This window comes from Saccharibacillus sacchari, assembly GCF_037722395.1.
Classification (GTDB): domain Bacteria; phylum Bacillota; class Bacilli; order Paenibacillales; family Paenibacillaceae; genus Saccharibacillus; species Saccharibacillus sacchari_A.
The window spans coordinates 1-42,085 of the sequence record NZ_JBBKAR010000068.1; the positions used below are offsets into that span (position 1 = coordinate 1).

Annotated in this window: 41 protein-coding genes and 1 riboswitch; of the genes, 28 read left to right on the top strand and 13 right to left on the bottom strand. The window is 52.6% G+C overall.

Annotated elements, in window-relative coordinates; all coding sequences use genetic code 11:
• Positions 1-799: 799 nt before the first annotated feature.
• A complete protein-coding gene (locus WKI47_RS25965; protein WP_340230114.1) occupies positions 800-1,327 on the top strand; it encodes a GNAT family protein in 528 nt (175 codons plus the stop codon).
• Positions 1,328-1,557: 230 nt separating this feature from the next.
• Here WKI47_RS25965 and WKI47_RS25970 read toward each other — a convergent pair whose 3' ends face one another.
• Together WKI47_RS25970 and WKI47_RS25975 are read right to left on the bottom strand one after the other, a co-directional pair.
• Entirely contained in the window at positions 1,558-3,261 is a 1,704-nt protein-coding gene (locus WKI47_RS25970) for a methyl-accepting chemotaxis protein (protein WP_340230115.1), read from the bottom strand.
• Between the two features lie 325 nt (positions 3,262-3,586).
• Positions 3,587-4,429: an MBL fold metallo-hydrolase gene (locus WKI47_RS25975; protein ID WP_340230116.1), complete on the bottom strand. Its 843-nt coding sequence runs from the start codon at positions 4,427-4,429 to the stop codon at positions 3,587-3,589.
• Between the two features lie 228 nt (positions 4,430-4,657).
• On the opposite strand from WKI47_RS25975, the gene WKI47_RS25980 reads away from it, so the two are divergent.
• Positions 4,658-5,962, top strand: coding sequence for a hypothetical protein (locus WKI47_RS25980; RefSeq protein ID WP_340230117.1), 1,305 nt, complete (start codon positions 4,658-4,660; stop codon positions 5,960-5,962).
• A gap of 149 nt (positions 5,963-6,111) precedes the next feature.
• On the opposite strand, the gene WKI47_RS25985 is transcribed toward WKI47_RS25980, so the two are convergent.
• Positions 6,112-6,687, bottom strand: a complete 576-nt coding sequence (locus WKI47_RS25985; protein WP_340230118.1) for a thymidine kinase — start codon at positions 6,685-6,687, stop codon at positions 6,112-6,114.
• A gap of 382 nt (positions 6,688-7,069) precedes the next feature.
• Here WKI47_RS25985 and WKI47_RS25990 point away from each other — a divergent pair, with 382 nt between their 5' ends.
• From WKI47_RS25990 to WKI47_RS26020, 7 genes are all read left to right on the top strand, one after another.
• On the top strand, positions 7,070-7,423 hold the full coding sequence (locus WKI47_RS25990) for a metal-sensitive transcriptional regulator (RefSeq protein ID WP_340230119.1): 354 nt from the start codon (positions 7,070-7,072) through the stop codon (positions 7,421-7,423).
• Between the two features lie 259 nt (positions 7,424-7,682).
• Complete coding sequence (locus WKI47_RS25995) at positions 7,683-7,883, top strand: copper ion binding protein (protein ID WP_340230120.1); 201 nt, start codon at positions 7,683-7,685, stop codon at positions 7,881-7,883.
• A 479-nt stretch (positions 7,884-8,362) separates the two neighbouring features.
• On the top strand, positions 8,363-10,837 hold the full coding sequence (locus tag WKI47_RS26000; protein ID WP_340230121.1) for a heavy metal translocating P-type ATPase: 2,475 nt from the start codon (positions 8,363-8,365) through the stop codon (positions 10,835-10,837).
• Positions 10,838-11,121: 284 nt separating this feature from the next.
• A complete protein-coding gene (locus WKI47_RS26005) occupies positions 11,122-12,036 on the top strand; it encodes a hypothetical protein (RefSeq protein ID WP_340230122.1) in 915 nt (304 codons plus the stop codon).
• Positions 12,037-12,202: 166 nt separating this feature from the next.
• Positions 12,203-12,490 carry a hypothetical protein gene (locus WKI47_RS26010; protein ID WP_340230123.1) on the top strand — a complete coding sequence of 96 codons (288 nt, stop codon included), beginning with the start codon at positions 12,203-12,205 and terminating at the stop codon, positions 12,488-12,490.
• A 230-nt stretch (positions 12,491-12,720) separates the two neighbouring features.
• Entirely contained in the window at positions 12,721-13,470 is a 750-nt protein-coding gene (nfsA, locus tag WKI47_RS26015) for an oxygen-insensitive NADPH nitroreductase (protein ID WP_340230124.1), read from the top strand.
• A gap of 65 nt (positions 13,471-13,535) precedes the next feature.
• On the top strand, positions 13,536-14,465 hold the full coding sequence (locus WKI47_RS26020; RefSeq protein ID WP_340230125.1) for a serine/threonine protein kinase: 930 nt from the start codon (positions 13,536-13,538) through the stop codon (positions 14,463-14,465).
• 101 nt (positions 14,466-14,566) lie between these two features.
• Here the strand turns inward: WKI47_RS26020 and WKI47_RS26025 are convergent, their stop codons facing one another.
• Positions 14,567-14,776: a hypothetical protein gene (locus tag WKI47_RS26025; protein WP_340230126.1), complete on the bottom strand. Its 210-nt coding sequence runs from the start codon at positions 14,774-14,776 to the stop codon at positions 14,567-14,569.
• 317 nt (positions 14,777-15,093) lie between these two features.
• Between WKI47_RS26025 and WKI47_RS26030 the strand changes: the two genes are divergently transcribed.
• On the top strand, positions 15,094-15,912 hold the full coding sequence (locus WKI47_RS26030; RefSeq protein WP_340230127.1) for a purine-nucleoside phosphorylase: 819 nt from the start codon (positions 15,094-15,096) through the stop codon (positions 15,910-15,912).
• Between the two features lie 940 nt (positions 15,913-16,852).
• Here the strand turns inward: WKI47_RS26030 and WKI47_RS26035 are convergent.
• From WKI47_RS26035 to WKI47_RS26055, 5 genes are all read right to left on the bottom strand, one after another.
• Positions 16,853-17,722, bottom strand: coding sequence for a TatD family hydrolase (locus WKI47_RS26035; RefSeq protein ID WP_340230128.1), 870 nt, complete (start codon positions 17,720-17,722; stop codon positions 16,853-16,855).
• On the bottom strand, positions 17,719-18,570 hold the full coding sequence (locus WKI47_RS26040; RefSeq protein WP_340230129.1) for an ABC transporter ATP-binding protein: 852 nt from the start codon (positions 18,568-18,570) through the stop codon (positions 17,719-17,721). The genes WKI47_RS26035 and WKI47_RS26040 overlap by 4 nt, the downstream gene beginning before the upstream one ends.
• Positions 18,567-19,364 carry an ABC transporter permease gene (locus WKI47_RS26045; RefSeq protein WP_340230130.1) on the bottom strand — a complete coding sequence of 266 codons (798 nt, stop codon included), beginning with the start codon at positions 19,362-19,364 and terminating at the stop codon, positions 18,567-18,569. The genes WKI47_RS26040 and WKI47_RS26045 overlap by 4 nt, the downstream gene beginning before the upstream one ends.
• Positions 19,361-19,660 carry a thiamine-binding protein gene (locus WKI47_RS26050; RefSeq protein ID WP_340230131.1) on the bottom strand — a complete coding sequence of 100 codons (300 nt, stop codon included), beginning with the start codon at positions 19,658-19,660 and terminating at the stop codon, positions 19,361-19,363. The genes WKI47_RS26045 and WKI47_RS26050 overlap by 4 nt, the downstream gene beginning before the upstream one ends.
• Positions 19,661-19,749: 89 nt before the next feature.
• Positions 19,750-20,784 (bottom strand): ABC transporter substrate-binding protein, encoded by a 1,035-nt coding sequence (locus WKI47_RS26055; RefSeq protein ID WP_340230132.1) that lies wholly within the window; start codon positions 20,782-20,784, stop codon positions 19,750-19,752.
• A gap of 163 nt (positions 20,785-20,947) precedes the next feature.
• A riboswitch (TPP riboswitch) is annotated at positions 20,948-21,060 on the bottom strand.
• Between the two features lie 171 nt (positions 21,061-21,231).
• Between WKI47_RS26055 and WKI47_RS26060 the strand changes: the two genes are divergently transcribed.
• Both WKI47_RS26060 and WKI47_RS26065 read left to right on the top strand, forming a co-directional pair.
• Complete coding sequence (locus WKI47_RS26060; RefSeq protein ID WP_340230133.1) at positions 21,232-21,648, top strand: pyridoxamine 5'-phosphate oxidase family protein; 417 nt, start codon at positions 21,232-21,234, stop codon at positions 21,646-21,648.
• 260 nt (positions 21,649-21,908) lie between these two features.
• Complete coding sequence (locus WKI47_RS26065) at positions 21,909-22,949, top strand: EAL domain-containing protein (protein ID WP_340230134.1); 1,041 nt, start codon at positions 21,909-21,911, stop codon at positions 22,947-22,949.
• A gap of 39 nt (positions 22,950-22,988) precedes the next feature.
• Here WKI47_RS26065 and WKI47_RS26070 read toward each other — a convergent pair whose 3' ends face one another.
• The gene (locus tag WKI47_RS26070) at positions 22,989-23,120 is read right to left on the bottom strand and encodes a hypothetical protein (RefSeq protein ID WP_340230135.1); all 132 of its coding nucleotides are present in this window, start codon (positions 23,118-23,120) and stop codon (positions 22,989-22,991) included.
• Positions 23,121-23,221: 101 nt separating this feature from the next.
• On the opposite strand from WKI47_RS26070, the gene WKI47_RS26075 reads away from it, so the two are divergent.
• The 12 genes from WKI47_RS26075 (at position 23,222) to WKI47_RS26130 (ending at position 33,499) form a co-directional block, all read left to right on the top strand.
• A complete protein-coding gene (locus WKI47_RS26075; RefSeq protein WP_340230137.1) occupies positions 23,222-24,034 on the top strand; it encodes an undecaprenyl-diphosphate phosphatase in 813 nt (270 codons plus the stop codon).
• A 294-nt stretch (positions 24,035-24,328) separates the two neighbouring features.
• A complete protein-coding gene (locus tag WKI47_RS26080; protein ID WP_340230154.1) occupies positions 24,329-24,763 on the top strand; it encodes a CPCC family cysteine-rich protein in 435 nt (144 codons plus the stop codon).
• Between the two features lie 381 nt (positions 24,764-25,144).
• A complete protein-coding gene (locus WKI47_RS26085; RefSeq protein WP_340230138.1) occupies positions 25,145-27,580 on the top strand; it encodes an RHS repeat-associated core domain-containing protein in 2,436 nt (811 codons plus the stop codon).
• A 9-nt stretch (positions 27,581-27,589) separates the two neighbouring features.
• Positions 27,590-27,892 (top strand): hypothetical protein, encoded by a 303-nt coding sequence (locus WKI47_RS26090; protein WP_340230139.1) that lies wholly within the window; start codon positions 27,590-27,592, stop codon positions 27,890-27,892.
• Between the two features lie 6 nt (positions 27,893-27,898).
• Positions 27,899-29,290, top strand: a complete 1,392-nt coding sequence (locus WKI47_RS26095; RefSeq protein WP_340230140.1) for an RHS repeat-associated core domain-containing protein — start codon at positions 27,899-27,901, stop codon at positions 29,288-29,290.
• A gap of 12 nt (positions 29,291-29,302) precedes the next feature.
• Positions 29,303-29,614 carry a hypothetical protein gene (locus WKI47_RS26100; RefSeq protein ID WP_340230141.1) on the top strand — a complete coding sequence of 104 codons (312 nt, stop codon included), beginning with the start codon at positions 29,303-29,305 and terminating at the stop codon, positions 29,612-29,614.
• A gap of 77 nt (positions 29,615-29,691) precedes the next feature.
• Positions 29,692-30,384, top strand: a complete 693-nt coding sequence (locus tag WKI47_RS26105) for an RHS repeat-associated core domain-containing protein (RefSeq protein WP_340230142.1) — start codon at positions 29,692-29,694, stop codon at positions 30,382-30,384.
• Between the two features lie 138 nt (positions 30,385-30,522).
• Positions 30,523-30,798: a hypothetical protein gene (locus tag WKI47_RS26110; RefSeq protein ID WP_340230143.1), complete on the top strand. Its 276-nt coding sequence runs from the start codon at positions 30,523-30,525 to the stop codon at positions 30,796-30,798.
• A gap of 33 nt (positions 30,799-30,831) precedes the next feature.
• Positions 30,832-31,362: a hypothetical protein gene (locus WKI47_RS26115; protein WP_340230144.1), complete on the top strand. Its 531-nt coding sequence runs from the start codon at positions 30,832-30,834 to the stop codon at positions 31,360-31,362.
• A gap of 72 nt (positions 31,363-31,434) precedes the next feature.
• On the top strand, positions 31,435-32,115 hold the full coding sequence (locus WKI47_RS26120; RefSeq protein ID WP_340230155.1) for a pre-toxin TG domain-containing protein: 681 nt from the start codon (positions 31,435-31,437) through the stop codon (positions 32,113-32,115).
• Positions 32,102-32,548, top strand: coding sequence for a hypothetical protein (locus tag WKI47_RS26125; RefSeq protein ID WP_340230145.1), 447 nt, complete (start codon positions 32,102-32,104; stop codon positions 32,546-32,548). Before WKI47_RS26120 ends, WKI47_RS26125 begins: the two co-directional genes overlap by 14 nt.
• Before the next feature lie 270 nt (positions 32,549-32,818).
• Positions 32,819-33,499, top strand: coding sequence for a hypothetical protein (locus WKI47_RS26130; RefSeq protein WP_340230146.1), 681 nt, complete (start codon positions 32,819-32,821; stop codon positions 33,497-33,499).
• A gap of 95 nt (positions 33,500-33,594) precedes the next feature.
• On the opposite strand, the gene nspC is transcribed toward WKI47_RS26130, so the two are convergent.
• The 3 genes from nspC to WKI47_RS26145 all read right to left on the bottom strand — a co-directional run bounded on the left by nspC (position 33,595) and on the right by WKI47_RS26145 (position 37,193).
• Positions 33,595-34,737, bottom strand: a complete 1,143-nt coding sequence (nspC, locus tag WKI47_RS26135) for a carboxynorspermidine decarboxylase (protein ID WP_340230147.1) — start codon at positions 34,735-34,737, stop codon at positions 33,595-33,597.
• Positions 34,738-34,759: 22 nt separating this feature from the next.
• On the bottom strand, positions 34,760-35,959 hold the full coding sequence (locus WKI47_RS26140) for a saccharopine dehydrogenase family protein (protein WP_340230148.1): 1,200 nt from the start codon (positions 35,957-35,959) through the stop codon (positions 34,760-34,762).
• A gap of 358 nt (positions 35,960-36,317) precedes the next feature.
• Positions 36,318-37,193, bottom strand: a complete 876-nt coding sequence (locus WKI47_RS26145; RefSeq protein WP_340230149.1) for an AraC family transcriptional regulator — start codon at positions 37,191-37,193, stop codon at positions 36,318-36,320.
• A 188-nt stretch (positions 37,194-37,381) separates the two neighbouring features.
• On the opposite strand from WKI47_RS26145, the gene WKI47_RS26150 reads away from it, so the two are divergent.
• From WKI47_RS26150 to WKI47_RS26165, 4 genes are all read left to right on the top strand, one after another.
• Positions 37,382-38,614, top strand: coding sequence for an LLM class flavin-dependent oxidoreductase (locus WKI47_RS26150; protein WP_340230150.1), 1,233 nt, complete (start codon positions 37,382-37,384; stop codon positions 38,612-38,614).
• Positions 38,611-39,882 (top strand): ABC transporter substrate-binding protein, encoded by a 1,272-nt coding sequence (locus WKI47_RS26155; protein WP_340230151.1) that lies wholly within the window; start codon positions 38,611-38,613, stop codon positions 39,880-39,882. Before WKI47_RS26150 ends, WKI47_RS26155 begins: the two co-directional genes overlap by 4 nt.
• Positions 39,883-39,901: 19 nt before the next feature.
• Complete coding sequence (locus tag WKI47_RS26160; RefSeq protein WP_340230152.1) at positions 39,902-40,795, top strand: sugar ABC transporter permease; 894 nt, start codon at positions 39,902-39,904, stop codon at positions 40,793-40,795.
• A gap of 125 nt (positions 40,796-40,920) precedes the next feature.
• Positions 40,921-41,736, top strand: a complete 816-nt coding sequence (locus WKI47_RS26165) for a carbohydrate ABC transporter permease (RefSeq protein ID WP_340230153.1) — start codon at positions 40,921-40,923, stop codon at positions 41,734-41,736.
• Positions 41,737-42,085: the final 349 nt, after the last annotated feature.

Below are 42,085 nucleotides of genomic sequence, written 5' to 3' on the forward strand. Positions count from 1 at the left end.
TTTTTTTTGAAACAAAAAATATGAACTCATGATTCGTTACTTTGTACATTTTGGTGTAATGCTGCATAGTATTAAAGCGCACTTCGTATCAATAAAGTTACGAATTCATTTAAAAACACAATCATTTTCCTGATTTTATAAATATGTAGGTGTCTTAAGAACTAAAATAAGTAGGTGTTTAGATCCTTTAAGTTCAAGTGTTCGCTATCGTATTTGAGAATTAAATTGAAATGGCTGCCCTGGATATTTTGCTGTTCAGTGCGATTTGGCGAACGGTCTGTTCATCCTGCTGAAATGGCATCTAACGTTCTCTATACGTTGAACGTTCGGGTCGATCTGGATTTGCCTGTTTGAAGTGTAAATTGAGCAACGCATTTTGCGCCAAGACCTTTTTTTAGAAAAATGATAGAATTAGTGAGCAGGAAGGGGCGGTATGGTCAATAATAAGCCTTGAATCTCGCAATCGATTCGGGAGAAGATTTTTGCCGCAACCAAAGAATCAGATTATATTCCAAATAGCAAAGCTGTAAGCTCGAGCATCGGGAATAGCTTCAGCTTAGGCGTAATAGTACCCTGCTAGACGTCCAATAACTACTGTGACTAAATCATGAGCTCTATTATTTCTAAAAGCTTCAAGAACAGATACGGGGTGATCTTTTTGCTTAACAATGATTTTCATCTCTATTCGTTGGGGAGCTATGCGGTTAAGCTTTGTCTCTCCGGAAGCCGAGAAAAAAGGTTTTAAAGAGCATTTTTATCGATCAAGGATTGTTCGGCGATTGAGAAAGGAGAAGAAAGCATGAGTATCGTTATCGAGACGGAGCGCCTGATTTTACGCGACGCCATTTCCGAAGACTGGGAGGCCGTTCACGCCTACTCCTCCGATCCGGTTGTGGTTCGCTATTCCATGTGGGGGCCGAACAACGAAGAAGAAACGAAGGAATTCGTCGAGCAGATGATCGAGATGAGCCGCGAGATTCCGCGCAGAAGTTACGAATTGGTCGTGACGCTCAAAGAAACCGGAGAACTGATCGGCGGCTGCGGCCTTCATAAGGCGGGCTTCAACGCAGAGATCGGCTATGCGTTCAATCCGCGTTTTTGGGGAAAAGGCTATGCGACGGAGTCGGCTTTCGCGCTGCTGCGAATGGGCTTCGGCGAGCTGGATATCCATCGGATTTCCGCCACATGCCGTCCCGAGAATGAAGACTCGTCCAATGTCATGAAGCGGCTCGGCATGAAGCGGGAAGGACGGCTTCGGGAGCATATGTTTTTCAAGGGAGAGTTTCATGACTCCGAACTCTATTCGATATTGAGGCAGGAGTTCTGATGCTGCACGAAACCTTCCCTCTGCCATCGGCTGTTTACAATCAAAACCGAACTTCCCCAACCGCACAAAACCCCGGCATCTAATCTGCCGGGGTTTTTGGTGTATGGTAAACGGCCGCGGGAAAGGGGAGGAACTCTTCCCCGCAGGCGGTGGCGTTCCGCCCGCGGCCGAGAAACACAGTTTGCGGATTATCAATTCGTTGATTGTCCTCGCGCCTGAATACTGTCCGCTTACAGCTTGAACTTCGTCATTTCCTGCTGCAAATCTTCGGCCAGTTGCGACAGGTAGCGGGCGGAGCCGTTGACTTCTTCCATCGTGGACAGTTGTTCTTCGCTCGCGGCGCTCACTTCCTGCAGGCCTGCCGCGCCTTGTTCGGTCACGCGGCCGATGCTTTGCATAGCGCGGCCGATTTCGACGGATTGGCCGGAAGCGGACGCGATGGAGCGGGAGATTTCGCCGATTCGGCCGGAGACATCGGCGATCGAGCGTTGGATCGCCGAGAAGGAATCGGAGACGCGTCCGGCGCCTTCGACGCCTTGCTTGACGCGACCTGCGGCTTCGCTCATGGAGACGACCGCTTTACGGCTTTCGTCTTGTACCGAACGAACCGTCTCGGTGATTTGCGAAGCGGATTCAGCAGCGGATTCCGCCAGCTTGCGGATTTCCTGGGCGACCACGTCGAAGCCTCTTCCGGCTTCTCCGGCACGCGCGGCTTCGATCGAAGCGTTCAGCGCCAACAGATTCGTTTGTTTGGCGACCTGCTGGATCGCGGAGACGAGCATGTCGATATCTTCGATCCGGCGCTCCAGCGACGTAATGACAGCCCCGGTATGGCCTACGCTGGTGTCGATATCCTGGATTTGCTGCAACACATCGTTGACTTCGCTCAATCCGGCGCTGGCAGAAAGCTCTGTGCGTGCGGCGAGTTCGGCAATCGACTCGCTGCCGCTGCGGATGCTGGTCATATTGTCGGCGAGTTGGTCGGCCGAGTGAGCGACATCGGATACGGTCTGCGTTTGCGTCTCGAAGCCGTCAGCCAGGACGCTGGACGAAGAAGCGATATGACCGGAAGCAACGGCGGTCTGTTCGGCGCTTGCCGTAAGCTGTTCGGAAGACGCGGACAAGGTCATCGCGCTTTCGTCCACTTTTTGGATAATGCCGCGCAGACCGGCGATCATGCCGTTGAACGATTGGGACAACTGACCGATTTCGTCACGCGATTGATAATCGGCTTCGACCGTCAGATTGCCGTTCGCCGCGTTTTGCATCAGGTTTTGGATATTGCGCAGCGGTTTGGAAACGGCGCGGGCGATCAGGTAACCGACGGCCAGCGACAGTACGATACCGCCTGCGAGCAAAGACAGGATCAGGATCAAAGAACCGTTTTTGAGAGCGATCGTTTGCTCGCTGCTGGACTGCGCTTCGTCGGCTTGCAGCGTAGTCATGCTTTGCAGCATCTCGTTCGTTTCCTGGCGCAGCGTTTGAACTTTTTCCGTGAATACCGAGTAAGCTTGGTCGTTATCGTTTTGCTCGGCCAGCGTCACGACTTCTTTGAGCGCGGCGCGGTAGTTGGGAACAATGGCGCGGAAAGCATCGTATTGCGTTTTCATATCGGCGGACATATCCATGGCATCGAGTTGCTCGTAATAGCCGTTGTTCGCTTCCTGGGCTTTGGTGAGCGCTTCTTTGAGTTTGTCCAGTTGGGTCTGGTCCGTGGCGATAATCATTTCGAGCACGATCGACTGCATCGAGATATTGTTGCTGCGCACTTCGTCCATGATCGCCATGATCTTGACATTTTCGTTGTACATCCGTTCGGAAGCGTCGGACACTTTTTTCGTGGCGTCGTAACCGCTGTAACCGACCGCCGCTAAAAGGAGCGCAGATACAAAGGTAAGGACCATGATTTTCCAGCGGACGTTTAAATTTTTCATCGTGTAGGCCTCCTGGGCTTTTGAACGGTGAGACGGATGATCCGAGTCAGAGTTTAAAAGTCTTAATTTGTCGAATAAATGCTTATGATAGTTATATCGGCATAGTTTTAAGAAAATTTAGCGCTTTTTTTGAATTTTTTGGATTTTATTTTGTCGAAAATGAGGTCTATAGTCTTAATTCGCATTTTTCATTCGACAAATTTTGAGGAAGGCAACACAAAAAGACCGAGCGACAAAATCCGAAGATTTTTGTTACTCAGTCTACTTCGAGCAAGTGAGCGGAAGATGAGGGAAAGCTGAAAATTGGATAAAGATTAAAAGGCGTTCACGGTTCCGGATCGATATGCGCCGAATCGACGTAGCGGCCCGAAGCGGGAACGGCGACTTCGTCAAAGCGGCTGCTGAGCTGCTCTAGCCCCTGCTCCAACTCTTCGCCGATCATCGGCTCGCCGTGGCCCGTAATTGCGTAAGCCGGACGCAGCGCCGCCAGCCGTGCGACCGAGGTGCGTGCCGCTTCCCAGTTGGGCGTGAAGTACGTCGGCGGCCCGTGTACTTCGCGGCGCTGAGTCAGCACGGCCAGCGCCGACTCCTGCTTGACCGTGATAAAAGCATCCCCCGCCACCAGTGTGCCGTCGGAGCTTCGGAACAACGAGACATGTCCTTCCGAGTGGCCCGGCGTATGGAGCCAGCGCCACCGCGGCAAAAACGGAACGCTTCCGTCAGCCGGGAGCGCTTGCACGCGGTTTCCGAAATCCACGCCTTTATTCGGGAAAAAAGGAGCCGAAGCCGCAAGGAGTCCGCCGCCGACCGTGGGATCGCCGGGCGGATAATCCGCTTTTCCCGTCAGAAAAGGCAGTTCTTGTTCATGCGCATAAACCGGTACGTCCGGGAACAGTTCAAGCAAATCTTCGAGCGAGCCGATATGGTCGAAATGTCCGTGAGTGAGCAAAATGGCTTCGGGCTTTTCGCGTCCGAACCGTTCGCGGGCCGCTTTCACGATTTTGGACGCGGAACCCGGCATGCCGGTATCGACAAGAACCCATTCGCCTCCCGGATTTCCAATCATCACAACGTTGACAATCTTGGTACGCAGATAAGTAACGTCTTCGGGCAAACGATCTTCGGGACGGCTTGCATCCGGCGTACCGGAGTCAGGATAGCCTGGCATAAGCGTTGCACCTCCAGATGGATGAGTTGCCCTGTTTTACCCGTAACGGGGAGGGGTGACACAGCGGAGCAACAACCGATCCGTAGGTCAATATGCACGACGGAGCGGTTTCGATCAGGACTGCGAACATTGGAGCTGCTGCCGTAAACGTGAAGTTGAGCAGCCGATAACCGCGTGCTATGATGAGCGCAAATACGCGTAACGATCGAAGCGGGAAGGGTGTGAACGATGCGCAAACCAAAAGAACCGCGTTCGCGGAAAATGTCTGGGCGGGCGTTCATGATCGGGATCATGCTGCTCGGCGTCGCTGCTTTGGCCGTCCGTCTCATCGTTGCCTTTCCGCATGGAGGCTTCATGAGCGACCAGCAGCTTTTTGTCGACTGGATGGAGCAGGTGCGGCAGCGTGGATTGGCGAGTGTCTATATAGAAGGAAGCAACATCAACTACCCGCCGATCTTCCTGCTGCTGATGGATCTTTATCGTTCGGTCGTCGGATGGTTCGGCATTGTGCCGGCAGCAGGCGAGCTTTCTTTTAAAGGCGTATTGATTGTACTTGATCTGATTCTACTGGCTGCTGCCGTACCTTTGACGCATTCGATGGGGCGTACGCGCAGCCGATTCTTCGTGCTGGCGCTGCTGGCTCTGAATCCGGCTTTGATCTTCGGCAGCGCCTCCTGGGGGCAAGTCGATATGCTGCATAGCATGCTGATGTCCGCGACGCTTCTGGTGCTGCCGAATCTGCCTTTGCTTGCGGGCGTACTGTTCGCGCTGGCGCTGCTGAGCAAGTTCCAGGCGGTCACGCTGCTGGCGGTGCTGGGCATTTATTTTCTGCGACGCTTGGCGGATCGGCACGGTATCCGTCCGTTGGCTTTGTTCGCGGCAGGCTTTGCGGGCATCCTGGGCATAACGGCAGTCTTTTTCGCCAGGGCAAGCGGTCTTCAGGCGATGGTAAAAGGTGCGTACCTCAGCGCCGTCGGCATGTATCCGCAGGTGACGATGAACGCGATGAACATTTGGTACTACTTTATCGGCACATCGCCGACAACGCCGGATACAACGCGGCTTTTTGGAACGCTCACACTTCGGTCGGCCGGTTTTCTTCTGCTTGCGCTGTTTGTCGCGTTCGCGGCCGTTTATTTATGGAAAAGTCGTTTGGACGCTTCATCGCTGCTCAAAAGCGCCGCACTCGTCAACTTCGCTTTTTTCATGCTGCCGACCGAGATCCACGAACGCTATAGCGTACCCGCGTTGGTAATGTCCATCTTCGTTTGTCTGTATGACCGCAGGTGGGCAATCCCGACGATTCTGCTCAGCCTGGGCGTAACCGCCAATCTGTGGATGGTGCAGGCGGAAGCGATCGGGATTTACACGGGATTGATCGTCGTTTACGTGAACGTCGCGCTGTTGCTGTGGATGGTCGTTGCGTTATGCGGAGAGCTGCGAAAGCGGCACGGCGACAGACCGGTATTCGACGACGTAGACAAACCGAGCGGCTCGATACACGAACCGGCCCGTTTTTCGCGAAGCGAATGATCGGCGAAATTCGGGGTAACCGCGATGACGCGAAGGAGTAGAAGATACGGGCATGGGGTATGCAGATTCAGCCGCCGCGCTCAGCAAAAAGGCCAGTGTTCCTTATTAAAAAGGGCACTGACCTATCTATTTTCGCGAAAGGTATGTGCTTATAGCGGCGGGTTGGCGTGGCATTTGCGGCAAACGGGGAAGTAGCGGTCGTTTCCGCCGATCTGGATCTGTTCGCCGTCGTAAAGCGGTTTGCGGTTCTCGTCGACGCGCAGCGCCATCGTGGCTTTGCGCTCGCAGAACCAGCAGATCGTTTTCATTTCCTCGATCTTGTCCGCGTACAACAGCATATACTGACTGCCTTCGAACAATTCGTTGCGGAAATCGTTTTTGAGACCGAAGCCCATCACCGGGATGTTCAGCTCGTCCACGATTTGCGTCATTTGCAGCACTTGCTCCTTGGTGACAAACTGCACTTCGTCGAACAGCACGCAGCTGATTTTTTGGCCTTGATAGTTTTTCACTTCGTTGTACAGGTTCGTGTCGGCGTAGACCGGAATCGCTTCGCGCTTCATCCCGATTCGGGAAGAGACATGGCCGACTTCGTCGCGATCGTCGATGCCGGAGGTAAAGATCAGCACGTTTTTGTTTTGTTCCTCGTAGTTATGGGCGACCTTCAGGATCTCGATCGATTTCCCGCTGTTCATTGCCCCGTATTTGAAAAAAAGTTGCGCCATTGTTGTATTCGCTCCTTAGCTGTGAAGTCCGACTTTCATTGTAGCAGGAAAAAAGAGAATTTGGCGAGGGAGGCGCTGCGGGATAAATTCGTTCAGGACGCTGTCTCACGAAGAAAGCTTGCAGCTTTCCTCGTTCAAAGGCGTCCTTCACTGAATTTCTCCCTCCGCTAGGGCGTCTCGGTAAATTTCTTTTTGGGTGGGGGAGGAGGGAGAGAACACTAAAGACTAAAAATTTCGTATTTGTGTCACAAACACGTCTTGGATTCGGAAAAAAGAATAAAAGGTCTTTACATACCCTATGGGGGTATATTAGAATGGAGTCAGATCGAAGATGAAGACAGAGCCAACATCAACCGAAAGCATCTTAGAAGGGAGTGGGCCTATGACGATTCAGAAAAAGACGGAGCCGGTTTCGGATAACGAACACTGCCATACGCTTGGAGAAGCTGGGAAGTTGCCGCGCAAAAGCCATCACTCCGAAGCGACGAAAAGCAATCTCGTTTCCCGGCTGAACCGTGTCGAAGGCCAAATCCGCGGCATCAAGGGAATGATCGAGAAAGACACGTACTGCGACGACGTGCTTAACCAGATCGCTGCTGCACAATCCGCCCTCAACAGCGTCGGCCGTCTTCTGCTCGAAGGCCATATGAAGAGCTGCGTAGTCGAACGGATCGAGGCGGGGGAGACTGAAGTGATTGACGAGTTGCTGATTACGGTGAATAAGTTATTGAAATGAGAATGTTTGCAATCATCCATTAGCGACTTTGATCAAGGCTTTTGTTGCAAGACGGTTCAACTTGCAACAAAAGGTATCCGGAGAGCGATTCCAATCGAGATTGTAAACATTCTAAAAATATTCGCAACCTTCCATCAGCGACTTTGATCAAAGCTACGAACATTCAAAATGCTCGAAAGTATCATCATCGCAACGATTTTAACCTTTTCTTTAATCCTTGTCTTTTCCCATAATCCCATTTCCCAAGGAGGAACCCCCTATGCAAACTACAACTCTTAATGTCGAAGGCATGTCCTGCAACCACTGCGTCAAAGCTGTCGAAGGCGCGGTAAAAGAAGCCGGAGCCCAAGGTACGGTTGATCTCGGCGCCAAAACGGTAGACGTTTCCTACGACGAAGCGACAGTGAGCCTCGACGCGATCAAAGCCGCCATCGAAGACCAAGGCTACGACGTCGTTTAATCTGCACGGCATCCGGTCCGTCGAGCCTGCTCAAGTCTCGCCGGACTTTTCGGTTTGCCGGCCGATTTTTTCGAATAAGCAGGCATCCGTTTCGGCGGCTGAGGTTTAACGGATCGAATGTCCGTTAAACGCCTGATTCGGGCCGCGTTTCAAATCTAACGGATCGTACAGACGCTTAGACGTCAAAATAGCGCTCAAACCCAACAAAAACTGTCGTTTTTCGCAGCTAAGAGTCGCCTCGATCCGTTAGAATATTCAAGCGTCCGAATTTTGCTTTTAAGCGCCGTCTCGATCCGTTAGAACGAAAGAACGCATTTCGGCATCGCGGGCCGGCATCCGATCAAGGCGAGCAGCGGGAGCGATCCCGGCCGGCGCCTTCTGAACGCTTTTCAAGATTGCTCAAGGCCGAATCCGGCCTTTTCTTAGCTTCAAAACATACCCCTATAGGGTATCGAAAAATCAAAAAGGAGGTCGCCCTCATGTCCACTCAAACGGAAACGCCTGCTTCATCCTCTTCGCCTGCTGCCCGCACCCAACAAGCCACGCTGCAAATCAGCGGCATGACCTGTGCAGCTTGCTCGAACCGTATCGAAAAAGGCTTGAACCGGATGCCCGGCATCGCCGCGGCCAACGTCAATCTGGCGTTGGAAAAAGCATCTGTTGATTATAATCCGAAAGAAACCGACATTGCCGAGATCGAACGCAAGATCGAATCGCTCGGCTACGGCACCGTGAAAGACGCCGCGGACTTCGATATCACCGGCATGACCTGCGCCGCTTGTTCGGCACGGATCGAAAAAGGGTTGAACCGGATGCCCGGCGTCCTGAACGCCAGCGTCAATCTGGCGTTGGAGACCGCGCACGTCGAGTATTCGCCCGGCGCGCTCGATTCCGGCGACATCATGCGCAAAGTCCAGCAGCTCGGCTACGGCGCGAAGTTGAAGCAGGAAGGCAAGGAGCGTGATCGCGGCGGAGAAGATCGCAAGCGCCTGACCAAGCTGATCATCTCCGCGCTGCTCTCGCTTCCGCTGCTCTGGGCGATGGCCGGACACTTTTCGTTCACTTCGTTCATTTACGTGCCGGGAATGTTGATGAACCCGTGGTTCCAACTGGCTCTCGCCACGCCGGTCCAGCTTATCATCGGTTGGCAGTTTTACGTCGGCGCCTACAAAGCGCTGCGCAACGGCAGTGCCAACATGGATGTGCTGGTCGCGCTGGGTACTTCTGCCGCTTACTTTTACAGCTTGTACCTTTCGATCCAATGGGCGGCCGACGGCAGCATGAACATGGCGGGCCACGGCATGCCGGAGTTGTATTTCGAAACGAGCGCGGTACTGATCACGTTGGTACTGGTCGGCAAATGGTTCGAATCGAGAGCAAAAGGCCGCTCCTCCGATGCGATTCGCAGCCTCATGGGGCTTCAAGCGAAGACGGCCATCGTGATACGGGACGGCGTGGAAACGGAGCTTCCGGTCGAAGAAGTCGCGGTCGGCGATATCGTTCGCGTTCGTCCCGGCGAGAAAATTCCCGTGGACGGCGTCGTGAGCGAAGGCCGTTCCTCCGTCGACGAATCCATGCTGACCGGCGAAAGCCTTCCCGTCGGCAAAGAACCGGGTTCGCAGGTCGCCGGAGCCACGATCAACAAAAACGGAGCATTGCTGGTCAAAGCGACGAAGGTCGGCCGCGATACGGCGCTTGCGCAGATCGTGCGCGTCGTCGAAGAAGCGCAAGGGTCGAAAGCTCCGATTCAACGCATGGCCGACGTGATCTCCGGAATTTTCGTGCCGATCGTCGTGGGGATAGCGATTGTGACCTTTGCTATCTGGTATTTCGCGGTCGATTCCGGCAACTTTTCGGGCGCGTTGGAGAAAGCGATCGCGGTGCTAGTTATCGCTTGCCCGTGCGCGCTTGGCTTGGCTACGCCGACTTCGATCATGGCAGGCTCCGGCCGCGCGGCGGAATTCGGCATTCTGTTCAAAGGCGGCGAGCATCTGGAAACCGCGCGCAGCGTAGATACGATCGTTTTGGACAAAACAGGCACGGTGACGAAAGGCAAACCTGAACTGACCGATGCCATTGCTTATTCGATCGAGGAAAACGACCTGCTGGCCTTCGTCGGAGCGGCGGAAAATGCGTCCGAGCATCCGTTGGCTGAAGCGTTGGTGCGCGGCGTTGGCGAACGCGGCATTGCCATGCCGCAGGCCGAAAACTTCGAATCGCTACCGGGTTACGGAATTACGGCTACCGTATCCGGCCGCGAACTTCTGGTCGGTACGCGCCGATTGCTGCAAAAGCGTAACATCGACGCGACTTCCGCATTAACGGATATGGAACGTCTCGAAAACGAAGGCAAAACGGCGATGCTGGTCGCGATCGACGGTCAACTGGCAGGCGTCGTCGCGGTTGCGGATACGCTCAAAGAATCGTCGCCCGAAGCTATTCGCCGTCTGCATGAAATGGGTCTGCGCGTTATCATGATTACGGGGGATAATCTGGCAACCGCCCGCGCGATCGCAGCCCAAGCCGGCATTCGAGAGAGCGATGTATTGGCCGAGGTGCTGCCGGAAGGCAAAGCCGAAGAAGTAAAAAAACTGCAAAAATCCGGCCGCAAGGTCGCGATGGTCGGAGACGGGATCAACGATGCACCGGCGCTGGCAACAGCGGATACCGGGATGGCGATCGGCACGGGCACCGACGTGGCGATGGAAGCTGCGGATATCACGTTGATGCGCGGCGATCTGAACAGCGTCGCCGACGCGATCTTGATGAGCCGCCGCACCATGGACAATATTCGCCAGAACCTGTTCTGGGCGCTCGGCTACAACGTACTCGGCATTCCAATCGCGGCAATAGGCTTGCTAGCCCCTTGGCTGGCCGGGGCGGCGATGGCTTTCAGCTCGGTCTCGGTCGTGCTGAACGCTTTGCGCCTGCAACGGGTGAAGCTGAATCGGTAAAAGGCAAGCGATCGCACGCAGCCCTATCTTTTCGTATAGAGTGACTGTGGAAGACTGTATATGATTCGCTGCGGATCGTTGATCGGCCGGAGCGGGACTTGACCTCTATCCAGCGGCGCGAAGAGCTTTACAGCTCCCGCGCCGCTTTTTTCTATCCAGTTTTAGGCTTGCGGCGTCTTTATTGTCGCGTTCCGCATAAAATTTTTGAATTTGCGAGTCCATTTTCGAATCTGTGCGTATATAGGCAAAAGATCATGAATTCGTTTACATGAGGAGGGCTTCTTATGAACGGACCCAAAAACCGCACGCGCAAAAAAATTCCCGCTTTGGCTGCCGTGGCGCTCATGACTGCTCTGACCGGTTCGATCCTGCCGGCAAAACGCGTTCAAGCTGCTCCTTCCGGTATCCAAGTCAATCTTGCCGCTTCCGGCTTCAATGCGCTATCGGCCAAAAGCGACGTAGCCGAGATGTGGGCCTATATCGAAAAAAATGCGGCATCGTCATCCCAGGCGACCGTAACCGTTTGGCTGCGCCGCCTGGAGACGGTACAAAATAAGCGGTTGCCCGGCCTTGAAGCAGCATTAAGCCAAGAATCGCTTCAGAACGCGCTTATGACGACGGACGGCATTTACGGCGATTGGAAAAAAGGAACCCGCACGGGCAACGCTCAAGCGGACAAGCTGCTGGCCGAGATCGAAAAAAACGGCTACGTGCTGGATTCGACCGAAGGTTACTTTTTTCCCAAGATCGACTATTTGCGTTATCTAAAACAAGCTTCGCGAACGACCGAGCGTTACGCCGACTATCTCAAGATTCGTTCGGACGAGACGGTCAGCGAGCTGACCAAAGACGCAGGGCTGATGGTAAGCTGGACGGAGTTGGTGGCGCGCGCGGAACGTCAGAGTCGGTACTTGGTAAGTTATCCGAACACGCCGGAGACGGCGACCGTGCAGCAGATGTACGACCAATCGCTGTACATCGTTTTATACGGTACGGATAACGTACCTCTGTTCGATTACGACACGCGCAAGATCGATTCCGAGGCGAAAGCGGCGTATCAAAAGCAAGTCCGAACCGGCAGCCAGTCCTCGTTCACCAAGCTGCTGCGCAATTATACGAGGGTGCTTGAGCAAAACGGCGGCAAACTCACGAAGTCGGTCGAAGCTTTCCGCGACGTGCGCAATCCGTGGGTAGAATAAAAGGCGGTTAAAAGTCATTTCTGCCATTCTTGACGAACATGTGTCGGCGATTTCGAACTTTTACCCTGTAATTTCCATAAAACGTGAGTCAAAGCGGACAACGTACGTTAAATATACAAAAAGCTCAACCGATATGTAGGATAAGATCACGTGAGGAGGAAAAGGAATGAGCAGAAGCCGCCGGGAAGTCCAGCAACATTTGCCGTTTACCGCCGCTTTCGCGCTCATTCAGGCATTGCGCGATCCTTCGGGAATGCTCGTTCGGGACACGGAGGAGCAGAGGGGCGACTATACGTCGCCGAACTTGCTAAGTCTCGCGCCGTCTAGCGGCATGGAAAATCCAGCCTATGCCCAAAGCCATGAATATTTTCGGCCCGATTTTATGAATGCGCTTTCGGATAAACCGTTATCGGAGAAGAAGGAGCGTGGCAGTCACTTTGGATACGGGGATTAAGGATATGGAGAAGATCGAGAGGTTCCGATGGAAGCGTCAATCCTGAAGGGGATTCATGCCGACCGTTCGGAACCTTTTTTGCGTCTATAAAGGAAGTCTGATTGGGCATGGGAATTGCCTTTTCTTGCATGGACCGCGTCGGAGTTTCATAATAGAATCAACACGGACACGCCCTGGGCGAGGGTTCGTACTGAGCTTTTACAGATTCTATACGGAAAGAAGGCATTCAAATGAACGATACGATTTCCCTATTGATGAATCACCGCTCTGTTCGCAAATATACGGATCAATCGGTTTCGCAGGAGCAGCTTGAAGCCATTGTGGCTGCCGGACAGATGGCCTCCAGCTCCAGCAACGTGCAGGCGTATAGCGTCGTTGCCGTTACCGATCCCGACTTGAAAAATAAGCTGTCCGAATGCGCGGGCAACCAGGCGTATATTCAGGAATGTCCCGTGTTCCTTGTGTGGTGCGCGGATCTGTCCCGTTTGAAAAAAGCAGCCGACACGCACCAACCTGGTGTGCCTTCCTATGAGGGAGCCGTCGAAAACTTCGTCGTCGCAACGGTGGATGTAGCGCTGGCGTCGCAAAATGCAGCCGTGGCCGCGGAATCGCTGGGATTGGGCATCGTATACATCGGCGGGATTCGCAATCAGATCGAAACGGTCTCCGAACTGCTCGGTTTGCCGGAATACGTCTACCCCGTCTTTGGCATGTGCGTAGGCTATCCTGACCCGAATCATGGAGCCGGTCTGCGTCCTCGTCTTCCTCAGGAAGCTGTTTTGCATATGAACGGTTACCATGCGGAACAGAATGAACGTGGCGTGCAGGCGTATGACGAGACAGCGGTCCGTTATATCACGGCGCGCACGAACGGCCAACGGACATCGTCATGGTCGGAGCAAATGGCGGCAAAATTGACCAACCCGTCGCGGTTGCAGTTACGTTCGTTTTTGGAGAGTAAAGGATTGAATAAGGAATAAGCAAGAGATAAAGCGGGTGTAGCAGGCTCAAAAAGACCTGACGCAGCCGCATGAAGGAGTGCAGGATGCTTCAATCCATCAAAGAATTCATCCGCGCTTGGTGCGACTATCCGGTTCAACCCGGTCAAGTGATCGGGAAGCGGTACGAAGTGGCCGAGTTGCTGGGCATGGGCAGCTACGGTCTGAGTTATCGCTGCATGGATCGTCAGGACGGTAACGAGGTAGCGCTCAAGCAGGCCAAGCCGAGTCGGCGTCGATTGGCTGGGCTGCTGCTGAGGCGGGAACGGGATGCGCTGCTTGCGATGGAACACCCGTCCATTCCGCGCTGCAAAGACTTTTTTAGCGATCGGAAAAAAGACTGGTTAGCTGCGGATTACGTGCGGGGGCGAACGCTGGAAGATTTGATTTTCGAGGAAGGACGGGTGTTCGACGAAGCGGATTGTCTGCGTTGGGCGTTGGAATTGCTGGATTTGATCGGCTACGTTCACGCCCGCGGTTACGTGCATCTCGATATCCGCATTCCCAACGTGATGATGGACGAAAAAGGCATTCATCTGATCGACTTCGGTCTGGCGCGCCGGATCGGGGAAGACGAAGTGAGGGCACCGGACGGTTCTTTGCTCGAAGGACGAATGCCGGCCCGGACTTACTCCGATCTGGAGGACGCGGGACATTTGCTGCTGTACATGCTGTACTCCGGGTATGCGCCGCCGAGCGGGGAGACTTCTGCGATTTCCGGTCCCCGGCAACACTTGTCGGGTTCGCATGCGGTCGGCTATCCGTCTGATCGGGGAGCAAATTCTGCGGCTGGAGAACGTGCGTCCATGGAGTTGCCGGAATCGGATGAGCCTTCGTGGGAGGACGAATTGGATCTATCGGCCCGGACAAAAGGATTGCTGCGCCGTTTGCTTCGCTTGGACACGCCTTTTGCGGATACGGGTGAAGCGAAGAAGGCGATCAGCGAGAGTCTGGAAGCGCTCCGTAAAGATGGATAATTCATTGCTACACGCACAAACAAGCCGTTCCCTTCGTCGCGGCGACGAGGAGAACGGCCTGTTTGCGCTACCGGCGTACAACCTCCCGTTGCTGCTGCGGATCAACTGGAGCTGCCGGATTTTCTTTTATAGTAGGAATGTCCGTGACGTCCGTATCCGCCGTGCCGACCATCGGAAGACGAAGAACGGGAGTATCTGGAGCGATCGCTGCTGGAACCGCGGTAACGACGGCTTCGATGGCTGCTCGATCCTCGCTTATGGCCGGAACTCGATGCGGAATGGACAATTTTATCTACGATTTTTTTGAACATATCAGTTTCCTCCTTGGGTGTGATCGCCGTATGGGGTGCCTGTTGCGGCGATGAAAGGTATACGGGCCACCAGGCTGCCGCGTTTCGTTTGGATGTGCGGCTTGCACGTATATCCTTGCTTGAATCTTACCCGATCTTCGGTAGGCAGAATATGAAATCTTGATGAGAAAAAGTTCATTTAACAGAGGCTATACACAGACATGAAGCAGGCGGCAGAGGTAGCGGTTTACATGCAAGGCTTCTCCCGGTAAACTGGTTGAGGGCGTGTCGTTTAGCGGCACATCGTTCGTGAAGTCACCATCCAAGGAGGATTCATCATGCAAAAAACACAAGAAATTTTGGAAGCTCGCGACTTTATCGCGGGCAAAACGGAGCACCAACCGACCATCGGCCTGATTCTGGGTTCGGGTCTGGGTACGCTTGCGGACGAGATCGAAAATGCGGTCGTGATTCCATATGCCGAAATTCCGTACTTTGCCAAGTCGGAAGCGGTCGGCCATGCCAACGAGCTGGTTATCGGACAATTGAAAGGCAAAACCGTTGTCGCGATGAAAGGCCGTTTCCATTACTACGAAGGCTATACGCTGCCGGAAGTGACCTTCCCGGTTCGCGTCATGAAAGCCCTCGGCGTAGAAACGGTGATCGTGACCAACGCTTGCGGAGCGGTCAACACCAGCTTCAACCCGGGCGATCTGATGCTGATTACCGACCATATCAACCTGGTTGCCAACAACCCGCTGATCGGACCGAACAACGACGAGTTGGGCGTGCGTTTCCCGGATATGTCGCAGGTCTACAACCCGGAACTGCGCGCTTTGGCTCAAGAAGTCGCGGCAGAACAAGGTATCGGCCTTCAACAAGGCGTATACACCTGGTGGACGGGTCCCGCTTACGAGACGCCTGCCGAAATCCGCATGATTCGCACGCTGGGCGGCGACGCGGTCGGCATGTCCACCGTTCCGGAAGCGATCGTAGCCGTGCACGGCGGCATGAAGGTACTGGGCATTTCCTGTCTGACCAACATGGCCTGCGGCATCCTGGACCAACCGCTGAACCATGAAGAAGTAATCGAAGTAGCGGCGCGCGTTCGCGAGAATTTCGTTGGACTCGTTAAAGGGGTATTGGAGAAAGTTTAGTGGGGCGGGGGCTACGGGAGATGTCGTTTCGATCGCGTGTTGAAATTGGGAAGCTGGATTGAATTTTAAGTTGAAGCTTCCCAATTTCAAAGGCGAACTATAGCGTATGCTTTCGATGTGACTTTCTTCGAAAGTCTTCGGCTTCTACACGACACCTCCCTTCAGGTTGCCTGCACAATCTTCAGATGTGAAAAGTCGTTTTTTGCAAAAACGATTTTTTAACAAATAAGTGCCGATATACACTTATTTCGTTCGAATTCAGGCTTTTTTCGCAAATAGATGCTCAAATGCAATTAATTGCTCTTTTTTGCGCTTCATTGCGCTTTTTTTCTTGAAATAAGTGCATCTACGCACTTATTTTTGTACGGAGAGCAAATAAGCAAAAAATAAGTGCATATATGTGCTTATTTCGCGGTTCGCGGTCGCTTGAAAGATTTGCTCGGTTTGCTTTGTATTTGGCTCTAACTTCAGAAGGCGATTCCGTTGATCAACGGAATCGCCTTCTTTTTCTACATCTATATCTAAACCTTTCCGAAAAGAATAGTAAGCGGAGTGAGAAATTCAGTGAAATACAGGATTTCGAAGAAAACCTGCGGTAACATTCAGCGCTATGTTGACGCCTTCGAACCCAGAAAGCTCCTTATTCAAATCCAATTCAACTTTCCGGTTGAGACAGCGTCTTGTAAAGCATTTCGAAGAAATGCACTTCGGAAGCTTGCGCTAGGGCGTGTACGCAAACTCAGGCGACGTGCATCTTGAGCTGCCTTTTCGCCCTCCTCTACGTCACTTTCCCTTGACGTGCCCCGGCACGCCTTCGGAACAGTTCCTGGATGAGAACGAAAATTCAGCTCAATCTGCGCCCTTCGGAGTTTGCGTATACGCGCTAGTAATTTCGCCTTCCGCTTTTCGGCTTTTTCGCGAACGGGAACTCCATCTTCGATCAATCGTCCGAAAAATCCCGGCCGTAAAAGCGCCGAGCATTGTCGATGAAGCGACGTCGGGCGTCTTGCTCGTTCAATCCGTGCAGCTTCGCCCATTCGCGCACGACGGCTTCGGCCATGGACGGGTGCGTGTCCCGCCCCGCGAAAGGACCTTCGAACGGCCAGGGTCCGTCGGTTTCGCTCATGACGAGCCGGTCCGGGTAAAGGCGGGCCAGAGCGCGGATTTCTTCTTCATACAGAAGATCCGGCGTGAAGGAGATGTGGTAGCCGTTCGCGATCATTCGCTCGACGGTGGATGCGGAGCCTTTGAACCAGTGGAAATGGGCGCGCCGGATCTTATGGCGTTCCAACAAATCGCAGGCGGTGTCGGCGTCTTCGTAGACGGCGTGCAGGATGACCGGAAGATCATGCTTGGCCGCCAAAACGATGAAGCGTTCCAGCAGCCGGATATATCCGGCTTCGTCCAACGTCTCGCCGCGTTCGGCGGCTTCGAGGCGGGTGTAGTAGGGCAGTCCGACTTCGCCGACGGCGACCATGCGGGAAACATACGGCTTGGATTTCAACGGCTCCGCAGGGGACAAAGCTCGCTTTTCCATCCAGGCGAACAAAGCCTCCTCGTCTTCGGCGGACGGGAGAGGCTGTTCGGGGTGGAAGCCGTAGGCCGGGCGGACAAGGTTCGGGTATTGCCCGGCTAGCTGCTCGGTTCGACGCGAGGATTCCAGATCCATAGCGACGGCGACGACGAATACGCCGTCGTCGGCTTGAAATTCTTTGAGCATTTGAGCGATCCGGTTCGGTTCGTATTTTTCCAAATGGATATGGGTATCGGCCAAGCCGGCGTTCCCGGATTTCGCGGCGTCTGTATTCATGACGGACGGTTCGCCTCCTTCGGCGAAAAATCGTTCGGGCGCGCGATCGGCGTTCCACCGCTTTTCCGTTGTTCTTCCTTCATTAAATTCGTCAGCTCGCGGCGCAAAGCCAGAAACTCCGGCGTTTCCGTGATTTCTTCGCGCCGGGGTCTCGGGAAAGGCACTTCGATGCGCCGCAGCACTTCGGAAGGCCGGCCGGACAGGACGTAGATCGTGTCGGACAATAGCAAAGCCTCCTCGATATGGTGCGTGACGAACAGGACGGAGCGGCGCGTTTCTTCCCAGATATCCAGCAGCCAAGCCTGCATCTCGCTGCGGGTAAAAGCATCCAAAGCGCTGAACGGCTCGTCCAGGCACATCAGGTCATGCGGGCTGAGCAGGGAACGGACGAATGCGGCCCGCTGCTGCATACCGCCGGATAGCGTGTGCGGATACGCTTTTTCGAATCCGGCCAGCCCGGCGCGTTCCATCCAGCGTCCGGCTTCGTCGAGCGATTCCCGGCGCGGGGCGCCGTTGATCTCGCGGTCGAGCACGACGTTATCTTCGACGGTGCGCCACGGGAAAAGCGCGGGTTGCTGCGGCATGTAGCCGATATGCCCGCGTTCGCCGTTGATAACGCGACCGTCCAGCATGATCTCGCCGGAGTCGGGCTTCAGCAGGCCGCCGATCAGATGGAACAGCGTGCTTTTGCCGGAGCCGGAAGGGCCGATCAGGCTGACGAATTCGCCTTCGTGCACCTGAAGCGAGACGCCGCCGAGAACGGGGAGCGGCTTGCGCTTGTTGCCGAACGATTTGCGCAGGCCCGACAGTTCCAGTTTGACCCGCGCTGCTTTTTCCGTATCGTTCATCGGGCTTCTCCTCCTTCCGAATGTTCGCCGCGCCGTCCGCCCCGAACCACGAGCCGTTCGATCAGCGTCACCAGCAAGAACAGCAGCAAGCTGAGCGCGACGACGATAACGATAGCGGCAAAGATCCGATCCGTGCGAAAAGCCGACTTTTGCAGAATCATGTAGTAGCCGATTCCTTTTTGCGCGCCGATCCATTCCGCGATCACCGCGCCCATGACGCTGTACGTGGCAGCGATGCGCAGACCGGAGAACATCGAAGGCAGGGCGTGCGGAAACTCCAATTTGCGAAAAATTTGCGTGCGTTTCGCTCCGATCATGCGCATGTAGTTCAGCATGGTGCGGTCCGTTTGCGCGAAGCCGTCCATCGTCGACACCGCAACGGGGAAAAAGCACACTAGCGTAATGACGATGATCTTGGGCAGCAGGCCGAAGCCGAACCAGATCATGAGCAGCGGCGCGAGCGCGATGGTCGGCACGTTCTGACTCAGGATCAGCAGCGGATAAAGAGCGGACTTCAGCAGCGGAACCAGATGCAGGGCGCACGCTACCAGCAGGCCGAACGCCGAGCCGATCGCAAACCCGATCAGCGTCAATTGCAGCGTGGACAGCGTGTGCATCCATAACGACTCCGCGCTATTCGACGCTTCCCGCGCGATCACGGACGGCGAAGGCAGAATCCACGCCTCGATGCCGAAAAAGCGTACCGCCGCCTCCCAAGCCGTCAAAAACAAGAGGACCGCCACAAAGGGCGGCCACGCGGAGCGGAACCATTGGTTGAGCGTCGAGCGCGTCATGGACGGTATTTAGCCGTCAGACGCTCCATGCTGATGCCGTCGGGACTTGGGTAATGCGCGATTTTGATCTGGGAAATGACGCTCGGCGCTCCCGCTTCGGTCAGCGCTTCGTGCATTTGCCGCACGATGTCCAGCAGTTCCGGCAGTTCGCCTTCGAGCGTCGTTTCCAGCGCGTGCACTTCGTATTTAACGCCGGAGCGTTGAATGACTTCGATCGCTTTGTCCACGTAAGGGATCGAATCTTCGCCGTTGGGCGTTTTCGGAATGACTTGAATACTGAGCAGAGTCGTAGCCATGAATGATCAACCTTTCTTTTTTTAGATCGTCTGATTTAAAAGATCGCGTCGATTGTCTGAGTACGGAGCTTCCGCTCCGCTGCAATCTTTTATTTCGCGGTCGCCGCAGGCAGGTAGTCGTTGGTGAAGGCTTTCGTAGAGTCGAATTCGCCTTCCAGCAGATTTTGCGAACTCATCCACTCGCCGTAGTTTTTCCACACTTCGGGCTTTTGCCAACCCCATTGCGCGGCATCGTCCCGGTATTTCGGGCTGAGCCATTCCTGGCTGGCTTTGACCAGTTCGGGATCGAGATCCGGCACTGCTTTGATCAGGATGTCGGCCGCTTCGGCGGGATGGTCGATCGCGTATTGATAGCCTTCGGACGTGGCTTTCATGAAGGATTTCACCAATTCCGGATCGTCCGCGATCTGTTTCTCGTTGGTCGCGATCACGGGCGTGTAGTAGTCGAGACTGTCGGAGTAATCTTTGACGTAAAGCATCGTGATCGGCTCATTGCGCAGTTCCGCTTCGATGCCCGTCCACGCGTAGAAAATCCAGGCGAAGTCGATGTCGCGTTTGACCGCGGTGAAAAAGTCGGCGTCGCCCATATTGATATTTTCAACTTTCGACACGTCGGCGCCTTCCTGGTCCATGATCGACTTCATCACGGCTTCTTCGACCGGGGAACCCCAGCCGCCGTAACGTTTGCCTTCGAAGTCTTTCGGCGACTTGATATTCCGGTCTGCCGGAGCCGCGAAGCCGGACGTGTTATGTTGGATAACCGCAGCCAGCGATACCAGCGGAACGCCCTGTACGCGCGCTTGCGTGATACTTTCCTGGTAGCTGATGCCGAACGGCACTTCGCCGGAAGCGACCATCTGATCCGCGCCGCCCGCGCCCGGCTGCAAGATGGTGACGTTCAGTCCTTCTTTTTCGTAAAAGCCTTGATCGACCGCCGCGTACAATCCGGTATGGTTGGTGTTCGGCGTCCAGTCCAGCACCACGCTGACGTCGCGCAGTTCGGCCGTTGCCGGCGTTTCCGCCGTCGATCCGTCCGTTTCGCTTGTCTTGCCGCTTCCGTTGCCGCCGCCCGAGCAAGCCGTCACCGCCAGCATCAGCGCCGCGATCGGAGCCAGCCACTTCATTCTTTTTCTGTTCCCCTTTTGTGTGCCTGTCATGCGTTCATGTCTCCTTCAAACCGTATTGCCCGTTTCTTCAAGCCCGCCGGAACGCCAAAAAAGCGTCCCGGATTCCGGGACGCGTAACGTCGATATAAACTGCGGCTGCTTTTCGGGATATGGTCGAAAAGGCGTTTCCGCTAAACGTTCCTACGCTGGCATTACCCAGATCAGGTATAAGGGTCAGTATCTGTTGGGATACACTCTCAGCCGGCCATTCTTCCGACACCCCCCGGGGGTTATGAAATTGCGGGTTGCTTCGGTGTCATTATAGCTTTTAAAAAGAAGACTGTCCAGAAAGAACGTTTGGAAAAAGCCTACGGTCGGCGTTTGCAGGTTCACTTTCTTCTATTCGGGTACTTACTATTATGCACAATGGCAGTCCAACTTTTACGATACGGGAGGCTTCACATCATGGACCAACAACAACTCGAAAGCAAAATCACGGAAACGCTGGAACGCAACCGCTTCGGATCTTTCGCTACGGTCGAAGGCGGCCGTCCGAAAGTCCGTTACATGACGGTATTCAACGAAGGCATGACCGTCTATCTGGTGACCAGCTCCCAAACCCATAAAGTCGAAGAACTGGAACAGAACCCGAACGTGGCGCTGCTGCTCGGCTTCGAGCAAGGCGGCACGCAGGACGAAGTGCAGATCGAAGGCACGGCGAAAATCACGCGTGACGAAAGTTTGCGCAAAAAGCTGTGGCACGATACGTTCGAGCAATGGCTGGAAGGCCCCGACGATCCGAATTACGTGGTGATCGAGATTACGCCGACGCGTGCCGAATATGCGAAAAACAAACATGAAGTGGAAGTCTGGGAAGCCTGATCTTTTTGCTTGCCTTATCCGATAAAAGTCCTGCGCCGAAGATTTTTTCGGGCGGGACTTTTTTTATCTATAAACATTGTGCAAAATTATTTTGTCGACAATACGAAAAAAGCTAAAAAATAAGTCGAAAGAACCCGATTCTAAAAGAAGCGAGCTGGGTAATAGGGTTAGATTATGCTGCTTGCTGTCTAGGTTCGAAGAACCAGCCTTTTTTCAACGGATTCACGCACAAATCATCAGTTCAAGGAGGTTCCTCTAGCATGGACCATATTTGCAGCAGTTGTCAGCCCGTAAGACCGATCGAGGACTGGGGAACCATTTATTTGCGCCCCGTTACGGAGATGCTGAACGATTTGGTCAAGGACCAAAAATGGACACAAGGACGCAACGGATACGAGAACGGTGTTCTGTTTTTTTCATATACGAGCAAAGAGCAGTTTTTGGAAATGGCGGAATGGCTGAACAGTCTACCCCTGGAATGGACCGAACCGCTTCAGATTAAAATTTGCGGGGAAAACGATGCGCCTGCCATGCTGCCGTGGTTGCCTTTTTCGCAAATCGCGGCTCGGTTTCAAAATATGGCGATGGTGAACATCATTACGCAAGAACGGTTCACGAGCTTTTTGCAGCCGATCGTCGATCATCAAGAAAACGTGGTGGCTTACGAGTTTTTGCTGCGCGCGGCGGCGGGCGAGGAGCCGTTCAATCCGTTCGAGCTGTTCGACGTGGCGCGCCGGACCGGCATGCATTCGTTTTTGGACCGGGCGGCGCGGATTTCGGCTATTCGCCGGAGCGCGGAAGTGCTGCCCAGAGGGATGAAGCGGTTTATCAACTTTTTGCCTTCGTCCATCTATAATCCCGATTACTGTCTCAAGCATACGTTTGCCGCGATTCAGCGTTACGATCTGGACCCGCAGGATTTCGTGTTCGAAGTGGTCGAAACGGAACGGATCGCGGATATGCCGCATTTGCAGCGAATCTTCAACGTATACCGCTCGCGCGGCGTGTCGGTGGCGTTGGACGATGTCGGTTCCGGGTTCTCCACGACGGAAGTGCTGTCCAACCTGAGACCGGATTTCGTGAAAATCGACCGTGGACTGATCGACCGCTGCGACGAATCGCCCGACAAGCAGCGGCGGATCGAAGAGATCGTCAACATCTCGTCCGTTTTCGGCGGCACGGTGCTGGCGGAAGGGATCGAACGGCGCGAAGAATACGAATTTTGCCGCAGCCGCGGGATATCGCTGGCGCAAGGCTATCTGTTCGGGCGTCCCGCTGCGGAACCGATCGCGATCGGTTGAACGGAAAAGCGTTGAGCAAAGTCCGAAAAAGTAGGTTGCCTACGCCATCAATTCGATATCAACCGAACCTACCGTGAAGCAGATCCGCGATTCGGCGAATCTGCTTTTTTTGATGACGGACGTTGTTTGGATACGATTGCGGTTTTGCCAATCCAGGCTTCCGAATTTCACACCGCCGCTTCTTCGTGGTAAATTAGAAAGATGTGTGCGGAAGCCGGAGATTCGTTTTTCCGCAAAGCGCAAAATCATACATAGAAGAAAGTGGGAGAGAAATGGAAGAAACCTGGCTGTGGCTCAAGTATCTGATCTTGGGCATCGTTCAAGGCGCGACCGAGCCGATCCCCGTCTCGTCCAGCGGTCACTTGATTATCGCCCAGCGTCTGCTCGGCATCGATCAAGCGGGGCTTACATTTGAAATTTTAACGAATACGGCGTCGCTGATCGCGATCATGTTCATTTACCGGCACGATATCGGCAGATTGATCGTCGGAACGTGGCAGTATATCCGGACGCGGGAAGCGAAGTACAAATCCGACTTCATGTTCGCGATGTACGTGGTAATCGGCACGATTCCGGCAGTTATCGTAGGCCTGTTATTCAAAGACTGGATCGAAGACACCTTCTCCTCGATCAAAACGGTGGGTGTCGCGTTGCTAGTAACAGGCCTCGCCTTGTGGCTGATCCGCAACATGCGCGGCCGCAAGCAAGACGGCGACTTAAAAGCGCGCGACGCGCTGCTGGTCGGTCTGGCTCAAGCCGTCGCGCTGATCCCGGGCGTCAGCCGTTCCGGTTCGACGGTCATTACGTCGATCGCGACGGGCATGAAGCAGGATACGGCGCTGCGTTTCTCGTTCATGCTGTATATTCCGGTCAGCCTGGGCGCGATCGTGATGGGCTTGCCGGACATCATCAGCACGTCGGAAGCGCCGGGCATGTTGCTGCCTTACGTGCTCGCGTTCGTCGCAACGCTGATCGTGACGTATTTCGCAATGAAATGGTTCATGGGCATCATGGCGAAAGGGAATTTGAAATATTTCGCGTATTATTGCTTTATAGTGGGGATTTTGTTGTTGATTTTCTTGTAGAAGGTGAAGAAAAGCGTTCTTTTCCCGGGAATGGGAGAAGGACGTTTTTTTGCATTGAAATAAAATAAAAGAATAATAATCTTTATATTTACAATTGAGTTTAATGATAAAATTTTAATGATTATTTAGGTCTTTAGAGAAGGAGCTTTTATATAGATATGAATCTTCAACTCAGTCTATATTTGTAGGATCAGAAAAAGGAGGTAAAATTAAATCATTTTACAAATGGGATGGAAGACTTGAGGATGAAGTAATCTTAAGTTTCAAAAAAATGGGGCTGATTGATTGAAAAAGATGACCAGAGAAAACTTTCTTGAGCTGATGTGTTTAGTTCGTAGTTTTATTGATAAAGAAAATAATGTATTGGAGTGGTTAGAAGGATATAGTTCTGATTCTGAATCAGACGAACTGGATTCTAACGGTGTAAGTAATGGTTTTTTATCTCAGATAGCTTACTTAGTTACAGGTTATGAGATAGAAATTACTGGAGAAGTTGAGGAGTTGTGTTCATGTCCTTGTTGTAGTTTCAAAACTCTAACAGAATCTTATAATAAGCTTGAAGGAACAGGTTACGATATCTGTCCATATTGTAAATGGCAAGATGATGGGACTACAGATATAAACACTTATAGATCTATTAACAAAGGGAGCATAGCAGATTATCGTAGAAATCTTTGCTCAGACTTTAATAAATACTATATAAATAAATGGTTAACGACAAAGACTTGAATTGACGGATTGTCAATCCGAGTGTAACAGTTTCTATTGAGACGATTTGTGTATCTTCCAACTTAAACATTTGCATGGCTGATTATTGATGAAATGGAGGATATACTGAAGCTTAACGTCAGATACTTGGGCAAAATCATGGCCTTTCGGGAAGAATTCTCGAAAGGCTATTTGTGTTTTCGTTAGAGTCTTTTTACCAAAAAGAATACGTAGTGGCCAAGTAAACGTTCACGTCATGAAACCGCTTCAGCAGGGCGTGGTGAGCAAACTTTTCGCCCCCGGTTTACCGCTCGCAATCTATTGTTCCACTGGGAAGAAACGACCAAGCCTACATAAACGACCGTACCTCCGACCTCGGGCGCGCAGATCATCACGAACACGATGCTTGCCGTATACGGCAGCGTCGAGATTCCTTTCCAGGCTAAGTATTACTCCTTGCTGCAAGGGCAGACGTCGCAGGCGGCGGACGCGTTTGGTCAGCTCACGCAGATGTCGGATGCCAACGGCAACCCGGCGCAGTACCAATACGATCTGCTAGGACGCCTGACGAACGAGACCGACGCGACCGGCGGCAGCCGAACGCACACGTACAACAATCTGGGCCTGCTCAGTCAGGATACGGATAAAAATGGACGCAGCACGACCTATGCGTACGATGCTGCAGGCAACATCAGCAAATTCACGGACGAAGCCGGAAGCGTGTCCTATCAATACGACGCCAACGGAAATATCCTGTCCGTGACCGGAAGCGACGGCAAAGTGCTGACGCGTACGTTCGATGCGTTGGATCGCGTCGAGACGTATACAGACGGCGACGGCAACACGATCGGCTACGCGTATGACGCCGCCGGACAATTGACGACGCTGACGTACCCGGACGGGAAAAAGGTGCAGTACGCGTACAACGCGATCGGCAACCTGTCGACCGTGACGGATTGGAACGGCCGCGTTACAAGCTACGACTATGACGTCAACGGCCGCCTGATTTCCACGAATCGAGCAAACGGCACGAGAGAAACCCGTTTGTACGACGCGTCCGGGCAGTTGACGAGCGTCGCGGAACTGAACACCGACGGTAGCGTGCGTACCGAAACGACGTATACGTATGATGCCGTAGGGAACATCGTGCAGGAAAACAGCGGCGAGTTCGCGGGACTGGCAGACGATACAGTTTATAACGAGAACGGACCGGGGTTGTCTCCGGCACCGGGCAGCGTCGGAGTTCCGAGCGGTTTGAATGCAGCGCCGATGCCGAAGGATGGAACGACGGTTCAAGAAGAAGTATACGGCGACTCTACGAACGCTACAGACCCGTCTTCTTCTTCCGAACTTTCAGCTTCGACGTCGGGCACGCCAACCGCGACCGAATCCACGGAGCTGACTGATCCAACCGAATCGACCGTTACGCAAGACATCTACGGATTGTACGGCGATCTGAACATGACGTACACGACAGATAATCGCCTCGCAACCGTTGACGGCCAAGCCGTGACCTACGATGCGGAAGGCAACATGCTGAACGGTCCGCTCGGCGGCACCATGCAGGATTATCAGTACGATGCGCGTAACCGCCTGACGCAAGCGGGCGGCGTGAGCTACGGATACGATAACGAGAACAACCGGAACTCCATCACGGTAAACGGCGTGACGACGAAGCAGATCATTAACCCGCACGCCGTGATGTCTCAAGTCCTGATGGAACAAGGCGCAGCCGGAACGCCGCAAGCGTGGTACGTGTACGGTCTGGGTCTGATCGGACGCGAAGACGCGGCAGGCAGCTACCGGACGTATCACTACGATCTGCGCGGCAGCACGGTCGCTCTGACCGACGAGCAAGGGCAAGTCACCGATACGTACACATATGACACGTACGGCGAACGCCTGAGCCACGAAGGTGCAAGCACGCAGCCGTTCCAGTACAATGGACGCGACGGGGTGCAGACGGATACGAACGGTCTGTACCAGATGCGTGCCCGTTACTATAACCCGGAGATCAAGCGGTTCGTGAACCGGGATGTATTGAGCGGAAGCATCGGCAACGGATTGACGATGAACCGGTATGCGTACGTTAACGGGAATCCGGTGTCGTTTATTGATCCGTTCGGGCTGAGTGCGGACGGAGCGACGTGGTGGCAGACGGGATTGAGCTTCGGTGTTGACGCTCTGCCTTTTGTCGGCACGTTGAAAGGGATTCAAGAAGTGTTTACCGGCGTGGATGTGATTACGGGTCAACAGTTATCGGTGACGGATCGCGTCGCGAACGGAGTCGGAACGGTGGCGAGCGTGATTCCGTTCGGTAAACACGTCGGGAAGTATTTGGCGAAGGAAGGCATTGATGGCGGGGCCTGGTTGTTTGGGAAGCTGGATTCTAAGTTGTTGGCTAAGAGTATTGACACTCCAATATCCAGGAATCCAATTTTTGCTGATAATAATTTTTTGATTGCAGCTGCAGAGAAAAACGACACTAAAGCACTTGATATTATTCGTGAAGGAAAAACTTATGTTACTCCTAACCAATATAATGAATTTTTTAATGTTAGTACTGCTGCTCAAAAGAAGTTCCGTAAAAACTTTTTACAGCAAGAGGGTATAGATATTTTCGGAGGTTTACAGGCAAAAGAAATATCGCAAACTAGTGAGTTTCAGCAGGTATTTAAATCAGTTAAAGCGTCACATGGACGTGGTGATGCTGCACTTGGGGCGTTTGCAAAAGCAACAGGCTATGAAGCATTCACTTACGAAAGAAGACTCTACAATCATTACAAACATACGTTACCTAATTTGGGCGTGCCAATACGTAATCCATTAAGAGAATAGGGAGGATGCATGTACAATTTACTATTAATAAATGTTAAATGTCCTCGGTGTAACGAGAGCGTTAATGCAGAAGCTGAATTTAAAATAGGTTTAATGAATTTGGATACGTATAAATTAGGAGATGAATTAAAATGGGCGATAGGGCGTGCTAAATCTCCACATCAGCTAAGACCGCAGAATGGCGATTCGATTGGTGAAGGTTATGTTTGTTGTCCGAACTGTGAAAAAGATTTTTGGGTAGTGATCAAAATTGAACATGATATAATTTCTAGTTTTGAAGTTGATATTACAAAAAAAGGATATATCGAATAAAATCTTATGTTGGCTTACCTTGATCGGCAATATGCCTTTCAAGGTTTCTTTTTGATGTACGGCGATCTGAACATGACGTACACGACAGATAATCGCCTCGCAACCTTTGACGGCCAAGCCGTGACCTACGATGCGGAAGGCAATATGCTGAACGGTCCGCTCGGCGGCACGATGCAGGATTATCAGTACGATGCGCGTAACCGCCTGACCCAAGCGGGCGGCGCAAGCTACGGATACGACAACGAGAACAACCGGAACTCCATCACGGTAAACGGCGTGACGACGAAGCAGATCATCAACCCGCACGCTGTCATGTCTCAAGTCCTGATGGAAACCGATGCCGTCGAAACCCCGCAAGCATGGTACGTGTACGGCCTAGGTCTGATCGGACACGAAGACGCGGCAGGCAGTTACCAAACGTACCACTACGATCTGCGCGGCAGCACGGTCGCTCTGACCGACGAGCAAGGGCAAGTGACCGATACGTACACATACGATACGTACGGCGAGCGCCTGAGCCACGAAGGTGCAAGCACGCAACCGTTCCAGTACAATGGACGCGACGGGGTGCAGACGGATGTGAACGGTCTGTACCAGATGCGTGCCCGCTACTACAATCCGGAGATCAAGCGTTTTGTGAACCGGGACGTGCTGAGCGGAAGCATTGGTAACGGATTGACGATGAACCGGTATGCGTATGTGAACGGCAATCCGGTATCGTTTATTGATCCGTTTGGGCTCAGTGCGGACGGAGCGACATGGTGGCAGACGGGGTTGAGTTTCGTCGCGGATGCGACTCCATTCGTGGGCACGATTAAAGGGATTCAGGAAGTGTTCAGCGGGGTCGATTTGATCACCGGGCAGCAGATGTCGGTGACGGATCGTGTGGCGACTGGAGTCGGAACAGCGGCCAGCCTGATCCCGTTCGGGAAGCATATCGGGAAGTATCTGACGAAAGAAGGAATTGACGGCGGGGCTTGGTTGATCGGGAAGCTAAAGAAAACTCCCGTTCAGACAGTGGAACCGAGAGACTATCGTCTGAAGCTGGACTTGCAGTTGTTTGGAGGAACTAGTGCAGAGACTATCGATCTTTATCGTGCAGTTACTCCTGAAGAGTTTGATGACATTATGGCTACAGGGAAATTTAGATTTGGGCCAAGAAGTATGGATGCAAAGCAGTTTGGACATGTAGGAGAAGAAGTCTTAAACCTTGCTAATACTCGTATAATGATAGATACTGCTGCAATTGTAAAAACAACAATACCTAGATCTGCTTTTGAACAATTCGATCATACTCCTCTTGATACAAAATTTTTAAAGAGTGGAGCTACAACTGTTCTTCCAGAGATGTTAGAACTTTTAAATAAATCAATAAAAAATATAGATCATTGGTTTTAGGAGAGGGTTTCTATGCTGAAAATTGAGGCCGAAATTTATTTGAATCGTGAAGATGAAGGGGGCATGACAAAAGAAGGTTTTTCTGGAATGATGCCTTCTTTCAATGTGGAAAATAATCTTATTATGTGTAGAGTGACATTAAAAACCAAGAAAGATGTGATTGAAAGAGGAGAATACCATAAGGTATCGATTGAGTTACCCTATGGTGAAGAATATCGGAATTATATTTCTGCGGGGTACTGTTTTACTCTAAATACAGGAAAAAAAATAATTGCTAAAGGAACGGTAACTTCAATGGAAGCCATTTCTTCAGAAAAAAACTAGTCACACAATCTTACCTTGATTGGCTTTATGCCTTTCAAGGTTTTTTTATTAAACACATCATCAACTTGCACGCTGTCATGTCTCAAGTCCTGATGGAAACCGACGCAGCCGGAACGCCGCAAGCGTGGTACGTGTACGGTCTGGGTCTGATCGGACGCGAAGACGCGGCAGGCAGCTACCAGACGTACCACTACGATCTGCGCGGCAGCACGGTCGCTCTGACCGACGAGCAAGGGCAAGTGACCGATACGTACACATACGATACGTACGGCGAGCGCCTGAGCCACGAAGGTGCAAGCACGCAACCGTTCCAGTACAATGGACGCGACGGGGTGCAGACGGATACGAACGGTCTGTACCAGATGCGTGCCCGCTACTACAATCCGGAGATCAAGCGTTTTGTGAACCGGGACGTGCTGAGCGGAAGCATTGGCAACGGATTGACGATGAACCGGTATGCGTACGTTAATGGAAATCCGGTATCGTTTATTGATCCGTTCGGGCTGAGTGCGGACGGTGCGACGTGGTGGCAGACGGGGTTGAGCTTCGGGGTAGATGCCCTGCCGTTTGTCGGCACATTGAAAGGGATTCAAGAAGTGTTTACCGGCGTGGATCTGATTACGGGTCAACAGTTATCGGTAACCGATCGCGTGGCGAACGGAGTCGGAACGGTGGCGAGTATGATTCCGTTTGGTAAGATAGTAGAGGAAAATTTGACTGTTGAAGCTATAGAGGCAGGAAGTCGGTTTGCTAAGAATGTTGACCCTTAGAAGAGCGATTTTGGCCTACCAAACGAAGGTTTTGGACAACTAGTTAGAAATCTTTCTAAGTGGGACCCCATGAGAACGAAGTTTGCTCGTATGTTAAAAGAAGTTAGAAGATCTGAAGGTACCATTAGATAAGCCGATATGGGAGGAACCTATGCGGTATTCGGTGGGAATTCCATAGAGGATGGAGTATGGTTTAGATGGAATCCAGAAAAAGTTAGAATTGTAGACATGCTTGAAGAAGTGAATCATTGGCAACAATACAAAAATAAATTGCAAAAAGCAGGTTATTCTCCAGAAGCACTAGAATTGATGGCTAAAAAAGCTATCATGAATAATTATGATTTAGAGATTGAACTGCGAGAGGAATTGTCAGATGATATTCGAAGAATTTTAGCTGGAGAATATGTACAATGATTTATTAAGGAGGTCAAAGGTATTTTTGTATTAATGGAACATGAAGAAAAAACGTCAAAGTTAAAAGGGAAAAAAGTCACTCCTTCTATAGTAGGTACCTTAGATCATCGCGCGCTACCTTTGGGACATTACGTTGGGTTGAAATTCAAACAAAAGATTTCGTTAGTCAATGAAGGAGGCTTTTTAAACGCGGCTCCTCATTTAAGAGCGGCATACAGCCTTGCCAATTTACGTCCTGCTACGTTGGGAGAAGAAGCAATTTCCGTCTCAAATGGAGAAGTATTTGTTTTGGAAAATTCTCAAAATTCTGTGGCGATATCTGCATTTAAGACAATTACTCATTCAATAAAAGAAGAGGAGTTGGTATTGCTCAATAGTATATGGATACCTGGTGTTTTTAGCGCGTATGACAGTACCAGCCGGGGATTCATAAGTTTAAAGAGTAAAGAAATTATTTTAGAAAATCGGAAACTTGATTTATTGCTATCCTCAGAAATCGAATTTGAATCTAGATACAAATTCAATTCACAAACTCTTAAACTGTATGTTAAAGGGACAGAATAAATATTGAACAGAACTTATTTTATACATGCCTAATTTAAAAAAGATGACTCCGTAAGTTCTAATTTGAGAACCTTGATTAGCTATAAGCTATTTAAGGTTTCTTTTTATATTCAATGTAAAGGGCTTCAAGAAGTGTTTACCGGCGTGGATCTAATTACCGGCCAACAGTTGTCGGTAACGGATCGCGCGGCGAACGGAGTCGGAACGGTGGCGAGCGTGATTCCGTTCGGTAAGCACGTCGGGAAGTATCTGGCGAAGGAAGGTATTGAAGGCGGGGCTTGGCTATGGAGAAAAGCTGTAAAAAATAATCCATCTGATTCGGAAGAATTGATTACTGTTTATCGAGGAACAAAGAATTATCTAGAAAATGAAGTATATGATCAAACGGGACACTTATTAAGTGATGCTACCAGATTAGCATATATGGAATCAGGTGATCTTGCTAATGCTTATAAAATTGCTCAACCTATTCATAAGCAATGGCTAGAAATCTGGTATAGCAATATGGATGACTATGTACAAGCTCATGGCGCTTTTGGAACTGATCTGCAAAAAGCGTTTAAAATGGATGGGACATTAATGTCTGTTACTACCGATGAGAGTATTGCCAAGTATTTTGCAAATGGTGGTAGAGTGTATGAAGCTAATATTCCTAGATCGAAGTTAATACCGCAAACACTTCAAGGATCTACAGAACAAGAATTTCTTATTGAGTTTGGGATAGGAGGATTCAAATTAAGTGAACCTAAATGATAAATTGATTAGTAAGCACGAATTTTGCGGACAGGCTTTATACATTTTATCTCCTGATTATTTCCAATATTTAATCGAAGATCCTACGATAGAAGGACAACAAATATCTGCTTTTGATCTTGTTGTCCCTATGATGGATTTTGTAAAGAAACATCAAAATTTTTCTCTTGCATGTTACTCTCTAGGAACAAGTTTGTGGATGTTTTGTTTACTTTTAAAAAAAGAAGGGAAGTTGTACAAAGTACAACTTGAAAATGCTGAGTGTGAAGTATGTAAGTGGACAGGACAGATTGCCAATCCGACAATTCCAGAGTTATATTTTGGCTGTAGAAATCGCTGGGACGCAATGGAGGAAGCGTATAAAGCTCCATTTGTTCCATGTCCAAAATGCCATAGTGTTTTGTCTAGACCAACAATTTGGATAGATGATTAATATTTAATGGAGATTTATAGTATTACTTTTAAACCTTGATCGGCAATATGCCTTTCAAGGTTTTTTAAAACAAACTTTTAAAAGTCATCAACCTGTACGCTACGATTCCTATTTTAAAAAGAATTTAAGCATTAGATAGCGCTACTTTCAGTTGGTTAGGGAGCATATCTTTTATATTTTTAGAAAAACTTTCTCATAAAGCGTAACGTTTTGGAAATCGGCGTTGTTCATCCCTATGAACGTCAAAACGAAGAAAAGGAGAATGTGATCATGAACCCTACTTTCAAACTTTACGGAAAAACTCTCTGCGCAGCCGGACTTGCGACGACTCTTATCTTGTCGTCCGCGCCTTTCCAGCCTGCTTCGGCTCAAGAAAACGAAATTGTAGCTTCGGCCGAACAAGAAGTGAAAGTCGAAAACGCCGAAGTAAATCTGACCGTCGATTCTCCCTATTCGTTGACCGAGGAAGATGGAAGTATCGTTTTCTTTGACAATCAACAGGATTACGATAGCTATGTAGCCAATTCCGCCCAATCGAACACCGAGTCGTCCGCTCGTAGCATAACTCCGTCGGCTTCTTGGGAGCAAACGACTTCGACGCTGATCAGTGACAAGTCGATCTCTAACGCATTCATCGGATATCATCCGTTGACTCCGGCTTGGAGTTACGCCTCCGGTTATTCCCTTCAACAGGGCGAATCTTTCGCGATCAACGGCTCATACAGCTATAACGGTTTTACGGCCGGCGTAACGTTCACGCAAAATGTGAGTGCTACAACGTCATTCACCGCCAATCAAGCAAAAGCCAGCCGACTCGGCGTATGGTCTAACCTGCGTTATACCAAGTTCAAGCATGTAGTTACAGGAGCGACAGGCGCAGTTGTCAAGACTTACTACTCGGAACATCTTTCCCAAGTAGGCGTGCCAACACTCAAAATCAAATACCAATAAACCTGATTGTTTAAAGCATGAAAATGAAATGCCGCTGCTTCCAAAGGAAGCAGCGGCATTTTTCTTTTGTAATATGGAGTCTTGATTAAACTCTCTTAAGACAACCGCGAACTATAATCCTCGAACTTAAACTCGCGAATCACCTTGATGCCTTCCTCGTCGTTATACGAAGCGATCGAAGGAAGGTTCACGCCGTTGAACATATGGTTTTTGACCATCGTGTAGTGCGCCATGTCGCCGAAGACCAGTTTGTCGCCGATTTGCAGCGGGCGGTCGAACGAGTAGTCGCCGATGACGTCGCCCGCGAGGCAGGTCATGCCGCCCAGACGGTACGTGATCGCTTTTTCGCCCGGCATGCCGGTTCCGTCGATGTTCGGACGGTAAGGCATCGCCAGCACGTCCGGCATATGGCATTCCGCCGATGTGTCGAGGATCGCGATGTCCATGCCGTTTTTCATCGTGTCGAGCACGGTCGCTACCAGGTAGCCCGTGTTCAGCGCGATGGCTTCGCCCGGCTCCAGGTAGACTTGCACGTCGTACTTGTCGCGCGCGAATTCGATGCAGCGGATCAGGCGCTCGACGTCGTAGTCGGGACGCGTGATATGGTGGCCGCCGCCGAAGTTCAGCCATTTCATTTTCGCAATGACATGGCCGAATTTCTCGTCGACGACTTTGAGCGTGTTTTCCAGCGTATCGGAGTTCTGCTCGCACATTGTATGGAAATGCAGGCCGTCGATGCCTTCCAGATCGCTCTCGTCGAAGTTCTCCAGCGTGATGCCCATGCGGGAGTACGGCGAGCACGGATCGTAAAGCGGCACTTCAAGTTCCGAATATTCCGGATTGATGCGCAGGCCCACTTCGATCTTGCGGCCCGGGTAGTTCAGCACTTTGTCTTTGAACTTGCGCCATTGGGCGAACGAGTTGAACACGATATGGTCCGTATAGCTCAGCAGTTCGTCGAACTCGCGATCGACGTAAGCCGGAGCGTATACATGCACTTCTTTGCCCATTTTCTCGTATCCGAGACGCGCTTCGAACAGCGAGCTGGACGTCACGCCTGCCAGGTATTTGCCGACCAACGGATACTCCGCGAACATGGAGAAGCCTTTTTGGGCGAGCAGGATCTTGGCGCCGGTACGTTCCTGCACGGAGCCGAGCAATTCCAGGTTTTGGGTGAGCAGACGCTCGTCCACAACGTAACAAGGCGACGGGACGGCGCTGAAATCGATGTCTGTCATGATGAGTATTCCCTCCTACGCCTTAGTCCAGCAGCGTCGGCGAGAAGTCCTCTACCCACGGCAAGCCTTGTTTGTTCAGTTCTTCCATGAACGGGTCCGGATCGAACTCTTCCACGTTGTAGACGCCCGGCTTTTTCCAGAGGCCTTTGAGGACCATCATGGCGCCGATCATCGCAGGTACGCCGGTCGTGTAAGAGATCGCTTGCGAACCGACTTCGCGGTAGCACTCTTCGTGGTCGCATACGTTGTAGACATAGTACGTTTTCGGTTCGCCGTTTTTCGTACCTTGGAAAATGCAGCCGATGTTCGTTTTGCCTTTCGTGCGCGGTCCGAGCGAAGCCGGGTCCGGCAGAACGGCTTTCAGGAACTGAAGCGGCGCGATTTTTTGGCCTTCGAATTCGATCGGTTCGATGGAAGTCATGCCGACGTTTTCGAGGACTTTCAGGTGGTTCAGGTAGTTTTGCGAGAATGTCATCCAGAAGCGGATTTTTTTCAGGCCAGGCATGTTTTCCGCAAGGGACTCCAGCTCTTCATGATACAGCAGGTAGATGTCTTTCGGACCGATCTCCGGCAGGTCGTAGACTTTTTTCTCCGACAGGGGAGGAGTCTCGATCCATTCGCCGTTTTCCCAATAGCGGCCTTTTGCCGTGATCTCGCGGATATTGATCTCCGGGTTGAAGTTGGTCGCGAACGGATAGCCGTGATCGCCTGCGTTGGCGTCGACGATATCGATCTGATGGATCTCGTCGAAGTAATGCTTCAGCGCGTACGCGCTGAACACGCCGGTTACGCCCGGGTCGAAGCCGCTGCCGAGAACCGCCGTAAGGCCGGCTTTCTCGAATTTCTCGCGGTACGCCCACTGCCATTTATATTCGAATTTCGGATTGTCGAGCGGCTCGTAGTTGGCAGTGTCCAGGTAGTGAACGCCAGTTTCCAGGCACGCGTCCATAATGGTCAGATCCTGATAAGGGAGCGCCACGTTGATTACGATATCCGGCCCGAAGCTTTTGATCAGCTCCACGACTTCTTCGGTGCGGTCGGCGTCAACCTGCGCAACCGAAATCTTCGTGCGTCCTCCGTCCAATTTCGTTTTCAAAGCTTCACACTTCGACAACGTACGACTCGCGATACAAATTTCCTCAAATACGTCCGGATTCTGGACACACTTATGCACGACAACGCTAGCTACGCCGCCGGCACCGATAATCAATGCTTTTCCCAAAATCAAGTCCCCCCTTAGTCCGTTTAAAAAGATGGATTTTACACAGTTTTTACAGAGTTCAGCCGACATTTTTACATAACGAAATGAACTGCGGTTAAAAAATCAACAAGAAGGATTATACAAACTATTCCGCAAAAACACAAGAAAAACGCGAAAAAAACGGCTTTTTTCGGAATCGTCCCAGGATTTTAACAGGGTTTTAACAGAAATCCTCCGTAATCCGTCGTATTCCTCCGTTTTGTCCACTCAGCAGGTCATTTAGGAGCCGTATCGAAACGCAGCGGGTCCGCAGAAGCCGTGGGGCGTTTCTCCCTTTATTTATTACCCAGTCAGGATGAGGGCAAGCAGAACGTTTCTGTTAAAAGGAAGCGTGCTGCTGCCGGTACTGCTTGGGCGGAAGCCCCGTGTGCTTTTTGAACGCTTTGGAAAAGGAAAACAGGTCCGGGTAACCAACCGAATGCGCGATCTCCGACAGCGAGTACGAGGTCTGCTCCAGCAGCATGCGCGCCTCGTCCAGCTTGAGCTGCTGCATATGGCTGACCGGCGTATGCCCGTAGCGCTCGTGGAACTTTTTGCTGAAATGGGTTCGTCCGACGCCCGCATGCCGCGCTACTTCCTCGATCGTGATCCCGTCCGCGTAATGGATCTCCATGTAATCCAGCCCGCGCTGAAGCCAAGACACGCCGTCCGGCTCGCTTCCTTCTGGGAGCGTTGTAGATTCCAGCGCGGCGAAAATGCGGTAAAACTCCGACAGCCGGCTCAGATCCGACGCTTCGGCGTGCTCGGCGGACGTTTTTTCCAGAAAAGAACGCATCGCTGCCGCCGCTTCTTCCACGAGCGCAGAAGGCAAATGCGGACGCTGGGGCGTCAGGCCGATCCGCCGCAGCAGCTCCAGTGCCATTTTCCCGTCGAACGCCAGAAAAATCTTGCGCAATGGCGCTTCCGGATCGGTCCAGTATTCGTGCATGACCTGAGGAAAAAGGCAGTACATATCGCCCGCGGCAAGCGGGTACGTCCGGTCGCCATGCACGAACGTGCCGCGTCCTTCGAGCACGAGCAGCAGATAATAGTAGGCGGTCGTGCGCGGCCCGATATGGTAGTTGGGCTTGGCGAGATTCGAACCGAGGCGGATCGGCCAGGCCGGACCGCACTTTTCATAATCGGACGGCGTGAAAAAGTGAATGCGTAGATGCTCGTGATGGTCTTCCTTCATATATTCGGTGTCGATCGGCATGAACAAAGCTCCTTTTTCAACAGGGGTGCATACAAAATGACAAAAAAGCCGAATGGCGAAATGACATTTACTATTGGCTTAAGCGTTGTTATCATTCTAACAAAACTAATCCAACTTGTTTAGTTGGGATAATGTATCTCTAATTTTAACTACAAAAATATAAAACATAAAGAAAGGCGGCAACGACGATGACAGCAGACGAAGGCAGCAAGCGGGAGATCAAGTTCGGTTGGTTTTTGCCTACGGCGGGAGACGGCAGTCACGTAGGCGTGGAACCGGAACGTCCGGCGACGCTGGATTATTTGACGGATGTGGCGCAGGCGGCGGAGACGGCGGGATTTGAATTCGTGCTTATTCCGACCGGTGGCGCGTGTCTGGACGCCTGGGTCGTCGGTTCGGCGGTCATGAGCCGCACGGCGACGCTGCGTCCGCTCGTGGCCGTACGGCCGGGCCTGACCGCTCCTGTGCTGTCGGCGCGCATGGGCGCGGCGCTGGATCAGCTATCAGGCGGCCGGGCGATGATCAATGTCGTGACCGGAAGCTCCGTGCAGGATCTCGAAGAACTGGGCGATCCGCTGGCGCGTTCGCACGACGAGCGGTACGAGCGGGCGGACGAGTACTTGGACGTGATGAAAAGGGCTTGGGCGAACGGCGATAAGCCGCAGGCTTCGGAGTTTGTGGCAGTATCGGGCGCGAACGGATCGGCTCCGGCAGTGGCGGAAAACGAGAAGCCAGCCGTTTCGTCAAGTTCCGAGCCGTTCCGCGGCAAGCATTACACGTTCGAACGTGCGTCGGGATCGCCGCGCACCGTGCAAAACCCACATCCTCCGTTTTATCTGGGCGGCAGCTCGGAAGGCGCGAAGCGGGTCGCGATCCGTCATGCCGACACCTTCCTGATGTGGGGGGAACCGCACGCGTGGATCGAGGAGCAGATCGCGGAGATCGAACAGATGCGACTGGCTTACGAAAAAGAAACCGGGGCACCGCGCGAGCTGCGTTACGGTTTGCGCGCCCAGGTGCTGGTGCGCGATACGGAAGAAGAAGCATGGGCGGCGGCCCGCGAGATTATCAGCAAAGTATCCCCGGAAGCGATCGAGCGCGCGGAAAAAGAATTTGCCGCGACCGACGCGACCAACCAGCGGCGTCAGAACGAGCTGCGAGAGCTGTCCAAAGCGGAACAATTCGTTGTCGGTCCCAACCTGTGGACGGGATTGTCGGTGGTCCGCTCCGGCGGCGCGATCCTGATCGTCGGCACGGCCGACCAAGTATCGCAGCGGCTGATCGAATATGCCGAACTCGGCGTATCTACGTTTATCCTGTCCGGCTACCCGCATCTGGAAGAAGCCGAAATATTCGGACGGGAAGCATTGCCGCTGTTTAAACAAAAATGGGCGAACATTCAAAAGGAGGTTGTACGATGACGGGGAAATCCGGTAAAAAAGTTCGTTATTTGTTGGCATCGGGGGCGCTTGCGCTGACGGCGGTGCTTTCCGCTTGCGGAGGAGGAGGTTCGGCGGCTTCCGGTTCGGGCGGCGACGTCACGATCAATTTCCTGCATTGGCGCGGCGAAGACGTCAAAGCGCTGGATACGCTTATCGACAAATTCGAAACGGCGAACCCAACGATCAAGGTCGAGATGCAGACGCTGCCGTCCGACCAGTACCAATCGACGGCGCAAGCGAAACTGTCCGACGGTTCCGTCGGCGACGTGTTCGCTTCGTTCCCCGGCGCGCAATTCGACGCTCTGGCGAAAGCCGGCGTGTTCACGGATCTCAGCGGCTCGGATTGGCTCAAAAGCTTCAACGCCGATCTGATCGCGGCCGGACAGCAAGACGGCAAACAGCTCGCCGTGCCTTACCAGCTCGTGTACAACGATCCGATCTATAACGTGAAGCTGTTCGAAAAATACGGCTTGACGCCGCCTACCGATTGGGAAGGCTTCCTGGCGTTGTGCCAAACATTGAAAGACAACGGCATTATTCCGATCGCGTTCGCGGGCGCCGATATCGGTCCCGGCCAATTCATGAACACGATGGTGATGAACAACGAGCCTAGCGAAGACATCTTCGAAAAAGTGGAAGCGGGCGAAGCCAAGCTGACCGACGAATGGTGGGTCAAAACGCTGACGCAGATCAAAGAACTGAACGATAAAGGCTACTTCCAGCCCGACGCCCTCGGCACGAAAGACGCCGCGGCGGGCGCGCTGTTCGTGCAGGAAAAAGCGGGCATGCTCGCCAGCGGCTCGTACCAGCTCGCGCAGAACGCGGCGCAAAACCCGGAACTTGAGCAAGGGCTGCTCGCGCCGATCACGGTGAGCGCGGGCGAAGCCAAATACGAAGGCGTGCATACGAGCACGTTCATGCTGGCGGTCAATAGCAAGTCGAAGCACCCGGAAGAAGCGAAAAAGTTTCTGGAATACCTGAGCCAGCCGGACGTAGCGGGCGAATATGCGAACGCGACAGGGCAAAACGTTACGGTTGACGGCGTATCGTACACCAGTCCCGAACTGAAGGTCGCGGAAGAATGGACCGGCAAAAAGACGCTGTTCCAGCCGCGCTTCACGATCAAAAACGGCGATAACCAAAAAGCCGTGACGAACTCGATCCAAGCTGTGCTCGGAGGTTCCACGCCGGAGGAAGCCGCGCAGGAAGCTCAGGCGGTCATCGACCAGAACCTGAGCAAGTCCTGAGCCGCGGCGGAGCCTGCCTATGACTTTCAAACGATTGAAACATAAGCGTGCCTTGTGGCTGTTCCTGCTGCCGGGCACGCTGCTGTATCTGTTCCTGTTCGCGTACCCGACGTTGTCGGGGCTGTTTTATTCCTTTACCGATTGGGACGGCGTGTCCGATTCGTACCGGATGGTCGGCCTGGACAATTACAAAGACAGCTTCGACAGCCTCGTGTTCCGCAAAACGCTGCTGAACAACGTCAAGTTCATGCTCAGCGTCGTGATCGTGCAGACGATCGTGTCGCTGGTGCTGGCGATGCTGCTGTCCCGCAATACGAAAACGCGCGTCTTCCTGCGCGCGCTGTTTTTCCTGCCGGCGATCCTGTCGTCGGTATCGGTCGGCCTGATCTGGTCGTTCGTCTACGACCCGACGATCGGCATGCTCAATCTGGGCCTGCGCGGCGCGGGATTGGACAGCCTGGCGCAAAACTGGATCGGCGACCGCCATATCGCGCTGTACGCAATCGCGGCGGTGCAGGTCTGGGCGCATGCCGGACAGATGATGATCGTGTTCATCGCCGGATTGCAGGCCATTCCCGCCGAACTATACGAATCGGCGCGGATCGACGGCGGCAGCCGCTGGCAGTTGTTCCGCCATATCACATGGCCGCTGCTTGCTCCGGCTTCGGCGATCGTGATCGCGTACACGACGATCCAGTCGTTCAAAGCGTTCGACCTGATCTTCGTTATGACGGACGGAGGGCCGAACAACGCTACGGAGATTTTATCCACGTATATTTATCACACGGCGTTCGGCAACTACGAATTCGGACTCGCTTCGGCGGGGTCGATGATTTTCCTGGTCGTGCTGGCCGTGCTGGCCGTGCTGACGTATTTGCAGTTCAAAGCGCTGCGCACGGACCGGGCCATGTGACGGCGGTCTCGCTACAATAAATTCGTTTTCGACTTATCAACTTAACAACTTAACAATGTAACAACGAAGCTTGCTTATGAACGTTGGATCTGTGTCTGCTTACAGGAAGGAGGAAAGACTGCTTTATGGCATTCAAATGGCTCGGACGGCTGCTCGTGCTGCTGTACGCGGCGATTATCGCCGCGCCGCTGTATTTCGTGCTAATCTCGGCGTTCAAGCCGACCACGGCTTTCTTCGCCGACCCGCTCGGTTGGCCGAAGCCGCTCACGCTGGAAAACTTCGCCGCGTTATTCGAGCAGCAGCCGATGTTGCGTTACTTCGGCAACAGCGCGCTCGTGACGCTCGGCACGGTGACGCTGTCGTTGCTGCTCGGTAGCCTGATTTCGTACGCGATCGTGCGCTTTGGCGGCCGGATCGGCGCGTTTTTCTTCGCGCTGTACGCGGCTGGTCTGATCGTGCCGACGCAGGTGAACATGCTGCCGCTATATTCGCTGGTGCGCAAGCTCGGCTGGTCGGATAATTTGCTCGGCTTGGTCATCGTGTCCGTGGCGCTGTTCCTGCCGCTGACCGTGTTCATGCTGACGGGCTTCATGCGCTCGCTGAGCCGCGAAGTGCTGGAAGCGGGCAGCATCGACGGAGCGAGCGAGTGGCGGCTGTACGTGAGGATTGCGATTCCGCTGTCCGCGCCCGCGCTGTCGGCATGCGCCACGTTCCTGTTCGTGATGTCGTGGAACGACCTGCTGATGCCGATGCTGCTGATCAACGGCAACTCCAAGTTGACGCTTCCGCTCGCGCTGATGCAGTTCCGGGGGGAGTACGTGACGAATTATACGACGCTGCTCGCCGGAGTCGTGCTTTCGGCGGCGCCGATGGTGGTCTTGTTCTTGTTCCTGCAACGGTACTTTATTGCGGGGATGACGGCTGGGGCGATCAAAGGTTGAATAAGAGGCTGCTTTAGAACCTGTCACAGGGCTAAAGCGGTCTTTTTTTCAGTTGGTGCGGAAGGCGGCAAGCTACTCGTACCTTGACCGCTCAAGAGATTAGGTTACGCTCCCCGAAAACCCGCTGAACCGTGCGTGTTTCCGATGAACGCAAACCTTAGATTGGATGCGGTCAAGCTACTAGTTGATTTCTAGTGTCAGGTGAAAGGGGCGGCACGGCTCCAATTAACTGCATATCTCCATTTAATTTCTGCGAATTTAAAGATTTGAGACCTATACCTGCATATATACAGGTAATCACTTCTTTTTTCGAAGACGGGTGCTTTTTTCGCTCAAATAAATGGACATA

Coding starts and splice junctions, on each gene's coding strand:
- WKI47_RS26085 (WP_340230138.1), top strand. CDS start 25,145: ATGCTTGCCGTATACGGCAGCGTCGAGATTCCTTTCCAGGCTAAGTAT.
- WKI47_RS26020 (WP_340230125.1), top strand. CDS start 13,536: ATGCTTCAATCCATCAAAGAATTCATCCGCGCTTGGTGCGACTATCCG.
- WKI47_RS26145 (WP_340230149.1), bottom strand. CDS start 37,193: ATGCCGATCGACACCGAATATATGAAGGAAGACCATCACGAGCATCTA.
- WKI47_RS25980 (WP_340230117.1), top strand. CDS start 4,658: ATGCGCAAACCAAAAGAACCGCGTTCGCGGAAAATGTCTGGGCGGGCG.
- WKI47_RS26010 (WP_340230123.1), top strand. CDS start 12,203: ATGAGCAGAAGCCGCCGGGAAGTCCAGCAACATTTGCCGTTTACCGCC.
- WKI47_RS26160 (WP_340230152.1), top strand. CDS start 39,902: ATGACTTTCAAACGATTGAAACATAAGCGTGCCTTGTGGCTGTTCCTG.
- WKI47_RS26060 (WP_340230133.1), top strand. CDS start 21,232: ATGGACCAACAACAACTCGAAAGCAAAATCACGGAAACGCTGGAACGC.
- WKI47_RS25965 (WP_340230114.1), top strand. CDS start 800: ATGAGTATCGTTATCGAGACGGAGCGCCTGATTTTACGCGACGCCATT.
- WKI47_RS26000 (WP_340230121.1), top strand. CDS start 8,363: ATGTCCACTCAAACGGAAACGCCTGCTTCATCCTCTTCGCCTGCTGCC.
- WKI47_RS26110 (WP_340230143.1), top strand. CDS start 30,523: ATGGGAGGAACCTATGCGGTATTCGGTGGGAATTCCATAGAGGATGGA.
- WKI47_RS26075 (WP_340230137.1), top strand. CDS start 23,222: ATGGAAGAAACCTGGCTGTGGCTCAAGTATCTGATCTTGGGCATCGTT.
- nfsA (WP_340230124.1), top strand. CDS start 12,721: ATGAACGATACGATTTCCCTATTGATGAATCACCGCTCTGTTCGCAAA.
- WKI47_RS26105 (WP_340230142.1), top strand. CDS start 29,692: ATGTCTCAAGTCCTGATGGAAACCGACGCAGCCGGAACGCCGCAAGCG.
- WKI47_RS26050 (WP_340230131.1), bottom strand. CDS start 19,660: ATGGCTACGACTCTGCTCAGTATTCAAGTCATTCCGAAAACGCCCAAC.
- WKI47_RS26115 (WP_340230144.1), top strand. CDS start 30,832: ATGGAACATGAAGAAAAAACGTCAAAGTTAAAAGGGAAAAAAGTCACT.
- WKI47_RS26090 (WP_340230139.1), top strand. CDS start 27,590: ATGTACAATTTACTATTAATAAATGTTAAATGTCCTCGGTGTAACGAG.
- WKI47_RS26025 (WP_340230126.1), bottom strand. CDS start 14,776: ATGTTCAAAAAAATCGTAGATAAAATTGTCCATTCCGCATCGAGTTCC.
- WKI47_RS26150 (WP_340230150.1), top strand. CDS start 37,382: ATGACAGCAGACGAAGGCAGCAAGCGGGAGATCAAGTTCGGTTGGTTT.
- WKI47_RS25995 (WP_340230120.1), top strand. CDS start 7,683: ATGCAAACTACAACTCTTAATGTCGAAGGCATGTCCTGCAACCACTGC.
- WKI47_RS26065 (WP_340230134.1), top strand. CDS start 21,909: ATGGACCATATTTGCAGCAGTTGTCAGCCCGTAAGACCGATCGAGGAC.
- WKI47_RS26130 (WP_340230146.1), top strand. CDS start 32,819: ATGAACCCTACTTTCAAACTTTACGGAAAAACTCTCTGCGCAGCCGGA.
- WKI47_RS26005 (WP_340230122.1), top strand. CDS start 11,122: ATGAACGGACCCAAAAACCGCACGCGCAAAAAAATTCCCGCTTTGGCT.
- WKI47_RS26035 (WP_340230128.1), bottom strand. CDS start 17,722: ATGAATACAGACGCCGCGAAATCCGGGAACGCCGGCTTGGCCGATACC.
- WKI47_RS25990 (WP_340230119.1), top strand. CDS start 7,070: ATGACGATTCAGAAAAAGACGGAGCCGGTTTCGGATAACGAACACTGC.
- WKI47_RS25985 (WP_340230118.1), bottom strand. CDS start 6,687: ATGGCGCAACTTTTTTTCAAATACGGGGCAATGAACAGCGGGAAATCG.
- WKI47_RS26045 (WP_340230130.1), bottom strand. CDS start 19,364: ATGACGCGCTCGACGCTCAACCAATGGTTCCGCTCCGCGTGGCCGCCC.
- WKI47_RS26155 (WP_340230151.1), top strand. CDS start 38,611: ATGACGGGGAAATCCGGTAAAAAAGTTCGTTATTTGTTGGCATCGGGG.
- WKI47_RS26055 (WP_340230132.1), bottom strand. CDS start 20,784: ATGAAGTGGCTGGCTCCGATCGCGGCGCTGATGCTGGCGGTGACGGCT.
- WKI47_RS26040 (WP_340230129.1), bottom strand. CDS start 18,570: ATGAACGATACGGAAAAAGCAGCGCGGGTCAAACTGGAACTGTCGGGC.
- WKI47_RS26095 (WP_340230140.1), top strand. CDS start 27,899: ATGTTGGCTTACCTTGATCGGCAATATGCCTTTCAAGGTTTCTTTTTG.
- WKI47_RS26030 (WP_340230127.1), top strand. CDS start 15,094: ATGCAAAAAACACAAGAAATTTTGGAAGCTCGCGACTTTATCGCGGGC.
- WKI47_RS26080 (WP_340230154.1), top strand. CDS start 24,329: ATGACCAGAGAAAACTTTCTTGAGCTGATGTGTTTAGTTCGTAGTTTT.
- WKI47_RS25975 (WP_340230116.1), bottom strand. CDS start 4,429: ATGCCAGGCTATCCTGACTCCGGTACGCCGGATGCAAGCCGTCCCGAA.
- WKI47_RS25970 (WP_340230115.1), bottom strand. CDS start 3,261: ATGAAAAATTTAAACGTCCGCTGGAAAATCATGGTCCTTACCTTTGTA.
- WKI47_RS26165 (WP_340230153.1), top strand. CDS start 40,921: ATGGCATTCAAATGGCTCGGACGGCTGCTCGTGCTGCTGTACGCGGCG.
- nspC (WP_340230147.1), bottom strand. CDS start 34,737: ATGACAGACATCGATTTCAGCGCCGTCCCGTCGCCTTGTTACGTTGTG.
- WKI47_RS26100 (WP_340230141.1), top strand. CDS start 29,303: ATGCTGAAAATTGAGGCCGAAATTTATTTGAATCGTGAAGATGAAGGG.